Here is a 56,444-nt window from a genome sequence, read left to right on the forward strand (position 1 = left end):
AGGCGCCGCCTGACCGCCATTCCCGGAACGGTGCCCGATCCCGCGAGCATGCCTGATGGCTGTGCCTTCGCGCCGCGTTGTGCGCTGGCAGAAGCGCCGTGCGGCATTGTGGCTCCAAGCCTCGCGCCGATCGCGGAGGATCGCGCCGTGGCCTGCATCCGCGCCGAGGCTTCGCGTCGCGCACTGCTCGGGATCGCCGCCGAATGAGCCGTCCGCTCGTCGAAGTGTCCTCGATTTCGCGCAGTTATAGCATGCGCTCCGGGATGTTCGGCCGAAGTGCCGCCATTCATGCAGTCCATGGCGTGTCGCTGACGATTCCCAGGGGCGAGACGCTGGGCCTCGTCGGCGAGTCCGGCTCGGGAAAGTCGACCACCGGCCGCATCGTGCTCGGCCTCGAGCCGCCGGATCACGGCGAGGTGCGGTTCGACGACAAGCCGATGGCAACGCCCGGAACGACCGCATGGCGTGCGCAACGCGCGCACATGCAGATGATCTTCCAGGATCCGCTGGGGGCGCTGGACCGGCGGTTGCCGGTCGCCGCCCAAATCCGTGAGCCTCTGGACATTCACGGTCTCGGGACGCCCCTCGAGCGCGAGGAGCGGGTCCGCGAATTGCTGCGCGCGGTCGAACTGACACCCGCACATGGTGCGCGCTATCCGGGTGCGCTCTCCGGCGGACAGCGCCAGCGCATCGTGCTGGCGCGGGCGCTGGCGACAAAGCCGGATTTCCTGGTCTGTGACGAGCCGGTCAGCGCGCTCGACGTCTCGATCCAGGCGCAGGTGGTGAATCTGCTCGCCGATCTCCAGGCGCAGCTTGCGCTGACCTTGCTCTTCATCAGCCACGATTTGCGGGTCGTCCGGCAGATCAGCAATGTGGTGGCCGTGATGTATCTCGGCCGCATCGTCGAGATCGGGTGCGCCGATGATCTGTTCGCGCGGCCGGAGCACCCGTACACGCAAGCACTGGTCTCGGCATCGCCCGCGCCGGGCCGCCGCAGCGCAGGCCGCATTGTGCTGGCAGGCGATCCGCCGAACCCGGCGGCCCGTCCTCAAGGCTGCGCCTTCCATCCGCGCTGCCCGCGCACGATCACGCGTTGTGCAAGCGAGGTACCAGCGCTGTCCAACGTCGGCGGCAACAGGCAGGTCGCCTGTCATCTCGTGACCGGGCCGCAAGTCGAGACGCGGGACGCGGCCTGATGGGACGCTATTTCGCCATTCGGATCGGACGCGCGGCGTTGACGATCGTGCTTGTCGTCACCTTCGCCTTCGTGGTGCTGCGTCTCTCGGGCGATCCCGCGCTGATGATTTTGGGACCGGAAGCGCCGCCGGAAGTCCTCGCCGCCTTCCGCAAGGCGTGGGGGCTCGATGATCCCATCTGGTTTCAGTATCTCGACTATTTTGGCGCGATCGCCAAAGGCGAGCTCGGCCGTTCCATGCGTGACGGCCGGCCTGCGATCGAGCTTGTGCTGGAGCGGATTCCGGCAACCCTGGCGCTGACGCTGCCGGCCTTCGCATTCAAGGTCGCGCTCGGCATTCCCGCCGGCATCTACGCGGCGCTGCACCGTGGCTCGGGAATCGACCGCGCGGTGATGATGACGGCGGTCGCCGGCTTCACCGTGCCGAGCTTCGTGCTGGCGCTGCTGCTCGTGCTCGTCTTCGCCGTGCAGCTCGGATGGCTGCCCTCGGGCGGGCAGGACAGCTGGCGTCACGCCATCCTGCCGATCGTGACACTCAGCCTTGGCGGCGCCGCGGTGCTGGCGCGCTTCACCCGCAGCGCCATGTTGGAGGTCCTGGGCCAGCCCTATATCCGCACCGCCTCGGCGAAGGGCGTGCCGTGGCGAAAAGTCGTGACATCGCACGCACTGCCGAACGCGGCGATCCCGACCGTCACCATTCTGGGCTTCATGGTGGGCACGCTGATCGCGGGCGCGGTCGTGGTCGAGAGCGTGTTTTCGTGGCCGGGGGTGGGGCGCTTGCTCGTCGTCGCCGTCGCCAACCGCGACCTCGCCGTCGTGCAGTGCATCCTGTTGCTGGTGGCGATGACGATGGTCACCTCGAACCTGATCGTCGACTTCCTCTACGGCTTCCTCGACCCGCGGCTGCGCGCCAAGGGGGCGCACGCATGACTGACACCACGCTGAAGGACACGTCTGTCCGCCGCCGCATCAGTCTCCCGGCGATCCCGGTCTCGGTCGCCATCGCGATCGGCTGGATCGTCGCGATGCTGGTGATCGCGGCCTACGCCGAGAAGATCGCCCCCTACGGCTATACCCAGCTCGACCTGCGCAATCGTCTCGCTACACCCGGCAATGTCGCGCACTGGCTCGGTACCGACGAGCTCGGCCGCGACGTGCTATCGCGGCTGCTCGTCTCGATCCGCATCTCGCTCCTGATCGCGTTTGGCGCCACGGCGATCTCGGCCATCGTCGGCACCACGCTCGGTTTCCTCGCCGCGCATTTCCGCGGGCCCGTCGAGCAGCTGGTGCTGATGTTGTCCGACTTCCAGGCCAGCATGCCCTTCCTGATCATGGCGCTCGCGGTGCTGGCCTTCTTCGGCAATTCGCTGCCGCTCCTGATCGGCTTGATGGGATTTTTCGGCTGGGAGCGCTACGCCCGGATCGCGCGCGGCCTTGCCATTTCCGCCAATGCCCAAGGCTATGCGGCGGCGGTCCGGCAGCTCGGCGCGACGCCGGCGCGGATTTACCTCCGGCATATCCTGCCCAACATCGCCTCGACCCTGATCGTGTCGACCACGCTGGTCTTTCCCGAGGTGATCCTGATGGAGTCGGGCCTGTCGTTTCTCGGCCTCGGCGTGCAGCCGCCGATGACCAGCCTCGGCAACATGGTGGGCTACGGCCGCGAGTACCTGACCCGGGCACCCTGGATCATGCTGGCGCCGGCCACCACCATCGTGGTGACCACGCTGGCGGTCTCCGTGATCGGCGACTGGCTGCGCGACCGGCTCGATCCCGAGCTGCAATAGAGCCAAGGGCGCTCTTGTAGCCTGGATGGAGCGAAGCGTAATCGCGGGGGCCGGTCTCGCCCCCGGCGCGCACTTGCCCCGGATTGCGCTGCGCTCCATCCGAGCTACGAAGAGCCCGCGCCGGGAGCAGGGGAGCCCTGTCCGGCTCAAGTTCCCGTTGCGCGCGTTCCCCCCGTGCGCTATCCGGCCGGAAAGGCCTGAGCGGCTTCGAAAATTTGCCCCGCCCGGCCGGCCAAACCCGAGGACGGAAACCGCCATGCCAGCCTATCGCTCCCGCACCACCACCCACGGCCGCAACATGGCGGGCGCCCGCGGCCTCTGGCGCGCAACCGGCATGAAGGATGGCGATTTCGGCAAGCCGATCATCGCGGTGGTCAATTCCTTCACCCAGTTCGTGCCCGGCCACGTCCATCTCAAGGACCTCGGCCAGCTCGTCGCCCGCGAGATCGAGCAGGCCGGCGGCGTGGCGAAAGAGTTCAACACCATCGCGGTCGACGACGGCATCGCCATGGGCCACGACGGCATGCTCTACAGCCTGCCATCGCGCGAGCTGATCGCCGACAGCGTCGAGTACATGGTCAATGCCCATTGCGCCGACGGCATGGTCTGCATCTCCAATTGCGACAAGATCACGCCCGGCATGCTGATGGCGGCGCTGCGGCTCAACATCCCCGCGGTGTTCGTCTCGGGCGGACCGATGGAGGCCGGCAAGGTCACGCTGCAGGGCAAGACCAAGGCGGTCGACCTGATCGATGCCATGGTCGCAGCCGCCGACTCCAAGGTCAGCGACGAGGACGTCAAGGTGATCGAGCGCTCGGCATGCCCGACCTGCGGTTCGTGCTCGGGCATGTTCACGGCCAATTCGATGAACTGCCTCACGGAAGCCCTTGGCCTTGCGCTCCCCGGCAACGGCACGGTGGTCGCAACCCACGCCGATCGCAAACGCCTGTTCGTCGAGGCCGGCCACACCATCGTCGACATCGTGCGCCGCCACTACGAGCAGGACGACGCCTCGGTGCTGCCGCGCAATGTCGCGAACTTCAAGGCGTTCGAGAACGCGATGACGCTGGACATCGCGATGGGCGGCTCGACCAACACCGTGCTGCATCTGCTCGCCGCCGCCCATGAAGGCGAGGTCAAGTTCACCATGCAGGACATCGACCGTCTCTCGCGGCGCGTGCCCGTGCTGTGCAAGGTCGCACCGTCGGTCGCCGACGTGCATGTCGAGGACGTCCATCGCGCCGGCGGCATCATGGGCATCCTGGGCGAGCTCGATCGCGCCGGCCTGATCGACACCTCGGTCTCGACCGTGCACGCGCCGACCATGAGGGACGCGCTGGAGCGCTGGGACATCAAGCGCTCGAAGAGCGAGTCTGTCCGCACCTTCTTCCGGGCCTCGCCCGGCGGCATCCCGACGCAGGTCGCGTTCAGCCAGGAGCGTCGTTACGACGAGCTCGATTCCGACCGCGAGAAGGGCGTCGTCCGCAACCTCGAGCACGCCTTCAGCAAGGACGGCGGTCTTGCCGTGCTCTACGGCAATCTCGCGCAGGACGGCTGCATCGTGAAGACCGCCGGCGTCGACGCCTCGATCCTGAAATTCTCCGGCCCCGCCCGCGTGTTCGAGAGCCAGGACGCGGCCGTCGAAGGCATTCTGGGCGGCAAGGTCGTCGCCGGCGAGGTCGTGGTCATCATCTATGAAGGCCCGCGCGGCGGCCCCGGCATGCAGGAGATGCTGTATCCGACCAGCTATCTGAAATCGATGGGGCTGGGCAAAGCCTGCGCGCTCGTCACCGACGGACGCTTCTCGGGCGGCTCGTCGGGCCTGTCGATCGGCCATCTGTCGCCGGAAGCGGCCGAAGGCGGCAACATCGGTCTCGTCAGGACCGGCGATCGCATCGCCATCGACATCCCGAACCGCAGCATCACCCTCGATGTCTCCGACGAGGAGCTGGCCAAGCGCCGCGCCGCGGAAGAAGCGAAGGGCGACACCGCCTGGCAGGCGATCGGCCGCAAGCGCAACGTCTCGACCGCGCTTCAGGCCTACGCCGCGCTCACCACCAGCGCCGCGCGCGGCGCGGTGCGCGAAGTGAAGCGGCGCTCGAGGTAACAGCGTCTCGTGCGGGCGTGATGCAACTTTCGCGCATCGCGCATGGTCAACAAGTTCTGAACGGCCGGCGCAAGCCGGCCGTTTGCATTAAGGATGCCCCGACGAACTTCGGCAAAGCAAGGTTTTGCGGCGTATACTGCAGCGACCTTCGCAAATCCATTTCGGGCAATTGGGGCACCACAATAATGTCTCGCACTCTCGCTGTCGTTTTCTCGACCGTCGTCGCTGCGATTTCCATGACGAGCGCGGCCTCCGCCGGCTGCTACAATTGCTACACGCCGCCGCCGTGCACGACCTGCTACCAGCAGCAATATGTGCAGCCGCAATACCGCACCGTCGACGAGACCGTGATGGTGCCGCCAGGCGCCGTCGTGGCGCACCGCGCGCCGGCGCAGTACCGCACCGTGATGGTGCCGCAGACCGTGATGGTGGCGCCGCCCAGCGTCCAGTACGAACGCATCCCGCCCCAATACGCCACGCGCCAACGCGTCGAGATGGTCCAGCCGGGCTATTCCTATTACGCCCCGGTGCAGATGGGCTGCGCGTCCTGCGGGTACTGAGCCGGCGAAGCTACGAAAAATTCAAGCGGCGCTCCTTACGGGGCGCCGTTTCGCTTTTGAGGGCGGCAAATGAGGCCTGGAAACGGAAGCGACACCAAACCGGGCCTCGCGGCCGGGAACATGTTTCGCGAATGCGAGCCATTTCCCGATTCGCATGGCCTCGCGGCTGCGGTCTGGGTGGCTGCGCGTCCCGCGTGCTCACACCGCGCAGCTTTTTGAACCGAAGAGAAAGCATTCTTGCTTTCTGATCTCCAGCGCGCAGGCGTTTCGCCTGTCGTGCGTTTGAACACCGTGGAAAAATGCGCCTGCGTGCAGAAGCCAACGGCAAGCGCGACCTCGACCAGCGGCGTTTCGGTGTTTGATAATAGTGACTTGGCACGTTCGATGCGCTGATGCTGGAGATATTCATGCGGACGGTAGCCAGTCGCAATTCGGAATTGCGCCGCGAAGTGCATGCGAGAGAGACCGGCGATGTTTGCGAGGTCGGAAAGACCGATGTCGCGGTCGAAATGCGCTTTGACGTACTCTTCGACACGACGCAGACGCCACTTGGGCAAGCCATTGACCTTGATCTGTGGGCCTTCGAGCCGAGCCACATGCATGGCGAGGGTCCGGCCTATGCAACGTGCAAACTCCCTGTTGGTCGTGTCCCCATACCCGGTCAGCACCTTTGCAAGTTGATCGACGAGAGGATCACGCAACAATACCAGTTCATTCATGCTTTCGGCCGCGAGTAACTGTCGCGTCGATTGCTGTGAAATCATGTAGTCGGCAGAAACGCGGAAGTGCAGGAAGTCACACGGCGAGTGAAATTGCGCGATGATTCGCTTCGACGGCGCCGAGACGTACAGCGTGCCTGCCGGCATGTTGCCATCGAAGATCGCCTGCCCATCGCCGGCGAATGTCAGGCGGGACGCCTTGAGCGCGATTCCCAAAAAATATTGATCGGGTGGTGTCGTCGCTTCGGCACGCAGTGTGGCATCCTGCAGGTTGGTCCAGCGCGAGATTACGATGTCTCTGGCGACGACGCCGGGGTGGACTCGACGCCAGGACTGTTCCTGGTAGAGGCCCTCCGTTTCGAGTAGACTTTCATCTCGCAAGGGACAGTCTCGACGATTGAACGATCGCTCCACTTGTGTGCCGATGGACATCATCCGTTCTTTCCGGGTTTCGCGGCCATTGCGATCGTGAAACCTCAACATGTGCGATAAAGGGAAAGATACGTCTGAAGGCGGATCGATATGGGTTATCGATTGCAAAATATTGCTATATCTCGAAAGAGGCAGTCACTGTCGAACGGAGAGTGTGGCGTCACGTTGCTCCATTGAGGTGCATTGGTCGTCTTAGCAATTCTTAGCAATTCACAACGCGCGGGAGGGTGCCCCATCGCTATCTTGACCTCGTGGCATTTAGGATAAGGGCCGCGAGGATCAAGGAGAATTCAGATGGAACAGCGTAGACGAATCGCCATCGTCACGGGGGGCAGCCGCGGTCTTGGGCGTAACACGATGGTCAGCCTTGCCCGCAGAGGTGTCGATACCATCTTCACATACAAGTCGGCACGCAATGAAGCTGACATGGTGACTGCGCAAGTTAGAGAGATGGAATCCCGCGCCATACCTTTGCAGCTGGATGTCGGCGACGTGAGCGCATTTGGCGGCTTTGTCGCGCAGGTGCGGGAAGCCCTGGCTTGCCTCGGAGCAACGCATTTCGATTATCTGGTCAACAATGCCGGCATTTCACATCACAATTCGTTTGAAATGACGACTGAGGACGAACTCGATGCCCTCTACAGGGTGAATTTCAAGGGCGTGTTTTTCCTGACGCAGAAATTGCTTCCGCTCATCAGAGACGGCGGCAGGATCGTGAACATCTCCAGCGGCCTCGCCCGGATCATCATTCCCGGCAGCGCGCCGTACGGCGCGTTGAAGGGCGCCATTGAGGTCCTTACGCGTTATCAAGCCAAAGAACTGGGCCCGCGTGGGATCGCCGTGAATGCTGTGGCCCCCGGCGCAATGCAGACCGACTTCAGCGGTGGTATTGTGCGCGACAATCCAGCACTTAACAAACGTGTCGCCGATATGACTGCGCTCGGACGTCCTGGTGTCCCGGACGACGTCGGGCCGATGATTGCTTCGCTGCTGTCCGAGGACAACCGCTGGATCAACGCCCAGCGAATCGAGGTCTCGGGCGGCATGGCGATCTAGCTGCCCGCAACGGCTGTGCGGACTCCTTGAAATCAAACCGGGGTCTCGCTATTTGCGTGGCCCCGTTATCTGCCGATGAGAGATCGTCAAGACGGACGGCGGGCTGGGAGGTCGACCCGATCAGACGTGGAAGTCGCACGGCGCCTCCAGAATGCTTGCGGCGGCGACGAGATCGGTCGAGCCCGTTTTCTCCGAATGCGCGCGATAGATTGGGCCGATGAGGGCGAGGGCTTCGTGGATGCGGCGAGTTTGTATCAACAAGCGTGCCAGCGGCACGGCAGCCTTTAATTCCCAACCAGGGGAGGCCTGCATTCCCGCAAGTTCAATGGACTTGCGCAAGGATGACTCGGCGGATTCGAAGTCCGGTTGGGGGCTTCTCAAGATAATTTGGCCTTGTGTGCGCAGAAGGCTCGGAAGGTAGAATTGCTGATTCATTTCCCGGGCCGATGACAGGGCGCCGTCGATCGTCGCGCGCGCCTCGTCATGATTTCCGCACTGGGATAGCCCATCCGCCAGAGCTATCGACGCTGTTGGAGTGAGCATGTGCAGGCGCTCGCGGCTAAGCCGTTCGAGCGCTTGTCGCAATGTCTCAACTCCGGTCGAGAAGTCTCCGGTCATCAAGAGCCATTCTCCCCTCAGCGCCAATGCGGCAGACGTGTGAGTTTTGATCGATAAACGTTCGGCGTGTACAAGCAAGCGCTCGATATACAGGGCCGACTCAACGGTGTTGCCGCTCCAAAGCAAGACAGGTACGGAGTGGGTGATCGCCATGGTGTAGTTGCTTGGCAGAGATATCTCCGCCGCATCGTCCATGGCCTTGATGGCCAGCTTGCAGGCGCTATCGGGGGATCCGCGGAGCCAGACGCAGCGTGCCAGCGAGATCTGGGCCCTCAGGCGATCGTCGTATCCGAACAGATTGATTTTCGCGCGGCCGGTCGTGGCTTCAAGCCTGGAACCGCGCTCGTAGTGGGCGATCGTTGCCAGTTGGTCGCCTGCCATATGACTGGAAGCTGCCATCAGCCATTCAGCATTGATGCGATCTTCAGGAGAATCGCTGCGTTCTGCGATGGCTCCGCTGCGCTTCACGGCGGCCAGCGCCGCTCCGAAATCGCCAGTTCGGTTGAAGAAGAGGGCCAGGTCGCCCAGAAGGCGAAGCTGTTGGGGCGCTTGCCCGAGAGCCTCGGAGAGAACCAACCCACGCTCCAGGGCATTCCGAACCTCCGGCGTATTTCCGAGGGTGTACATCGTGGACACCGCCAGCGCTTCCTGCAGGCGCGCTTCGCTCTCGGGAATTTCGCCGAGGTCGTCTTTAAAGCTTAATGCCAGTTGTGACCAGTGCCGGCATTCGTTCAACAACCAGAGACCGAGAAAGAGCGGGGCGGTGTCGGCCGCAAGCTGAACGCCAAGCGGGCGGGACTTCTCGTTGGAAAATGTCCATTCGAGTGCCTTTCGCAAATTTCCGACATGCGGCGCGTGACGTCCAATATCAGCATAGGTGCCGTGCTCGAGCGCGGTGGCCTTGAACAGCTTCGAAAAATAGAGCGCGTGGCGCGCGGCAATCGATTCAGTCTGTTCGGTCTCGGCCAGCTTGGCGGCCGCGTATGCCCGAGTCGTGTCGGGAAGCCGATAGAAGACGGTGTCACCTTCCCGATGAACCCAGACGAGAGACCGGTCGATCAAGCTCATGATCGTTCTGGAGACGTTGGCGCTATCATGGTCGCCATTGTTCGTGATCGAACACGCGGCGTCCATTGTGAACAGACCGACGAGCATGGAGAGGGCGGATAGGACGCGCTGTTCCTCTCGATTGAGAAGCCTGAAGCTCCAGTCGAGCATCGATTCGAGCGTTCGATGTCGGGGAGCCGCGTCGCGGCGACCAACCAGGCCGAGGTCAACGTTACCGACAATCAGGTTGGCGACCCCAGAAATACCGTAGGTGCCAACCCTGCTGGCCGCCATTTCGATTGCCAGTGCAATTCCGTCGGTTCTTCGGCATATTCCGGAGACGATCGGCGCCTCGATATCGCTCAGCTCGCCATTGAATCCGCTAAACTTGGCGCGATCCAGGAAGAGTTGCACGGCTGGCGTGGCCAGCGCCTGCGCTGCGGTGGGGCACTCCTCCATCGGGCAGGCGAGAGGGCTTAGCAAATGGATCGTCTCGCCGTCGACACGCAGCGCTTCTCGCGACGTCGTCAGCAGATGGACAGCTGGAGCTTGTTGAAACAAGCGCGCGGCCAGACCGGATGTTGAATCGAGGAGATGCTCGCAACTATCAAAGATGATCAGCACGCGTCTGCCGGTGAGGAAGTTCAAAATCTCCTCAACGGGATCGGCGCCTCCGATCCGGCAGCCAATTGCCGAGATGATAGCCTCGGGTATCCGTTCGGGGTCAGAGACGGCGCCGAGATCGACAAAAGCAATATTGTCGTCACCAAACTCCGCTCGCAAACGGTCCGCAACGGCTGTCGCGGTTGTAGTTTTCCCGATGCCTCCGGAGCCGACGATACTTACGAACCGACGTTCAAGGAGAAGTTCGACCAGGCTGTTGACAACATCGTCGCGGCCGACCAGCAACCGGGGTGGTGGCGGCACGCGGCCCGTGAGCCGGGGCGCCGGGGATGCGGTCGGCAGAGACGGCGCCTCGGTGGCCTCTCGCGTGACGGATGCGACGAAGCTGTAACCTACACCGCTGACATTGACGATGTAGCGTGCACCGTCGCGACCGTCTCCCAAAACGCGGCGAAGCGATGCAATGTGTACTCTGACACCCGCATCGTCGACGGCCACGCCTCGCCATGCGAGATCGACCAACTCGCGCCGACTGACGACCTCGCCGGCGCGATCGATCAGGACGATCAACAGGTCGAGCGCGCGAGAGCCGATCCGCACCGGCTTTCCGTCCTTGGTCAGCAAGCGGCGCGCGCGGTCCAGGCGGAAGTTTCCGAACGACGTCGTCGTTTCTCCTGAATGAAGATCGTTGTCGCGCTGGGGCGATAAGGGCGAGGGGGCTTCGGCTCGAACCTTCGCATGAACTGCCACCTGCGACTCCCTTTCCCCGGTCGATAAATATCGTGCGCAGGGCGCAGGCAAAATCTTCCAGAATCGCAGGTAAAATCTTCCAGAATTGTGACGCAGGTTGCGGAAAACTGATCCGCCCGGGCTATCCATTGGTCGAAGGGCGCCGGCCTTAGCCGTTATCGATGGTCTCTGGTTGGTCACCTGATCGACGCCAACGCCCGGGGCCGACACCCACATTCTCCGTGAAGGAATTGGTGAAATGGCTTTGGCTGGAAAATCCGCACGCAAGGGCAATCTCGGCTATCGAAAGCGTCGACCCTGACAGCATTGCTTGTGCCCGCTGCATGCGACGACCGAGCTGCCACTGATGAGGTGACATTCCGGTGGTGCGCTTGAAGGCCCGACCGAAATGGGCGACCGAAATGCGGCATTCCCGGGCGAGTTCGGCCATGGAGACGTCGAGCTGGCTGTTTATTAGGTCTTTCGCACGACGTTCCTGCCATGCTGCCAGCCCGTATGTTCGAGTTTTGTTTGCGCCATTCAACGTCGCATATTGTCCGAGCACGTTGATGCACGCAGCATCAAGGATCGAATCGAGCAGAAGTCCGGTCGTCGCGTGGGGCCGGTCCAAGGCCGCAAGAGCCGTCTCGGAGAGATGACGCATGACAGGATCGTCATGGCCGGTCGTCGGCCGATGGATGAAATCCGCGAATGCCGGTAAGTCATTCTGTTCGGCGTAGGCCTTCATGGTCGAAATCGGCATGTAAAAGTGCACAGTGCCGCCGGGATTCCGACAAAGGACCCGAGGATCTTCTCTAAGATCGATGATGTAGGTTGTTCCACCTTGCACGGGATCGGATGAGACGAACCGACTGCCTTGCCAGAATTCCTGCCGAATACTTTTGAGTGGAACGATCACCTGATAGGCGTCGAGAAAACCGAGCGAGCCGCTTGGCTTTCCTGTGGCTCCTCCTCTCAGCACCGAGACAGCGATGGTCCCTCGCTGCAAGGTACGACGGACATGGGTGGGAGGTTCGGGCAAACGGAAACTGGCTGCCAGATGCGCACCATAGGCGCCTTTGCTGGCCGATTTCCCACCGGTGGCGTGTGGCTCGCTCATCTGGAAACCTCGACGGCAATTATGCGACCGAATGCTCGATCGATCGATCTCAAACGCACGATTTCGTTGACTTCTGGACGTCATGCGCGCCTGACGAAGTCGGCGAGTGGCTCGGCAAGTTCCCGGAACAGAAGCCCCTGTAGGTCTTACTTGGTGCCAGTCCGAAGGGTCGAGCGTTGACGGCGCTATGGGTCTCACCGTAAAGAGCACTCACTGACCACGTTGGGTAGTAAAGCGGTAGTAACGGCCTTTTTTCGTTCAGCTCGCGCCGCTGCTAACCCTCTGAAATTGTTGCTCCGGAAGGGTGGCCGAGTGGTTTAAGGCACCGGTCTTGAAAACCGGCGTGCCCGCAAGGGTACCGTGGGTTCGAATCCCACCCCTTCCGCCAGTCGATCCGACCGGGGGTCTATCGGTCAGGCTTTCCGGGGCAGGTGATCCGTGAATCCAACATCCAATCCGGCCGTGCTCGACAAGCTGAAGCTCCGCATTCAGGCGTTGCGTGCCAAGACGATCGCCAATGGCTGCACCGAGGACGAGGCGCTGTCGGCGGCCGCCAAGGTCGCCGAGCTGCTGGATCGCCATGATCTGTCGCTCTCCGACGTCGAACTGCGGGCGTCACCGTGCGAACGGAAGGTTTACGAGACCCATCGCAAGAAGCGTATTCCCCTGGACGACTGCATCGGCGCGATCGCTCATTTCTGCGATTGTCGGGTCTGGCGCGAGAAGAACGCGGCCGGCGAGAACCACTATGTGTTCTTCGGTCTCGGCGCGGATATCGAGGTCGCGCATTATCTGGCTGAATTGATCGACGGCGCCGTGCGCGCCGAGCTCGGCCGTTTCAAGACTTCGATCGACTACAGCAGGTTCCGGCACCAGCAGCGGCACCTGGCCAATGCTTCCTTCGCGCTCGGCATGGTGGCCTCAATCGCGCAGAGGCTGGTGGCGATCAAGGCCAGTCGCGATCAGGTCAACGAAAGCGCCGGCCGCGGGCTGGTGGTTCTCAAGACCTCGGTGGTCGATGCGGAGTTCGACAAACTCGACCTGAAGATGCGGACCCAGCGCAGCGCCAGCCGGATGGTATCGATGACGGCCTATGAAGCCGGCGGCGCCGCCGGTGCGTCGCTCGCCATCAATCCCGGGCTTGGCGGGTCGCAGGCAGGGACAGCTCGTAAGGGAAGCTGAACGCAGCCTCACCGTCATTGCAGTTCAGTCGATCGATTTCTCGAGCTTCTGGGCTGCGCGGAAGTCGTCCATATGCTGCAGGTTCGGCCCGTAGGCAGCCTCTTTGGTCAGCAGGTGGTAGATCCGGGCCACGACGGTTTGGAGATGCTTCATTCGTCCGCGCGGCATCGCCCGGGCCTTGCAAAGGGCCCGGACCGCGTGCGCCCGGAAATAATCAAAAGCGTCTGACATCGCGGACTCAACGTCCCGCGCAATGATTGGTTCTTGGATTGGTTCTTGGATTGGTTCTTGTTCGCGCGTCCTAAAACGCTGCCAGGAACGCAATCGCGTTCAGGAACCTGGCCCAGGTTGGCCTGTTGTTCGCACTCTCGTCCAGCTACGGAGGGCGCCCTTGGAAAGTACGATCATCGGAGAATTCGACACGCGCCGCGGCGCCGAGCTTGCGATTGAGCATGTCGTGCAGGAATGCGGCGTGCCGCGAAGCGACGTCTTCGTCCAGGCCGCCGGTGGCGCGAACACGTCGGGGACACGCACCGCCGGTCCTGACGCCAAGGCCGCGCCTGCGCCGGAGGGGCACCAGAAGCTGGAAGGTCCAATCGAGGTCTCCGTGGACTTTCACGGCGATGCGCCCGAGAAGATTGCGGACGCCTTGAAAGGCGCAGGTGCAAAGACTGTCCGAACCAAGTAGCGGCGAGGGGAGACTGTGGCGCTGGAATCCGCACACGCCGAACGGTCAGCCTGGTTCTGGTTGGGGAACCCCTTCCGCGTTCAGCGCGTTTCAACGCGAACGCAAATTGCGAGGCCTCCCTGCTTCAGAGCTCATCGACCCTGATCCCCGGCGACACCGTCTGGCGGCGGTGCGAGGCGCGGCGTGTGGCGGTTCTCAACGATGCTGCCGCTTATTTCGCGGCCCTGCGGGAGGCCCTGCTGCAGGCGCAGGACCTCGTTTATATCGTCGGTTGGGATATCCATAGTGAAACCAGGCTGGTCGGCGAGTCCGGGCGAGCGGATGATGGCTTGCCGGAACAGCTCGGCCCGTTCCTGCGCGCGCTGGTCCAGCGACGTCCCACCTTGCGCATCAACATTCTCATCTGGGACTTTGTCTCGTTCTACGCTTCCGAGAGGGAATGGAATTCCGCGGCGAAATTCACCGCCGACACAGATGGCCGCGTCCGGTTTTATCTTGATTCCACACTTCCATTTGGGTCGGCCCAACACCAGAAGATCGTCTGTGTCGACGGCTCACTGGCGTTCGTCGGCGGGCTCGATCTGACGATCAGGCGCTGGGACACGAGTGATCATCGCGCCGATCACGCGTCGCGCTGTGATCCCCAGGGCAAGCCATACCTGCCGTTTCATGATGTTCAATGCCTGGTCGACGGGGATGCGGCGGCGTGGCTGTTCGACCTCGCGGAGGAACGCTGGCGCGCGGCAGGCCAACAGATTGACGATCGGCGCCCGCTGAAAAGCTTGCGCTGGCCGGCGAATGTTCCGGTCGAGGCTGAGCATATGCCGGTGGGCATCGCCAGGACCGAAGTGGTTTGTCCGGCAGGTTCGACGCTCCGGGAGGTCGAACGTTCGTTGATCGCAGCGATCCGGTCCGCGACGAGCTTCGTGTACATCGAGAACCAGTTCACCAGCGCCACCAAGATCGCGCGCGAATTGGCGGAGCAGATGCGGCGCGTGCCTTCGCTTCGGGTTGTGGTCGTCACGCCAAAACTGCATTCCTCGTGGCTGGAATCCCAGGCCATGCAGAACGGCCGCGGCGCCTTCATCGACTGCTTCAGTTCGGCCGGCGTCGCCGATCGCATCCGCTTCGTCTATCCGGTATCGGGGAACGGGGACACGGAAGCGGCCGTGATGGTGCACAGCAAGCTCATGATCGTCGACGATCTCATCTTGAGGATCGGTTCGGCCAATCTAAACAATCGATCGATGGGCGCCGACAGCGAATGTGACCTGATCTTTGAAGCCACATCGGACGAGCATCGAAATTTCATCGCTTCGGTCCGCCGTCGCCTGATCGCCCATTTCTGCGGCCTCGATGAACAGACCGTCGCGCAGAACGACGATCGTCTTTTTGCGCTCCTGGACGACGTCTCAAGAGAAGGTGGGACGAAGGCGCTGCGCGACGTGGAATCTTCGGTCCTGACCAGCGCTCTGGCCACGATGGTTCAGCCGGTGGCGGACCCTGAGCGGCCTCTTCATCTGGAGCGGGCGGCATCGCGCATGTGGAGCACGAAGACGATCATCGGGATGGTCTCGATAGCCGTGGCGCTTTGCGGACTCGCAATGGCCTGGTCGTACACGTCCTTGAGCGATTTTGCCGACGCGGGCCGGATGTCGTCGCTTCTGTCCGCCTATTCGCAGTCCGTCTGGGGGCCGCCATTCGCGATTGCAGCTTTCGTCGTCGGCGGGCTGGTCGTGTTTCCGGTTCTCGTGCTCATTGCGGCAACTGCTGCCGCACTCGGACCATGGCTAGGCTTCGTCACCGCCATGACGGGGGTCGTGCTCAGCGCCTTTGTCCTGTTTGCGATCGGACGGGCACTCGGCCGCGAGCGCCTGCAGCGTTTGCTCGGACGACGTACCGCGCGCATCCAGGAGCGTGTTGTCGGCAAGGGCATTCTGGCCGTCGTCGTCATCCGGATGATTCCGATCGCGCCGTTCTCGGTGGTGAATGTCGTGGCTGGCGCGAGCACGCTGCCGCTGCGTGACTTCCTGGTCGGAACGCTGCTCGGCATGACGCCGGGCATTCTCGCCATGGCAGTTTTGGGTGCTCAGATCGCAGATCTCGCCAGGAATGCGTCCTGGGTCAACATATTGCTGCTCGCACTGGCGTTCCTGGGCTGGCTCGCGATCTGCGCCGGCGCGCAATTCGTCGCGACGTGGCTCGCCGGGAGGCGATGATGGCGCCGATGCGCTTCATGACGTGGAATGTGCATGGCACCTTCAATCTCAATCCGAAGTTCGATCTGGAAGGTATCTGTTCCATCATTCGCAAATGGGCTCCCGATGTCGTCGCGCTTCAGGAGGTGGATTCGCGATCGCGATCTGACGATCCGTTTGCGAAGCTGGCGAGTGTCGTCGGCGATCACCGTGTTCACGCCAAGTCGATCGTCACGGCGGATGGCGAATACGGCCAGACGCTCCTGAGCCGCTTCCCATTCTCCGGCCCGCCCGAGATCGTCGACGTGTCGTATCGTGAGCGCGAGCCGCGCCGGGCGATCGCGGCGGGACTGCTGACGCCGGTCGGCGATGTCCGCGTGGTGGCCACGCATCTCGGCTTGAGCATCCACGAGCGCCATGCGCAGGCTCACGCGCTGGTGAGCCTGATGAAGCCCGGAAGGACCGTCGTCCTCGGGGATTTCAACGATTGGTTCTGGATCAAATCGGTGCGGCGCGTGCTCGCGCAGGCCTGCCCAAACCGTACGCGGCTGCGAACTTTCCCGTCGCATTTACCCCTGCTGCGGCTTGACCGGATCTATGCGACCTCCGACAGCCCGATCGGGAAGGTTTGGACCGACGAAGGGGCGCGGGCTTACTCAGACCATTTGCCCGTTATTGCAGACATCGAGATCGCCGGCGGGTCAAACGCGTCTTAAGCGCGATAGAAAAGTTCTTTCTGCAGAAGGACTTGGCTACTGTGCATGGGGTTGTTTTCGCACATTTGTGCAGTCGGCCCACGCTGCCGCCCGGCGGGACCAAGGGGAACCCTTTCCTGACCCCCGCGTTATCTGGCCATGACGGAAGACATTTCCTACCGGCGCAAGCCCTTGACCCCCGAACAGCGGCAGGCGCGCGATGCGACACGCCGTATCGAAGCCGAAAAAGCCATGCGCGATCATGAAGCGGCGCAGAAGGCGTTTTATGCCAACAAGGAGCGGCTGAGAGCCGAACGGTTGGCACGTGAACAGACGGAAGCCAAGGGCTGACCGCGCGCTGTCGCCCCGTCAAAGATGTCCTTGCCTGCGAGCGCCGGCCTCAGTGCCGGTGAGGGACGCGCGTCACGCTCAACGCCTGCTTCAGCGCCTGAACGGCGGTTGCGAAAGATCTGCGAGGCGATTGCGCCTCGATCGCTTCGGCTGCGACGCGACAATCGTCGGCGACCTTGAGCAACCCGCTTCGCGCCAGGTCCATGGTGGAGAGGGCTGCCTGCTCAAGGCAGACCCGTTCAAGCCGTCGAAACTCCCGCAGTTCTTTGTTCATGCGTCAGCTCTCGATGTCTCCGGGCCATGGGGCGCTGAGTCTGCTTAATCAATGGTAAACATCTCTGCCTAGCCGGGTTGGCTGGCGTAGAGCTGGTGGGTGACCTGCACACACCCGGTCTGGGCACGCCCAGCGGGCTTGACGGCGTTTGGCTTCCGCCGGAAGCTTCCAACGATCCAGATTTGAACCACGGAGACGTTCGCTTCCAGCCAGTCCGACCCCGATCAGCGAAAACCGAAATGGAGCTGACCATGACCACGTTCGACAAGCGCGAGCAGGGCTTCGAGGCCCAATTCGTCCACGACGAGGAACTCATGTTCAAGGCCACGGCCCGGTCCAACAAGCTGCTCGGGCTCTGGGCCGCCACCCAGCTCGGCCTCAGCGGCGATGCCGCGGCCAGCTACGCGACGGCGTTGGTGACGGACCATCTGGAGAACCAGTCGATGGACGACGTCGTGGGCAAAGTCTCGGCCGATCTTGCCGCCAGGGGCGTATCGCGCGAACAGGTCGGCCAGAAGTTCCAGGAATGCCTGCAACAGGCGGTTCAGCAGCTCGCGGCAAAATCCTGAACGGCGCGCCGTCGGCGCTCACAGCTCCATGTAGACGATCTCGATCGGCTCGCCGCCGAGGCCGTGAGAGAATTGCCCTCTGCCAGTGCTTCTGAAGCCGTATCGTTGGTAGAAGACTTCGGCATTGATCGTGGCTTCGAGACGGATTGGTCCGCTATGTCCGTCACGCGCCTGGGCGACGCCGATGTCGAGCAATCGCTGGCCAAGCCCGGAGCCGGCGGCCTCGGGCAGTACGAACAATCGGGCGACCTCGCCCGGCTCGGCGTCGACGAAGCCGACGATGACGCCGTTGCGAAGGCAGACGGTCATGCGTCCCCTGGCGATGAGCTCTTGGTAGAAGCGGGGCGTGCGCTCACCCATCCAGTTCTCGATCTGCGCCGGCGAATAGCATCCGTGCGCCAGACCTGCGATTGAAGCCTTGGTGATGTCGAACACCGCTTTCGCATCGTCCGCGCGTGCCGCCCTGAAAGACAGCTCTCCATCGGCGGAGCGCGGGCGGTCATTACTCGGCATGTTTGCGCATTCCGGAGTCGCTGAGCTTGTCGACGTAGGCTATGCCTAGGGCCGAGACGATGAAGGTGAGGTGGATCAGCACCTGCCACATCACGCCAGTCTCGGTGAATCCGGCGCGGTTCGACCCGAGATTGCCGGCCTCGATAAAGGTGCGCAGGAGCGCGATCGAGGAGATGCCGATGATGGCCATGGCGAGCTTGATCTTCAGCACGCTCGCGTTGACGTGGCCGAGCCATTCCGGCTCGTCCGGATGACCCTGAAGGTCGAGCCGCGAGACGAAGGTCTCGTAGCCGCCGACAATGACCATCACGAGCAGGTTGGAGATCATCACAACGTCGATCAGCGCCAGCACGCTCATCATGATCTGCTGCTCGGTGAGATCAATCGCGTGCCAGGACAGATGCCAGAGCTCCTTCAGGAACAGCACGATGTAGACGCATTGCGCCACGATCAGACCGAAATAGAGCGGCAGCTGCAGCCAGCGCGAGCCGAAGATGATCATCGCGATCAAGCCCAGGCGCGGCAATGGCAGGCGCGGTTCGGTGCGGAGTTCGGGTCCAGGCTCAACCGACATTCAGCAGCATCCTCGCACCAAGATCATCCCGCTTCCTGTAACCCGACAAGATGGCCCGCGGAAGACGTGAGGCGCCTGTCGCTTTCCGAGGACCGTGCTGTTTCGTGCTATCGTGCCCGAGCGGCCTTCGTGCGACGGCCAGGATCGGGAGGCGGGTGGTGGCTTGCGGACTATCTTGCGGAGTATCTAGCAGCAGCTTCGGCAAATGGCCCGGCGCGATCGCGCTCGCTGCTGCAATCCTGGTCGGCTGCGGCGGCGCTGAGGTATCGGCCACACCGCTGACGCCATTTCGCTACGAGGCGCAGGCGCAGCGTCATTGCCCGCACGACCGGGTCGTCTGGCTCGATTTCAGCAAAGGTGTCTACTACGGCAAAAGCCAGAAGCGGTACGGCCAGGGTTTTACCGGCAGCTTCGTCTGCTTGAGCGAAGCCCGCGACAGCCTCTATCGGCGTTCGCTGCTTGGACTGCGGTAAGCGTATTTTTCGTGCTGGGTGCTCAGGCGAAGGCCAATGCCACGAGGCTGGAGCACAGCAAGACCAAACCGCCGGCGGTCAATGCCAGGAAGCCATCGGATACGAGGTCATGGTTGCGCATGGGACACCTGCCGCTCTCGTCTGCGATGCTCGATCGGATCGATTAAAAATGTCCGAACGCGCCGTCTTGAAAGGGTGATGCTTGCCGTCCGCGCGAGTGCCTCAGGCCCTCGTGCGGTAACCTTCAAACGCGTGGGCCAGGAAGATCCCCGCGCTTACCAAACCCATCAGTGCCGAAACCGTCTCGATCATCGTCTCATTCCATTCCGCCCTGCACGCGAGAAAACGCGGGCGGCCTTGCACAGTCAAAAGAATTCCAGGGAGCGGCGCGACAATGGGGGTGGAGTGAGGATTTGGCGCAACAGAATGTCCAGCCGTGGCACAGAGCAGGGCGCCCGCGCCCCGTAGTTCAACGGGGCGAACGCATACGCCCCGTTTACCATCCCGGCGGGATCGTTGTGGGCTCCCCATTTCCGCCGTGTTCGGGTTGCGTTATCGTTACCACTTCCGACGCGGTGGTGGGCCGCCTTGGAGCAAAGGACCGGACAGCGCTGCCCGTAGTCAAAGCGGGTTAGGTACGCCTCCGGCAAAGTGGTATTTGGGGCGAATGGGGATCCGACGGTCAGATTCGGTTTTGCGGGCCGCGCGCGGTGTTGCGGCGGTCGCGACCTGCCTTGCGCTTGCCAATTGCGCATCCTCCAACAAATTCGCCAGCCGGGTCGATCCGAAATACGGCGTGTCCTCGAGCCCCCGGGTCGTGGCTTTGGGTGATCCGGTCCCGAAGGGCGGCGGCGCCTACCGCGTCGGCAAGCCCTATGTGGTGGGTGGCCGGACCTATGTTCCCGAAGAGGACGTCAACTACCGCGCCGAGGGAATGGCGTCCTGGTACGGCGACGATTTCCACGGCCGCCTGACCGCCAATGGCGAAGTGTTCGACATGGGCTCGCTGACGGCGGCGCATCCGACCCTGCCGATGCCCTCCTATGCGCGGGTGACCAACGTTTCGAACGGCAAGTCGCTGATCGTCCGCGTCAATGACCGCGGGCCCTATCACGGCAACCGGCTCATCGACGTCTCGAACAAGGCCGCCGAACTGCTTGAATTCAAAGGCAATGGGATCGCCAAGGTTCGTGTCGAATATGTCGGGCGGGCGCCGCTGGAAGGCTCCGACGACCGCCAGCTGATGGCCACCTTGCGCACCGGGACCCCGGCGCCGTCGCCCTCGATGGTCCGTGTCGCCTCGGCGAGGCCGTTCGTGCCGGAGCTGCCGTCGTCGAACCGCGGTGCCATGCGCGGCGAAGTTCCGACGCCGGAGGGACGGCCCTACAATCTCGGCAACACCTCCGCCGACATGGCTTCACTCAGTGCGACCTCGGAAATGTCGGCCTCGAGCCGCAACCGGGGCCGGGCGCTCCAGAACGCCCGCGCCGTGTCCTATGACGGGGACGGCCGCTATGCCACCGAGAGCACACCGTCCGGCGCCTACGCCTCGGACGGCGCTGCCGAGGCCCGCGGCATCCTGAGCGGCCGCGGCCTCTACTGAGCGGCGCTTTCCTTCAGGAAACTCACCAGCGCCGCATTCACCTCATCGGGCCGCTCCTGCTGGACCCAATGGCCGGCGCCCTCGATGATCAGCTTTCGTTTCAGATTGGGCAGCACGCGCTCGAGCTCGTTGATGCGCTTGGCTCCGATCAGGCCGGTGATGACGGCGTCTTTCGAACCGGCAATGAAGAGCGAGGGCTGATGGATCTGCGCATCCTGCCAGGGCGCCGTCAGCTCCCAATTGCGGTCGAGGTTGCGATACCAGTTCAACCCGCCACGAAAACCGGACTTGCGGAAGGTTTCGGTGAAATAGGCAAGGTCAGTCTCGCTGAGCCAGGCCGGCAGAGGCTCCTCCGGGTTGCAGTGGCCGAGGAATCCCTTGCCGTCCAGCACGAACATGGCTGCGGTGGGATCGGCAAGGCCGCGCCCGCCGAGCACGATGCGCATGGTGCGCGCGACGTCACGCTCGAACTCGGCTTCGGCAACGCCGGGCGCCTGGAAATACTGCCAATAGAAATTGGTGATGCCGCCCTGGCGCAGGAGGTCAAGCGGCTTGCCGCGGCCGCGGAACGGCGGCGGCACGCTCAGGCCGGCGACCGCCGTGAAGATGTCGGGCCGGAACAGCGCCGCGTGCCAGGCCACCGGAGCACCCCAGTCGTGACCGACCACCATCGCTTTGCTCTCGCCGAGCGCCTGCACGAGGCCGACGATGTCGCCGACCGTGTCGAAGATCGAATAGGCCGTCGCCTCGGGCGGCGCTGAGCTTTGGCCGTAGCCGCGCATGTCAGGGGCGACGACGCGAAACCCGGCCTGCGCCAGCGCCGGGATCTGGTGGCGCCAGGAATAGGAGAGTTCCGGCCAGCCGTGGCACAGCACCACCAGCGGACCCTGACCGGCTTCACGGATGAACAGATCGATGCCGTTGGCCTTGATCACGCGGGTGGAGGACATCGCTTTTCCGCCTTGTTTCAGGGGTTTGGTCAGAAAATCTGAGGTGCCACGATAGGGGCGGGACGAGAATCGTGCAATCTCGGGACAAGACCACCCCGTGTTGTTCGCACCCGCTCCAACTGTTAGAACGCCGCTCTCAGGGCTTGGCCATGGAATTTCATCTTTCCTCGTTTGGGCGCACCCGGTTCACCGCCGGAGCGCTGGCGCGCGGGCTGATCGCGACGGCTCTGGTGGCGGCCATTGGCTGGGGCGGGGCGCTCTACGCCGCCAACCAGAGCGTCCAGGGCGCCAAGAAAACAGATGATGCCGGCTTCGACGGCGACGCCCCGACCGCGATCCTGATCGAGGCCTCCAGCGGCAGCGTGCTGTTCGAGAAGAACGCCGACGAACTGCGCGCCCCCTCCAGCATGATGAAGCTGATGACCGCGGAGGTCGTCTTCAACGCCATCAAGAAGGGCGACATCAAGCTGACCGACGAATACCGGATCAGCGAGAACGCCTGGCGCAGGGGCGGCGCACCCTCCGGCGGGTCGACCATGTTCGCCGCGATCAACAGCAAGGTCACGGTCGACGATCTCCTGCACGGGGCGATCATCCAGAGCGGCAACGATGCCTGCATTGCGCTGGCCGAAGCCATGGCGGGCAACGAACGGATTTTCGCCGCCGACTTCATGACCAAGCGCGCCCGTGAGCTTGGCCTGACGAAGTCGACCTTCGGCAATTCCAACGGCTTGCCCGACCCCGCAAACAAGATGACGGTGCGCGAGCTCGGCATCCTTGCCCGGCACATCATTCTCGACTTTCCCGAATTCTACAAACTGTTCGGCGAGAAGGAATACACCTGGAACAAGATCCGCCAGCCCAACCGCAATCCGCTGCTCAATTCCATGGAAGGCGCCGACGGTCTGAAGACCGGTTACACCAAGGAAGGTGGCTACGGCATGGTCGGCTCGGCGGTGCAGAACGGCACGCGGCTGATCGTCGTCGTCAACGGGCTGGAAGACCCCGAAGATCGCGCCACCGAAGCCAAGAAGATGCTGGAATGGGGTTTTCGCAATTTCGAGACCCGCACCCTGATCGCGGCCGATCAGCCCGTCGGCTACGCCAAGGTGTTCGGCGGCGAGAGCCGCTCGGTGAAACTGGTCGCCAAGACGCCCGTGAAAGTGATGGTGCACAAGAACGGCACCGACAAGCTGATCGCGCGCGTCGTCTATAGCGGTCCGGTGCGCGCGCCGGTCGAGGCTGGGCAGAAGGTCGGGCTGGTCAGGGTCTGGCGCAGCGGCAACATCGCGGTGGAGACGCCGGTCTATGCCGCTGACGCGATCGGCACCGGCTCGACCGTACGGCGTGCAATCGACGGCGCCAGCGAGCTCGTGATCGGCATGTTCCGTGCGGGCGCCGAGAAGCTCTGATCATGAGTGAAAGCGCGGTCAAGTGGCCGTCCGGACGCGGGCGTTTCGTCACCTTTGAAGGCGGCGAGGGCACGGGCAAGTCGACCCAGATCAAGAAGCTCGCCGACCGTCTCAAGGCGGCCAGGATGCGCATCCTCGTCACCCGCGAGCCGGGGGGCTCGCCCGGCGCGGAGATCATGCGCCACCTCGTGCTGTCAGGCATGGGCAAGCTGCTCGGACCCGAGGCCGAGACGCTGCTGTTCGCGGCGGCCCGCGACGACCATGTCCGCACCGTGATCCAGCCTGCGCTCAACCAGGGCACCTGGGTGCTCTGCGACCGCTTCGCCGATTCGACGCGGGCCTATCAGGGCAGCCTCGGCCAGGTGCCGGCGGCGCTGATCAACGCGATGCAGCGGGTCACGATCGGCGATCTCAAACCGGACCTCACCATCATTCTGGACCTGCCGGTCGAGATCGGCTTGCAGCGCGCGGCCGCTCGCCGCGGCAGCGGCACGCCAGACAGGTTCGAGGCCGAGAAGCTCGGTTTCCATCAGGGCCTGCGCGAAGCCTATCGCAAGATCGCGGCGGACGATCCTGCGCGCTGCGTGCTGATCGACGCCAATTCTGACCCCGACACGGTTGCCGGGCGCGTCTGGACCGCGCTGCGCGATCGCCTGCTTCCGACGCCGGCATCGGTGGTGTCCATATGAGCCCGCGTCAGACCGAGCGCGAAACTGCCATGTCTCATCCGCGCGAGACGAGCGTTCTGTTCGGCCATCGCGAGGCCGAGACCGCGCTGCTGGCCGCCTATCGCAGCGGGCGCATCCCGCATGCCTGGCTGATTGGCGGGCCGCAAGGCATCGGCAAGGCGACGCTGGCATATCGGATGGCGCGCTTCGTGCTCGCTCACGGCCAGCCGTCCGCTCCCTTCGTGCAGCGCGCCGAAGACCTCGCCATCAATCGTGATGACGCCGTGGCGCGGCAGGTGGCGGCGAGCTCGCATGGTGGCCTGCTGACGCTGGAGCGCACCGCCAATGATCGCGGCGTGATGCGCACCGTGATCACCGTGGACGAGACGCGCGAGACGATCGGCTTCTTCGGCTCGACCGCAGCGGCCGAAGGCTGGCGTGTCTGCATCGTCGACACCGTCGACGAGCTCAATCCGAATGCCGCCAACGCGCTGCTGAAAATTCTCGAGGAGCCGCCGCAGCAATCGCTGTTCCTGCTGGTGAGCCACGCGCCGGCGCGTGTGCTCGCCACAATCCAGTCGCGCTGCCGCAAGCTGCGCCTGCGCGCGCTCGCAACCGACGACGTGATTGCTGCAGCCGCAACAGCTGCCGATCTCGACCCGAATGATCCGGCGTTGCGCGAGGCGGCGGAGGCGTCCGAGGGCAGCGTCGCGCGGGCGCTGACGCTGCTCGGCGGTGACGCCCTGAAGCTCCAGCAGCGCACGGCCGCGCTGCTGGCGCGGCTGCCGCAGGTCGATCCGCGCGAATTGCACACGCTCGGCGAATCGCTCGGCACCAGCGACCGCGTTGCGCTTGCCGCCTTCATCGACGGCATCGATCGCTGGATCGCGGAACGCCTGCACGCCGACGAGGCCAATGCCAACCAGAATCTGCCGCGCCTTGCGCGCCTAGCTGAGGTATGGGAAAAGATCGTCCGCGCCGCGCGCGACACCGAAACCTACAATCTGGAGCGAAAGCCCTTGGTTTTCTCGGTGTTCGGCTGGCTGGCGGACGCGACGCGCTAGAGCATGATCCGGAAAACTGTGCAGCGGTTTTCCGATGGGGCCATGCTCAAGACGATAAACTAACGCAGGTTCGTTTCCAAATTTCGAGAAGCCGGTAAAGGAATTCGTCGTGGCAGCGCGAGCTAAGAAAACCGCCAAGGGCAAGAGCAGCAAGAAGAAGGCTGCCACGAAGGCCGTCAAGAAAGCCGCGAAGAAGGCCGTGAAGGCGCGCACACCCAAAGCTGCCAAAAAGGTCAAGAAAGCCACGAAGACCAAAAAGACAGCCGCCAAGAAAAGCGGGAGGAAGAGCGCCGCGAAGACGGCGAAGAAGCAGGTCGTTGCAAAGAAGCCGGTGAAGACAGCGACCAAAAAGCTAGCCAAGGCCTCGGCAAAAAAAGAGGCTTCGGCGAAGAAGATAGCCAAGACGGCAAAGGTGGCTACGCCTGCCGTGACCGCCACACCAGCTCCTGTCGCCGCGCCGCCGAAGCCCAATGTCTCGAAGCCCAAGGCTCCGCGCGCGCCGAAGTCCATCGCAGCGCCGCAGGCCAACACGCCCATGGCCGTCCCCGCGCGCGACAACGTCTTCTACATCACGACCGCCATCGCCTATCCCAATGGCAGCCCACATATCGGCCACGCCTACGAGGCGATCGCGACCGATACGTTGGCGCGGTTCGCGCGGCTCGACGGCAAGGACGTGTTCTTCCTGACCGGCACCGACGAGCACGGCCAGAAGATGGTTCAGACCGCGGCCAGCGAAAAAATGTCCGTCTCGGAGCTAGCAGCCCGCAATGCCGGCCGCTTCAAGCAGATGGACGAGCGCCTCGACGTGTCGTTCGACCGTTTCATCCGCACCACCGAGGAACAGCATCATCGCTCCAGCCAGGAGATATGGCGGCGCATGGAAGCGAACGGGGATATCTATGCCGACATCTATGCCGGCTGGTATTCCGTGCGCGACGAAGCCTATTACGCGGAGGACGAGACGCGCCTGAACGACGACGGCGTGCGGCTCGGGCCGCAGGGCACCCCGGTCGAATGGGTCGAGGAGAAGAGCTACTTCTTCCGCCTGTCGGCCTATCAGGACAGGCTGCTCAAGCTGTACGAGACGCAGCCCAATTTCATCGGCCCCGACTCCCGCAAGAACGAGGTGGTGAGCTTCGTCAAGGGCGGCCTGCGCGATCTGTCGATCTCGCGCACGACGTTCGACTGGGGCGTCAAGGTGCCCGGCGACGAAGAGCACGTGATGTATGTCTGGGTCGACGCGCTCACCAACTACATCACTGGCGTCGGTTTCCCCGACGAGAGCGACAAGAACTGGCGTTATTGGCCTGCCGACGTGCACATCATCGGCAAGGACATCATCCGCTTCCATGCGGTGTACTGGCCGGCTTTCCTGCTGTCGGCCGGGATCCCGCTTCCGAAGCGGGTCTATGCCCATGGTTTCCTGTTCAGCAGGGGCGAGAAGATGTCGAAGTCGGTCGGCAACGTGGTTGATCCCTTCAACCTCGCCGACCAGTACGGCGTCGACCAGATGCGCTATTTCTTTCTGCGCGAGGTCCCGTTCGGCCAGGACGGCAACTACAATCACGAGGCCATCGTCGCGCGCATCAATGCCGATCTCGCCAACGATCTCGGCAACCTCGCGCAGCGCTCGCTGTCGATGATCGCCAAGCAGCTCGGCGGCGTGCTCCCGGAGCCCGGCGAGTTCAGCGACAACGACAAGGCGATCCTGTCACAAGCTGACGGCATGCTCGCGGCGTCTCGCGAAGCGATGGCGACGCAGCAAATCCATCACTGGCTCAATGCCGTATGGGCTGTGGTCGCCGAAGCCAACCGCTATTTCGCGGGCGAAGCGCCGTGGGCGCTCGCCAAGACCGATCCTGTCAGGCAGAGGACGGTGCTCTATGTCACCGCCGAAGTCGTGCGCCAGATCGCGATCCTGGCCCAGCCGGCGATGCCGACGGCCTCGGGATTGCTGCTGAACAGCCTCGGGATCCCCGAAGGGGAGCGCAACTTCGCTGCGCTCGGCGGCGCAACGCGCATCGCGCCAGGTACGACGCTGCCCGCGCCGACGCCGGCCTTCCCGCGCTACATCGAGCCGGCAGCCTGAGGGCGTTCGCACCATGTTGGTCGACAGCCACTGCCATTTGGATTTTCCGGACTTTGCGGAGGATCTCGACGGGATCGTGTCGCGGGCGCGAGCGGCTGGTATCGGCCGCATGGTCACCATTTCGACGCGGGTGAGAAAGCTGAACCAGCTTCTGGCCATCGCCGAGCGCTACGACGACGTCTATTGCTCGGTCGGCACCCATCCGCACAACGCGGACGAGGAAGACGGCATCGCGCCGGACGAGCTGATCGCACTGACGCAGCACCCCAAGGTCGTCGCGCTCGGCGAAGCCGGGCTCGACTATTTCTACGACAACGGCTCGCCGGAGGCGCAGGCGAGGGGCTTTCGTGCCCACATCGCCGCCGCCCGCGCCACCGGCTTGCCGCTGGTGATCCACACCCGCGAGGCGGATGAGGATTGCGGCCGTATCCTGGAAGAGGAGACGGCAAAGGGATCGTTTCGCGCGGTGTTGCATTGTTACACCGGCGGGCGCGAGCTGGCGCTGAAGGCGGTCTCGCTCGGGCTCTATATCGGCTTCACGGGCATCCTGACCTTCAAGAAGTCCGAGGCCTTGCGCGCGCTTGCGGCCGAACTCCCGTCCGACCGTATTCTGGTTGAAACGGATTCGCCCTATCTTGCGCCGGGCAAGTTCCGGGGCAAGCGCAACGAACCGGCCTACGTGGTCGAGGTCGCAAAAGTGCTCGCCGAAACACGCGGCGTGTCGTTTGACGAGATCTCGCGCCAGACAAGCGAAAACTTCTTTCGCCTGTTCTCCAGGGTGAAAGCTTAGAACTGGGAGCCGCATGACGCTGACGCTGACGATCCTGGGCTGCGGCTCCTCCGCCGGCGTGCCGCGCCCGGCACTCGGCTGGGGTGCCTGCGATCCCAACAATCCCAAGAACCGCCGTCGCCGCTGTTCGCTGCTGGTCGAGCAGACATCAGACGAGGGCACCACGCGTATCGTGATCGACACCTCGCCGGACCTGCGCGAGCAATTGCTCTCGACCAATGTCGACCACATCGATGCAGTGTTCCTGACCCACGAGCACGCCGATCAGACCCATGGCATGGACGATCTGCGTTCGGTGGTGATGCACATGCGCCGGCGGATTCCGACGTATCTCAACCAGACGACTGCGAACGACATCATGTCGCGGTTCTCCTATTGCTTCGTCTCGCCGGCGGGCAGCGATTACCCGCCGATCCTGACGGCGCAGTCGATCGAGGCTGGTGAAAGCCAGACCATCCAGGGGAAGGGCGGCCCGGTGACGATGACCGCCTTCCTGGTGCAGCATGGCAACATTCCTGCGCTGGGCTATCGCATCGGCGATGCCGCCTACACACCCGACCTCAACGACATCCCGCGCGAGAGCTGGGGCGCCCTGGAAAATCTGGATCTCTGGATCGTCGATGGCCTGCGCTACACCAGCCATGTCAGCCATTTCAGCATCAACGACGCGTTGTCCTGGATCGAGCGCTTCAAGCCGAAGCGCGCCGTCATCACCAACATGACGGCCGACGTCGATTATGAGGTGATCCGGCAGTCGCTGCCGGCGGGAGTGGTGCCCGCGTATGACGGGCTGCGGCTCGAGACCCGCTGAACCTGCGGTGGAAATTCCGGCGAGAGCCGGCATACTCCTTGCTTGCGCTGGCCCCATCATGTTGATCTAACGTCTGAAAGACAGGGCGCTGGGCAGGGGCGATATTCATGCAGGACCGGCGCGCGACGTGCGATCGCCGGGACCGTCTGAATCGCCTCGTGTGAGGATGGGGATCGCGTTGGCAGGGGACGATGTCACGAGCCGGGGACCGGTGCGACGCGCGCTGGATCTCCTTTATCTCGGTGCGGGCTACGCCGCCGGCGCCTTCATGGTTGCGATCTTTGCAATCATGATGATCATGTCGATCGGGCGCCAGTTTGCGGTCAACATTCCCGCCGGCGATGATTTCGCCTCCTGGTGCATGGCCGCGATGGCATTCCTCGGCCTCGCTCACACCTTCAAGCGCGGCGAGATGATCCGGGTCGGCCTGCTGCTGGAGCGTTTGCATGGGCGCTCCAAACAGGTTGCGGAGGTCGTGGCCCTCGGCATTGCCGCTGCTTTCATCCTCTATTTCACCCGGCATGCCGTGCAGATGACCTACGATTCCTGGCGCTTCAACGACGTGGCGCAGGGCGTCGTCGCGCTTCCGCTCTGGATTCCGCAGCTCGGGTTTTCCGGCGGACTCGTGATCCTGTCGATCGCGCTCATTGATGAAATGGTCAGTGTCGTCAGCGGCAACCGGCCGAGCTACGAGAAGGGCTCGCCGGACGAGACCCCGGACGAATTCATCGAACGCATCTCACAGGGCGGCGGAGGTTGACGATGGCCAATCTCGGCATGATCGAACTGTCGTTCATTCTGCTCGGCGTCATGATCGTGCTGCTGGGAAGCGGCATCTGGATCGCGGTCTCGCTCGGCCTCGTCGGCTTCGTAGCGATGGCGCTGACCACGAGCCTGCCGCTCGGCTCGGTGCTTGCGACCACGACATGGAGCGCAAGCTCGTCATGGACGCTCGCCGCGCTGCCGCTGTTCATCTGGATGGGCGAGATCCTCTTCCGCACTAAATTATCCGAGGAGATGTTTCGAGGCCTGTCGCCCTGGGTGCAGTGGCTGCCGGGGCGTCTGACCCATGTCAACGTGATCGGCTGCGGCATCTTCGCGGCGGTGTCGGGCTCATCGGCGGCGACCTGTGCAACCATCGGCAAGATCGCGCTGCCCGAACTGGACAAGCGCGGTTACGACAAGGGCCTCAGTCTCGGCTCGCTCGCTGGCTCCGGCACGCTCGGCCTGCTGATCCCTCCGTCGATCCCGATGGTGGTCTATGCGGTCACGGCGAATGTCTCCGTGCTTCAGGTGTTCCTCGGCGGCTTTCTGCCCGGCGTGCTCGTGATGGTGCTCTATTCCGGCTACATCATCATCTGGTCGCTGCTGAACCCGAAGAAGATTCCGCCGCGCGATCCCCCGATGCCGTTTCGCCAGAAGCTGCGCGAGTCGGCCAGGCTTGCGCCCTGCCTGTTGCTGATCCTGGCGGTCTTCCTCTCGCTCGTGCTCGGCTTTGCGACGGCGACCGAATGCGCCGCCTGGGGCGTTTCGGGCGCGCTGCTGCTGGCGTGGTGGAGCCGCACGCTCACGCGCAAGAACTTCCTCGAGAGCATCATGAGCGCGACGCGCCTGACCTGCATGATCATGCTGATCCTGGCGGGCGCTGCCTACACGACCGCAGCGATGGCCTATACGGGCATTCCGGCGGCTCTCGCCACCTGGGTCCAGGGCCAGCAGCTCACGCCGGGCATGCTCGCGCTGTATCTGAGCATCATGTACATCATCCTGGGATGCCTGATCGACGGCATCTCGATGATCGTCCTGACCGCCGTGATCGTGCTGCCGATGGTCAAGCAGGCCGGTCTCGACCTGGTCTGGTTCGGCGTCTATCTCATCATCCACGTCGAGATGGCGCAGATCACGCCGCCGGTCGGTTTCAATCTGTTCGTGCTCCAGAACATGAGTGGGCGTGATACCTTGACCGTCGCGCGGGCGGCGTTCCCGTTCTTCGTGCTGCTGCTCGCGGCCGTGTTCATCATCACGGAATATCCGCAGATCGTGATGTTCTTGCCCAAGCTCGCTTTCCCAGACTGAGCGTACCGTTTGAATTGACTGTGAGGAGAAGCCCGATGATGTCTCGTTTATTCCGCGCATCCCTGATCGCCGGCGCCGTGCTGGCCGCGACACCCGCTTTGGCTCAGACCAAATGGAATCTGCCGGCGGCGTATCCGGCCGACAATCCGCACTCCGAGAACCTCGTTGCCTTCGCCAAGGACGTCGAAGCCGCCACGTCCGGCAAGCTCCAGATCACGGTCCATCCGGGCGCCTCACTGTTCAAGGCGCCCGACATCAAGCGCGCGGTGATGACCGGGCAGGCGCAGATGGGCGAAGTCTTGCTGTCGATCCACGAGAACGAGGATCCGGTATTCGGGGTCGACGTCGTGCCGTTTCTGGCGACCAGCTTCCCGGACGCCATGAAGCTGTACCAGGCGTCGAAGCCGCTGATTACGAAGAAGCTGGAGGCGCAGGGGCTCAAGCTCCTGTTTGTCGTGCCGTGGGCGCCGCAGGGCGTCTATGTCAGCAAGCCGCTTGCGACCATCGAAGACATGAAGGGCCTGAAATGGCGGGCTTATAACGTTGGAACTGCGCGCATCGGCGAACTGGTCGGTGCGCAGTCCGTCACCATTCAGGCCGCCGAGCTGCCGCAGGCACTTGCGACCGGCGTCGTGAACTCCTTCATGTCGTCAGGCGGCACAGGCTACGATGCGAAGGCATGGGAGTCGCTGAAGTACTTCTATGACGTGCAAGCCTGGATCCCGAAGGACTACACCTTCGTCAACAAGGCTGCGTTCGAGGCGCTCGACAAGCCGACCCAGGAGGCCATCCTCAAGGCCGCCGCGACCGCGGAAACCCGCGGCTGGAAGGCTTGGCAGGACAAGAGCACCTGGTACATCGATCAGCTCAAGGCTAAGGGCATGACGGTCGAGCCGCCGAGCCCGGCCCTGAAGGCCGGCTTCCAGAAGATCGGCGAACAGCTCACCGCCGACTGGCTCAAGAAGGCGGGAGCCGACGGCCAGGCTTTGGTTGACGCCTACAAGAAGATGTGAGGGCAGGAATATCTTCCGTTCGCTTTCGCGACGCGAGCGGAAGGTCTCTCCCGTATCAGCGGCAATTGTCTACCAGGCAAGATCACCAGGCGTAACGCAGCACGGCCTTGCTGGTGGGAGCGCTCCGGGGAGCGGAGCCGAAAACCTCGCACCGGCGACACGGCCGCTGCGTTCCTGGACATGGTCATCCGGGATTAAGCTTTGCGGACCAGTCGCCAGCGTCCTGGCGTGGCACCCGTTGCTGCTGAGAACGCTCTGGTAAAATGGCTCTGATCCGCGAAGCCGCATTTGATGGCGATTTCCGTGAGCGATAGGGGCGAGCTTGCCAGCAGGCTCTTGCTTTGCTCGATACGCTGATTCATCAACCATCGATGCGGCGGTGTTCCCGTGCTGACTCTGAATGCTCGGGCGAAGTGGGCGGCTGACACGCCACACTCAGCGGCAATTCGGGCCAACGCGATCTCGCCATCGAGATTTGCGCGAAGGAGTGCCTTCGCGGTCCGAAGTTGCCATGGCGCCAATCCGCTGCGGTGAGAGCGATTGCGAGGTTGGCCGACGGCATAGGTCTTGAGAAAATGCGTGTTGAGCGCCATCGCGACGTGGCCCACGAAAAGCTCGTTGGCCTCATGCGGTCTTTCGAGCGCCGGCAGAAGGCAAGCACCCAGATGAGCCATGACTGGATCCAGGAAGTTCGCGCCCGCGACAACGTCATATTCGACGCGACCAAGATCAAGCTGGCTCGCCAATTCATTTAGCGTGCCGTGCGGTAGATACAGGTAGAGAAAGTCAAAGGGATCGCGGAAATGAACGACCGTTTCACATCGCAGATCGTAGATGCTCGTCTCGTCTTTCAAGGCGCCCTTGAGCGCATATCGGCCATCCAGCCACGACTCCGCTCTCTGATGCTGCAGCCGAAGGCAAAGTGCGAAGGCCTCGTCCGGAGGCGATGGCAGCGTCGGATCGCCGACCGGTCCGGAATATGCCATCCGCACCGCGGCGAACGTTCCTTTTTGTAGCGACTTGACGAGGCCCGAGCTCGGCTCGCTGATCATTGGAAATAGCTTCGCAAGCCGGTCGCCGTAGAGGCCATCATCGGTCATGATGTGTCTCCACTGCGCGGCCGAACACGACCGACCCACTCTGCGTTCGGTTTTGAGGCCCTTGCCTGATTTCCTTCCAGGCCGGTTTCGATCAATCGTGGCTCAGGACGTTCAAGCACCTCGGGTCGGATGACCTTAGATCTAGGCAACACTTCAACTTTCACGTTGGTTGCCTCCGGGAGCATTGATGTATTTCAAAACGATCAAACCGCACGTCGTGTCGGGGTCGGCGCAGACCAATCTGTCTTTCCTGGAAGATATCGTCCGCGCGGCCCGTTCTCGGTTCGCCGCGCTTGTGGACAAACTCGCCGGATTGCAGGCCAGGACATTATCGAGGGCCTCGATCGAGCGGAGTTCACATGACGACAATCCGGGCAGCCGCGCGCTCGGTCTGGCGACCGTGACCGATGATCTGCTCGCGATCGTCACAGTGATGGATCGGATGGCAGGCGAGCTCCTGCTGGAATCCGAGCAATTATGGGCCTCGGTCGGATATGTTTCCGGGAACGTCCACAAGATCGCCTTTGGACGGTGGCGATTGCTCGGTAGCCGGAAGCGGAACGATCTGTTCGCCGCCGCGATCGACGACAGGCTGAGGCGCACGCCGCGCTTGGTGATCTCGCTGCTGGAGGTTGCTACCATCCTGGAGGAAGCGGTTGCAGACCTGCATCCAGTCCAGACTGGCGAAGGGGCTCGCAGCAGGTAGCGATATCGCCACCGATCATCGCGACGTCGTATCTGGGTAGCATGCGCGTTCGACCGAACGCGCATGCCAAGAGTATTGCGGGGCCGCCGCCCACATGGCGATGGATCCGCAACTTCGAACGTCATTCGCCCGCCCCGACAATGACGGAAACCGGCCTTTGCTCCTTCGAGAGGGCTCGGTAGATCAGTCCGCCGGCAGTGGCCCCGATGAGCCAACCCCAGTCGCCGACGTTGAAGATCAGTCCATAGGCGCCTGCCAGCGAGAGTCCGATCGACAGAGTGCCGGACACCGCAAGTGCAATCAGCGCCTTGTAGTTCCAGCCGCCGTCGTAATGGAATTCACCGGCTGGTGACATTGTATAGAGGTCCTCCAGCACGACGATTTCCTTTTTCACGAGATAGTAGTCGGCGATCATGATGCCGAACATGGGCCCGAGCGCAGAGCCGAAGATGCTGACGAACAGCGTGATGGCCGACGGGCTGGCCACGAACAGCCAGGGGCAGACGAGTACCGACAGGATCGACGTGATGAGGCCTCCCAGCCTGAAATTGATGCGCTGGGGATTCAGGTTGGAGATGTCGTAAGCCGGCGAAACGAAATTCGCGACGATGTTGATGCCCATCGTCGCGACGATGAACGTGATCGATCCGATAACGACGACGAACGGATTGCCGATCTTCTCCACGATCAGCACTGGATCCATGATCGCCTCGCCAAACACCTTCAGCGTACCGGCCGTCACGATCACTGTGATGATCGAGAAGACCAGGAAATTGACGGGAAGCCCGAGCAGATTGCCGGTTTTCATGGCTCGCTCATCCTTGCCGAACCGGGCGAAGTCGCCGAAATTGAGCAGGAGCGCCGAGAAGTAGGCCACGATCAGCATCGCGGCATTCGCCATCACGCCAATCGTCGCCGCGGTTGTGGCGGCCGGCGGGCTGAGTTGAAGAGACAGGCTTGAGAAACCGGCCTGCCATAACATCCAGATCGCCAACGCGAACATGACGACGTAGACCACGGGTCCGCAGAAATCGATGAAGCGGCGGATGCGCTCCATCCCGCTGAGGAAGATGAGAAGTTGGAACAGCCACATGAAAAGGAAGCTGAACCATGCGAGCGTCGACAGGCCGGCGATGCTGTTGTGCGTGAGATCGGCGGCCGACGGCATCAGAGTGACGATCAGGACTTGCACCGCCTTCGAGGCGAAGTAGGTCTGCACGCCGTACCAGACAATGCCGACGACGCCCCGCACCATGGCGGCGAGATTGGCGCCCATCACCCCGAACGAGATGCGGGCCACGACCGGGAACGGAATGCCGTAGCGTAGCGAGGGCCGTCCGATCAGGTTCATCAGGAAGTAGACCGCCGTGATACCCACCAGCATCGAGATCAGCACCTGCCAGCCTGTCAGGCCGAGAAAGAACAGGCTCGCCGCGAATGTGTAGCCGCCCACGGAATGGACGTCCGACATCCACATCGCAAACAGGCTGAAGACACCCCAGGTTCGGCCCTCAGGCGCGGTTGGAGCAAGGTCGTGATTGTAAAGCTTTGGATGGGCGCCGGTGATGATCAGCGTGGGAACGTCGCCGCTGTTGGATGACATGTCCTCTACCTCGGATTTGCTGGCGCAGGGCAACGGCGTTGGAAGCCGCAGTCCCTGCTATGGGTGCTCGCACTTTGCGGAAGATCGGGTCGAAGCAAGCGACATGCCATTTTATAACGATCGATAAAATCATTTTACGATCGATAAAATATTTTTACAAACACGAATTTCGGATCTGGCGCCGGCTACCGGCGCAAAACGCCTCGCTGCAACCGAAAATCCAGTGCGGTTCTGGCTAGGATGTCCCGCACGTGAGCGTAATGGCGGCGGGGGGAAACAGGGCCGCTGGCGAAAAACGAACGGCCGAACAAAGGGCTAGGCGCCAGCCTCGGCAGGGCCCGAAAGACCAAGTCCGCCGAGAACGAGCTGGACGATCGTCGCCTTGGCCGCGGTGTAGTCGGCCTCTTCGAGCTGTCGCTTACCTTTCATGATGATCATCTGGCTGGAATAATCGGCATAGGCCTGGGTCATCGCCCAGATGCAGAAGAAAAGATCGACGGCGCTGATCGGCCGAATCGCCCCGCTGGCGGTCCATTGGTCGAGCGTCTTGACCTTGTCGAGCAGCAACGGGGTCGAGACTTTTTCAATGAAGCTGCCGATGAATTGAGCGCCGCTGATGATTTCGTTGGCATAGATGCGCGACAGATGCGGGTGATCTCGCGAGAAATCGATCTTCCTGCTGATGTAGCGCACGAGGATGGTCTCGACATCGGACGTCATGTCGAGACTGTCCATGTCTCGTGCCCACATGTTCATCGCACGTTCCAGCACCGCGCGATACAGATCCTCCTTGTCTTCGAAATAATAGTAAATGTGGGGTTTCGCGATCGATGCTTTTTTAGCGATCAGTGCCGTCGTCGCTCCGCGAAAGCCGAAATGCCCAAAGACGAACTCTGCCGCATCGAGGATTTTTCCCTCGATGTCCGGGCCCGGCGCTGCCTTGCGGCCACCTTTTGGCGCGCGGCGGATGCGAAAGAGCTTCAACTTGTCGGCGGGGATGGCTGCCATAAAGCCTCGATAGGGAGCTTCGCCTTCACCGGCGAAGGCTGAGCGGGATCGGTCGCCGGATTGATGTCGGCGATTCCGGCTGGACGTTGCCTTGCCTGTCCAGCTTTATCAAGCAATTAGGACGGCAGGGGCCGCTCAATGCGTTGCCAGACTCATGGAATCGGCTCAGGCCGAGATCGCCTTCGCCGATCCCGCTTCGTTGCGCAGCAGGAATTTCTGGATCTTTCCCGTTGACGTTTTCGGGATCGGTCCGAACACCACGGCCTTCGGCGTCTTGAAGCCGCTCATATGCGAGCGGCAGAAGGCGATGATGTCGGCTTCGCTCGCGCTCGCGCCGTCCTTCAGCTCGACGAAGGCGCAAGGCACTTCACCCCATTTCGGATCGGGCTTTGCGACCACGGCGGCGAACAGCACGGCGGGGTGCTTGTAGAGGATGTCCTCGACCTCGACGGAGGAAATGTTCTCGCCGCCGGAGATGATGATGTCCTTGGAGCGATCCTTGATGATGACGTAACCATGCGCATCGAGCACGCCGAGATCGCCGGTGTGAAACCAGCCGCCCTCGAAGGCTTCCTTGGTCGCCTTGTCGTTCTTGAGATAGCCTTTCATCACGATGTTGCCGCGGAACATGACCTCGCCGATGGTCTCGCCGTCGCGCGGCACTTGCCTCATGGTCTGGGGATCGATGACGGTGACGGCTTCCTCGAGCGGGTAGGGCACGCCCTGCCGCCGCTTCAGGCTGGCGCGCTCGGCGGCGGGCAGATCATCCCAGCCAGGCTGCTCGGCGCAGACGGAGGCGGGGCCGTAGACCTCGGTCAGGCCATAGACGTGCGTCAGCTTGATGCCGATGCTCTCGGCGCCCTCGAGCACCGCGACCGGCGGCGCGGCACCGGCGATCAGACCGACGACATGGCGGGCGGCGCCGCCCTTCGGGGCATCGGGCGCGTTGATCAGGGTGTTGTAGACGATCGGCGCGCCGCACATGTGGGTGACGCCGTGCTGCTTGATCAGCTCGAAGATCTTCGTCGGCTCGACCTTGCGCAGGCAGACATTGATGCCGGCAGCCGCCGCAATGGTCCAGGGGAAGCACCAGCCGTTGCAGTGGAACATCGGTAGCGTCCAGAGATAGACCGGATGCTGGCCGAGTTGGCCTGCGAGAATATTGCTGACGGCATTCAGATAGGCGCCGCGATGATGGGTGACGACGCCCTTGGGATTGCCCGTGGTGCCCGAGGTATAGCTCAGTGCGATCGCGTCCCATTCGTCGCCCGGCAGGATCGCCGCGAAGTCAGGATCGCCTTGCGCGAGCGCGGCCTCATACTCGATCTCGCCGATGCGCCCGCCGCCCTTGAAGGCAGCATCGTCGACGTCGATCACGAACGGTTTTGGGCCACTCATCTGTGACAGCGCATCGGTGATCACGGCGGAAAACTCGGGGTCGACCAGAATGATCTTTGCGCCGCCATGGTCGAGCTGAAATGCGATCGAAGGCGCATCCAGCCGGATGTTCAGCGCGTTGAGCACGGCACCCGTCATGGGGACGGCGAAATGCACCTCGTTCATCGCCGGAATGTTCGGCAGCATCGCCGCGACGGTGTCGCCGACGCCGATGCCCTTGCCGGCAAGATACGAAGCAAAGCGCTTGCAGCGCTCATGCGTCTCGCGCCAGGTGAAGCTGCGCCCCTCGTAGACCGTGCTGACATGATCGGGATAGACCGCGGCGCTGCGTGCGAGGAAGCTCAACGGGCTCAGCGGCACGTAGTTGGCGGGCGTCTTGTCGAGGCCGATATTGTACTGGTTCTGCCGCTCACTCATCGACACCTCCCTCACGCGCCGGCCTACAGGAATCCGATGGAGATCCACGGAAACACGGCGACGACGATCAATCCTACCAGTAGCGCCAGCAGATAGCCCCAGATCGGCCTGATGCCTTCGGCCGGATCGACGCGTCCAATGGCGCAGGCGGCATAATAGCCAACCCCAAAGGGCGGGGCGAATAGCCCGATACCCATGGCGAGAATGATCACCATGGCATAGTGCACCTCGTGCACGCCGACCGCACGCGCAATCGGAAACAACAGCGGCCCGAACAGCACGATCGCGGGGATGCCCTCCAGCACACTGCCGAGGATGGTGAAGGCCAGGATCGAGACGGCGATGAAGGTCGCCGCGCCGCCCGGCAATCCGGTCATGGCGGACGCCAGCGAGCGCGAGAAGCCTGATTGCGTCAGGCCCCAGGCCATGCCGGTGGCCGTGCCGATGATCAGCAGGATCGCGCCCGACAGCGCAGCGGTCTCGACCAGCATCGGAAACAGCCGCCGCCAGTCGAAGCGGCGGTAGACGAGCAGGCCGACCAGGGCGCCATAGACGATGCCGATGGTGGAGACTTCGGTGGCGGTCGCGATGCCTTCGACCACGGCGTAGCGGATCACGAAGGGCAGCGCGAGCGCGGGCAGGGCGATGACGAAGGTCTTGCCGATCTCGCCGCCTGTGGCGCGGCGGACATGGCTCATGTCCTCGTGGCGGTAGCGCCACCACACCAGCATGCACAGCGTGATCGCGAGCACCACGCCGGGCAAGAGGCCGCCGGTGAACAAAGCGGCGATCGAGACGCCGGTGACCGAACCGATCGTGATCAGCACGAGGCTCGGCGGAATGGTCTCGGTCTGCGCGCCGGTCGCCGCCAGAAGCGCGACGAGATCGCCGGGCTTGGCGCCGCGCTGTTTCATCTCCGGGAACAGCACGGGCGCGACCGCGGCCATGTCGGCCGCCTTGGCGCCGGAGATGCCGGAGACCAGGTACATCGCGCCGACCAGGACGTAATGCAGTCCGCCGCGGACATGGCCGAGCAGGCTGGCTAGGAACGCCACCATGGCCCGTGCCATGCCGGTCATTTCAATCAGGAGCCCCAGGAATACGAACAGCGGCACCGAGAGCAAAATGAGGTGGCTCATGCCCTCGTCCATCCGCCCGACCAGCACCATGACCGGCGTGCGCGTGGTCAGTGCCAGATAGCCGAAGATGGCGAGGCCGAAGCCGAACGCGATGGGAACGCCGGCAAAGACGCAGAAGCCGGCGACGCCGACGAAGAAGATGACGAGGTTGAGGTTGCCGAGCGGTCGCAGATAAGGCTGCGCCAGCCAGAACAAGCCGACGACGATGGCAACGGACACCACGGCCGTCAGCACCATGCGGTAGTCGGCTGCGCGCAGCAGCCGCAACAGCGCGAACACCGCCATCAGGCAGATGCCGGCCGGCAGCGCCGCGGCGCGCCACATATTGGAGATCTGCAGCGCCGGCGTGGTGATGAAGCTTTCCTCGTAGGCGTAGTCCCAGGACGGCCAGACGATCAGCGCCAGGAAGGCCAGCGCCGCGCAGGTCGCGACCAGATCGAGCCAGGCCCGCGTGGCCGGCTTGGCGCTGCCGACGACCGCGGTCATGCGCATGTGCTCGGAGCGGCGGAACGCGACCGCCGCGCCCAGCATGGCGAGCCACAGGAACAGGATCGAGGCGAGCTCGTCCGACCAGATCAGCGGCCGGTGCAGGCCGTAGCGCGCGACCACGCCGGCAAACAGGATCGCGATCTCGGCGACCACCAAAATGGCCGCAGGGATTTCGACGAGGAGGCCGAGTGCGCGCTCCGTCGAGGCCAGCAACGAAGGTCGGCGAGGGGACCGAACAGTCGCCTCGCCCGCCACTCCGCTCCCTTCGACCTCAACATGAGCCATGACGGCTCCAACGCGTTACGACAGCTTGCCGACGGCCTTTTCCAGCAGGTCCCAGGCCTGGTCGCCATATTTGCCTTTCCACTCGGCATAGAAGCCGGCGGACCGCAGCTTGTCGCGGAACGGCGCAACGGCGGGCAGGTTGAAGGTCAGGCCCTTGCCCGCGAGCTCCTGCTGCAGATTGGCATTGAGCTTGGCGGTGTCCTCACGCTCCTTGACTGCGGCCGCATTGATGTTCTTGGCGACGACCGTGCGAATATCCTCCGGCAGCGCGCTCCAGGCCTTGCGATTGGCCAGGAACCAGAAGCCGTCCCACATGTGGTTGGTGAGCGAGCAGTATTTCTGGACTTCGTAGAGCTTGGCGGTCGAGATGATCGCCAGCGGGTTCTCCTGGCCCTCGACGATCCTGGTCTGCAGCGCGGAATAGACCTCGGCGAAATTGATCGAGGCGGGCGCCGCATCGAACGCCTTGAACATCGAGGTCCACAACGGCGACACCGGCACGCGGATCTTGAAGCCCTTGAGATCGTCCGGACCGGTGATCGGCTTGCTCGACGACGTGGTCTGGCGGAAGCCGTTGTCCCAGATCTTGTCCATGACCTCGAGCCCGGCCTTCTTGATCTCGCCGCGGACAAAGGCGCCGAGATCGCCGTCCATGGCCTTCCAGACCGTGCCGTAGTCCGGGAACGCGAAGCCGATGCCGTTGATGGACGCCGCCGGCACCAGGGTCGACAAGATCAGCCCCGACAGCGTGAAGAACTCGACGCCGCCGGACCGGATCTGGCTCAGCATGTCGGTGTCGGACCCGAGCTGGTTGTTCGGGAAGATCTGGAGGTCGAACTTGCCACTGGTCTCGGCCTTGATCGCCGCCGCCATCTCCATGGCGCGCACGTTCAGCGGATGGGTGTCCGGCAGGTTGTTGGCGTATTTGTAGGTGAACTCGGCGCTCTGGGCGCGGGCCACATGGGGCGCACTGAGGCCGCCCAGGACCGCGGTCGCGGCGGAGGCCTTGAGAAGCGTGCGGCGGGAAAAGCTCATGGGTCTGCTTCCTCGGAAAGTTTGTTGTTGTTCTGAGATGCAAACCTATACGGACGGACGGTCAGAAGGTCATCTGCGATCTCGCGAAGCCTCGCTTATTGCAGCCGGACATCCTCACGGCAATATCGGCTTTCGGAGGCATGGGCCGGATTCAAAAACGCGAAAACAACCCCATGCACAGTAGCCGTCAAAAGCTGGGGCGACGTGCCACGGCCGGTCCGGAAAAGAACGAGGAACGAAGGTTTAGTGAGAGGAATTCCAGCTAAGTAATTGACCTGATTGTATATAAATATATTCCATAATATACCTTATGCGAATCGTAGATATGGCTGTGCAGATCAGGCCAGATCATTCCGCAGCTACCCAGAACCCCGCTCTCGGCTCACACTTGGTGCCAAACAAGCCCCGGGCAAACCGCGGCAGCGGTTGATGCCCACGCCACCATGGGAGGTTCGTCATGCAGGAGAACGTCGCCCGCGCAGACCGCTCGCGCGCCATTCCATTCGATGCCGCCAAGCTCGACCGCCTGATGGAGGCCGCCGGCCTCGACGTTCTGGTCGCGACCTCCAAGCACAATGTGCAGTACCTGCTGGGTGCCGACCGCGCGATCTTCTTCGACTACATGGATGCGCTGGGCGTCAGCCGCTATCTGCCGGTCCTGGTCTATCCCAAGGGTGCGCCGGAGAAAGCGGTCTATATCGGGCACCGGCTGGAGACCCATCAGCGCGCTGTTGCGCCGCCCTGGGTGGCGCAGGTCCGGACCGAGTCCAACGGCTCGGTCGATGCGATCACGCGGGCCGTCAGCCTGATCCGCGGCGCCGGCGTGCCCCTGAAGCGAGTCGGGGTCGAGATGGCGTTCCTGCCGATGGATGCAGGCCGGGCGCTCAGTGACGCCCTGCCCGGTGCCGAGCTCAAGGACGCGCTGCTGGTGCTGGAGCGGCTGCGTGCGGTCAAGTCGGCGGAGGAGCTGGCAAAACTCAAGACGGCGTCCGAACTGGTGACCGCCTCGATGCTGGCGGTGATCGCCGGGCACGGGCCGGGCACGACCAAGCAGCAATTGTCGGACGCCCTGCGGATCGCCGAAGCCAATCGAGGGCTGACCTTCGAATACTGCCTGCTCGCCTGCGGCAACAGCCACAACCGGGCGCCGTCGGCGCAGCGCTGGGAGCAAGGTGACATGCTGTCGCTCGATTCCGGCGGTAATTATCACGGCTATATCGGCGACCTCGCGCGCATGGCCGTGCTCGGTGATCCCGATACCGAGCTGAAGGACTGTCTGGCCGAGATCGAAGCGGTCCAGCGCGCGGCCTTCGCCGCGGTGCGGCCCGGCGCCATGGGCGGCGACATCTACGTCGCGGCCGAGCGGCAGCTGGCGAAAATCACCCAGCGCGACTGCACGGAGTTTCTGGCCCACGGCATGGGCCTCGTTAGCCACGAGGCCCCTCGCCTGACCGCCAAGGGTCCGGTTCCCTACGACGACACCGACGCCCGGCTGCCGCTCGAAACAGGCATGGTGGTGTCGATCGAGACCACGATGAAGCATCCGAAGCGTGGGTTCATCAAGCTCGAGGACACGGTCGCAGTGACGGCGACGGGATATGAGATTTTTGGCGAGGGTGGCCGCGGCTGGAATTTGGGTGGAAGCACACGTTGATCTGAGACCCTCATGGTGAGGAGCGCGGAACGCGCGTCTCGAACCATGAATGGCCCAGCTCTCGCCAGTGGCCATCCTTCGAGACGCCCGCGTTGCGGGCTCCTCAGGATGAGGTGCGGAGTGTCCTGAAGCTGCGCAGCTACCGCGCCATCAGCAGCTCCAACTGGCTCTGCGCCTTCTTCACGGCCGTCGCGTACCAGCCCTGGCTCGGTGCTTCCTTGGCGAAGCACGCCGTGTACGCGGTCATCGCATTGTCTTCGCGGGTGATGTCGCCGCGCGGGTCCTTCTTGTCGATGGGCCTCGCCATCATCTGCTTCCAGACTTTCTCGCAGGCCGGCATCTCGGCCGTCTTCACGGCGTCGCTGACGGCGAGAAAGAAGACCTTGTCGCCCTGGATCGCGACGACGTCGATTTCATGCGGCGGTCCCTTCAGATCGCCATTGCCGCGCACGCCCAGTACAGCAACCGCCGCGCTTGCGCCCGCGGGCTTCGTGATCGGCAGCTCGGCATATTTGGCGAAGGCGGAGTCCTGGATCGCCTGATAGTAGAAGCGGTCCGACTTGAACGCGGCGCCAATCTCCTGCGGCATGCCGTCCTCGCGGTGCTCGCGAAGCCAGTGCTTGAGCAGCGCGGTGGTGGTCACGACGGCCTGCATCTTGTCGCCTTCGGACGCGAAGCCGAGGCCGTCGAGATGGCCGAAGCCGGAGTCCCCCTTGAAGAGCGTGTCCGCGTTCGTCCTGCCGTCGGCCGGCAGTCCCTTGATCGCGACTGGGCCCACCAGGCCGCGCAGGACGCCCGTCAACTCCTTGAGCGCCGCGTCATGCTGCTTGGTGGTCTCGTCGTTTTCCGCAGCCTTCGAGAATTTCGCCATGTAGCGATCGCGCAGGTCGAGATAGTGCTGCTCGGGCGTCGCCGCATGAGCGGGCGTCGCCAGGACGAGCAGGCAGAGCAAGGCAAGCGATCTCATTCGAAGTCCGAAAGGCTGGGGGTGATCTCCTGTCTTTGTGCCGATGCCGGACGGGAAGGTTCATCCGGCAAGCCGGGTGCCCTACTCCGCCGGTGTGAGCTGCCGGTTCAGCCGCATCGCAGCCGTTTCCCGCACGCGCACACGCGCGCGGCGCTTGCGCCACCAGATCACGATTCCGGTGACCGAGAGTGCCGCCACCACCAGCCCCATGATCGAGATCAGGATGCGGCCGAACAGCCCGACGATGCGGCCCGAATGCAGCGGGAATTGCGCCTGCACGAAGATGTCGGCGGCGGTGCCGACCCAGGGCAGCCGTTCGCCGATCGGACGGCCGTCCTCGCTGTCGTAATAGAGCTGCGCCGGGCCGACCCCGCCGGCGCCGTGATCGTCGCCGGGATGGAAAAAGGCGGCGGCATAGACGCCATGAGCCGGCCCGTAATTGATAGAGCCGACCGGGACGGTCCACCCTCGCCCATTGCCGTCGGCCGCAGCGCGCGCCGCGATCTCGGCGAAAGTCACCTTGGGCTCGATGGGATCGTCGAGATCGCGATACGGCCGCTGCTCATAGGGCGTCGGCGTGTAGTTCGACACCATCTTCATCAGCGGCGAGAACACCTCGAAATAGAGGTTCAGCGAGAACGCCGTGAAGGCGATGATGAACAGCACGCCCCAGGTCCACAGGCTGAAAGCGCGGTGGATGTCGAAATTGATCCGGTAGGCGCTGCCTGACGGCTTGATGGTCCATGCCGGCGCCCAGCGCGCCCAGAAGCCGCGTTCGAGCTGGCGCGTGACCTGAGGCGCCCGCGCCGCCCTGGCGCGCCGCCGCGAGGGCAGCGTCAGGTAGAAGCCGACGAAGCAGTCGATGGTCCAGATGATCGCGATGATCCCGAGCAGGCGCATACCCCAGCGGTCGCTGCCCCAGAATTCCGGGATGTGCATGGTGTAGTGCAGCTTGTAGAGGAACGAGACGAAGTTTTCGCGCGTCACCGGCCACACTGCGCCCCAGTAGCGGCGGCCGAGCTCGACGCCGGTGTTGGGATCGAGGAAGATCTGATTGTAGTCGAGCGCGTAGCGCTTGCCGGTCGCGGGATCGATCCGCGGCATGACAAAGAACCACAGCGAGCGGCCCTCCTCCGGCGTCATGAACAGGTAGACCACGCGCGCACGGGGATCGCGCTGCTCGATCATCTTGGCGAGATCAATCGAGGGAATCGCCGGGCCCTTGCTGCTGACGTCGAACAGATGGCTGTTCAGGACCTCGTCGATCTCATGGTCCCAGGAGATGATCGCCCCGGTGATGCCGGAGAAGAACAGGAACCCGGCCGTGAGCAGTCCCGCCCAGCGATGCAGCCTGCCGAATATCGCTCTCATCGTTCGCCCTCGTTCCAACTCACCAGCGGTAGGTCAGCTTGCCGATGGCCTTGCGACCCTCCGCGTAGAAGCAGCCCGACAGGCTGTAGCAGGCGGCGACATAGCGGGTGTCGGCGAGGTTGGTGACGTTCAGCGATAGCCGCCAATTGTCCCTTGTGTAGGCGAGCAGCGCGTCCAGCACGGTCGAGGATCCGACCTTGAACGTGTTGGCGTCATCGCCCCAGGTCGCGCCGACATAGCGGACGCCGCCGCCGAACTGCAGGCCCGCGAGCGGCCCGGTCTGAAGCGTGTAGTCGTTCCACAGCGAGGCGCGGTTGAGCGGCACGGTGACCGGCGCCTTGCCGACATTGACCGGATCCTGCGTGACCATTGCATCGACATAGGCATAGGCCGCGCGCAAGTTCCAGCCGTCGGCGAGCGACATCGTGCCTTCGAGCTCAAGGCCGCGCGATTTTACTTGCCCGGTCTGTTCGGCAATGTTGAGCGGAGGCGCAAAGGTAACGACGTTGTCGCGCGTCAGGTCGAAGGCGGCGAAGGTGAACAGCGCGTTCCAGCCGATCGGCTGATACTTGACGCCCACCTCGTACTGCACGCCGGTCTCGGGATTGAGCAGCTGTCCGCTCGGGCCGGTGGCGAGCACCGGCAGGAACGATTCCGAATAGCTGAAATAAGGCGCGATGCCGTTGTCGAAATTGTACATCAATGCGGCGCGGCCGGTGAAGGCCGATGCATCCTTCGCGACTGACGTGTTGAAGACGCCGCTGTCCACCTGGGTCGTGACGAAATCCTGGCGGCCACTGAGCTGGAACGAGAGCCGGCCGAGCTTGATCTGGTCCTGGGCGTAGAGGCCGACTTGCGACTGCTTGACGCCGGTATCGTCGCTCATGGCGCCCATGGTCCAGTCGTAGCTGTAGACCGGATTGAAGACGTTGATCTCGGGCGCGGATGTCGTGACGCCAAAGGCGGTGTCGCGGAAGCTGGTGTTGCGGTAGTCGATTCCGACCAGCGTGGTGTGGCTGAGGAAGCCGGTGGTGAACTTGCCCTGGAGCTGATTGTCCACCGCGAAGGAGTTGATGTAGGAGTTGCTGTAGCTGCCGAAACGCGCGAGCTGTCCCGCGGCCTCGTCGGTATAGGCTCCGCCGAAAAACACCTTCTCCTCGTTGTGCTGATAGGCATAGCGCAAATTCTGCCGGAACGTGATGTTGTCGGTGAAATTGTGCGAGAGCTGGTAGCCGGCGGTCGCGATTTCGGTGTTGAACGCGTTGAAGCTCGGCACGCCCGCGAAGAACGAGACCGGGATGGTGCGGCCGTTGTTCGGCCAAACCGTGCCCGAGGCCGGCAAAAACTGAAGGCCCCACCCTGCCCGGTCGCGCTGGTAGTTGGCGAGGATCGTGATAGTGGTGTCCTCGTTCGGCTTGAACGTGACGGCCGGCGCGATGAAGACGCGGTTGTCCTTGGTGAAGTCGACCTGGGTCTCGCCGTCGCGCACCACGCCGGTCAGGCGCCACAGCACGGTGCCGTCCTTGTTGGCGGGACCGCCCACGTCGAACTGGCCCTGGTAGCGGTTGAAGCTGCCGCCGGAGATCGAGACTTCGCCGAACTGCTGCGCCGTCGGCAGCTTGGTCACGTAGTTGAGGATGCCGCCGGTGCCGCTGCCGCCATACATCGCCGAGGACGGGCCCTTGAGGACTTCGAGACGCTCTGCGCCGTAGGGATCGAGACCGTTGAAGTGCACGTAATTGCTGGAGGGAATCCGCAAGCCGTCGACGTAGAGGCCGGACATGGTGGTGTCGAAGCCGCGAATCTGGAGGGCGCCGAAGCGAGTGTCGGAGCCGCCATTGACGTCGCCGCTGACGCCGGCGGTGTAGCGCAGCGCCTCACCGATCGAGACCGCGCCCTGATTCCTGACCTGGTCGGTCGTGACGACGGAGACGGACTGCGGGGTTTCGATCAGCGGCGTATCCGTCTTGGTCGCGGTGCCGCTGCGCGTCGCAACGAAACCGCGCACCGGACCGTTGGCGCGTTCACCCGTGACGCCGTTCGAGGATGCCGATTGGGTTGGCGCGGCTTGCTGCGCGGGAGAGCGACGATCGGCGCGCGCGGTGCGTGTCGCGCCTGACCTTCGCGATGAAGCGACCGCCGCAGGCCGGGCGCGCTGAGCCGGAGCTTCGACGGTGACGGCGGGGATCTGCGTCTGCGCCTCCACGGCACCGAAGGGAATGACGAGAGCAAATGTGCTGGCCGCTCCGAGGAAGAGAATCTGTATCTGTCGACGACGCGTGTCAGAACGCGAAACAAGTTGGAAGTCGGTCACGTCGAGGCCCCACGCACTGCCGGCTTCGCCGGTACCGTTTTTGATGCCTCGCCCTAACGCAGGCGATTTCGGAGTGCGATAGGAACTGCGTTAGAATTTCTCCAGACGCGTGCGCAACGCGTGCGACGAATGCGCTCAGTCGTGTCTCGAAGTCTGGAATGCTTCCAGACCGACAAGAACCTGCTTGTTCGAAATGTCTAAAACGGCGTCAGTGATGTCGCAGACGGCGATTGACCCGGCGCGCGAGATAATCGCCGGCGCTCTGCACGAGCTGCACCAGCGCGATCAGCACCACGACGACGGCCAGCATCATCTCCGGCATGAAGCGCTGATAGCCGTAGCGGATGCCGAGATCGCCCAGGCCCCCGCCTCCGACGGCGCCGACCATGGCGGAATAGCCGAGCAGGCTGACCACCGCGAGCGTCAGCGCCAGCAGAAGACCTGGCAGCGCTTCGGGGATCAGCACCTTGAACACGATCTGCATCGGCGAGGCCCCGAACGAGGATGCGGTCTCGATCAGGCCGCCATCGACCTCGCGGATCGCGGCCTCGACCAGGCGCGCGATGAACGGCGCCGATGCGATCGTCAACGGCACGATCGCGGCCGTCGATCCGATCGAGGTGCCGGCCACCAGCCGCGTGAACGGGATGATGGCGACGACCAGAATGATGAAAGGCGTGGACCGCGTCGCGTTGACGACGATGCCGAGTACGCGATTGACGACGGGCGCCGCGAACAGCTCGCCTTTCCGGCTGGTCGCGAGAAAGACGCCGAGCGGCAGGCCGAAGGCGGTGCCGATCAGCGCCGCGAGCCCGACCATGTACAGGCTCTCGCCGGTCGCCTGGACGATCAGGTTGATGAGTTCAGGCGACATAGCCGAGACGCTCCGCGGGAAATTGAAATTGTGAGAGCCAGGCCAGCGTGCGCGTCGTCGCGTCCTCGCCGCTGGACATGCCGAGAGGGATACCAAGCGTCAGCGAGCCCACATGCTGGCCGCCGATCTCGTCGATGCGGGCCGACAGCAGCGACACGTCGAGGCCGAGTTCGCGCGCGAGCCGCGCCACCAGCGTGTCGCCGGCCCCTGCCCCGCGCACCTGGACGCGGATCACCGCCTGCCCGCCCGCAGGCGGCGCCGAAACGATCCGGCTCGCCAGCGACACCGGCAGGCTGTCTCCGATCACTTCGGCCAGGAAGGATTGCGTGATCGGATGCTTGGGGTGAGTGAAGATGCCGGCGACATGGCCGCTCTCGACGACGCGGCCGGCATCGAGCACCACGACGTCCTTGGCGAGCTGGCGCACCACGGACATCTCGTGGGTGATCAGCACGACGGTCACGCCGAGCTCGCGGTTGATGTTCGCGAGCAGATCGAGGATCGCCCGCGTGGTCTGCGGATCGAGCGCCGAGGTCGCCTCGTCCGACAGCAGCACGCTCGGCCGGGTCGCGAGCGCACGGGCAATGCCCACGCGCTGCTTCTGGCCGCCGGAGAGTTCTGACGGGTAGCGGTCGTGCTTGTCGGCGATGCCCACCAGCGCCAGCAGCTCGGCCACGCGGGCACGGATATCGGCCTTGGCCCAGCCGGCGATCTCGAGCGGCAGTGCGATGTTGGCGGCTGCGGTACGTGAGGACAGCAGGTTGAAGTGCTGGAAGATCATGCCGATCGAGCGCTGCGCGAGCCGCAAGTCCCGGCCCGAGAGCGCCGAGATGACTCTGTTATCGACGACGACGCGGCCGGTGGTCGGCCTCTCCAGGCCGTTGATGAGCCGGACGAGGCTCGATTTGCCGGCGCCGGAGCGGCCGATGATTCCGGTGATCGAACCGCGCGGGATTGCGAAGTCGATGTTTTGCAGGGCATTAACGCCGGGCTTGCCGCGATAGGCTGGATAGGTTTTCGAGATGCCTTCGAAGCGGACCATCGCGTCAGGCGCAGTCGCGGCAGGTGAGATCGCGCGACCTGAGATCGCATCAAGCTGTTCGATCGGCTGTCCGATCGCGAGCGACGGGTGGACGTTCATGGAGGCGGCCTTCATGCACAATAGTTCCGCTCGCCCTTGGGGCATCCGGGAACCGGTCGCATAAGCGACGGAGAGTGAAACCGCGATGAGGACTCAGCTGGAGCGCGCTGCACCGCAGCAGGGACCATCGCCCTTTCAGGTCTCTCTGGCAATGTCAGATATTTGTGGGGAGTTGGACGAAGTTTTCCAAATGTCTCCCCGCTGAAGAAAATTCATCTGCCGCCGTATTGGCCTCGCGCCCGGCTCAGTGGACCCGCAGCCAAGGCCATACGATCAGCAGGAGCCCCCCGAAATAGAGCACCCCGAAGATCAGCCCAAAGCCCCAGAACTGACCCTTGCCGATATAACCGCTGCCGAAATACATCGGCGCCGGCCCCGTGGCGTAAGGCGAGATCACGCCCATCAGGCCGAGCGAATACATGCAGAGCATGGCGAGCGTCGTGACCGGCAGGTCGGGGATGCCGGATCCGACCGCGAGCACCACGGGCAGCACGGCGGCGGCATGCGAGGTGATGCTCGAGAAGAAGTAGTGGATCCAGAAGAACAGCGCGACCAGCAGGAGCATCGCGGTCGACGGCGACAGCCCGGCGAGCGGCTTTGCATATTCGGTGGCGAACCATTTGATGAAGCCGATCTCGTTGAGACCCGAGGCCAGCGTCAGCAGCGAGGTGAAGTAGAAGAACACCTCCCAGGCGCTCTTCTCCGCGACGATGTCGGCAAACTCGATCACGCCCGTCACCAGCATCAGCGAGATCACGATGAACACGACGGTGGTGGCGTTGACGAAATTCGAGCCCAGAAGCGGCACGCGGATGTCCGGGCTCGAGCCCGCGATCCACAGGAACATCGCGAGCAAGATCAGCGTCAGCATGATCCATTCGTTGCGCGACATCGGGCCCATCTCCGCGAGCTCCTTCGATGCCCATTCGGAAATTTCCGGGCTGCTCTTCACCTCCGGGCGGCAGACCGCGTAGCTGAGCAGCGGGACCAGCACCATCAGGAGGAGGCCGAGCGGCGCAAAGCCCAAGAACCACTGCGCCCAGCTGACGTCGATTCCGACGGTCTTCTTGGCGATGGCCAGCGCCGCCGCATTGGGTGCGAGCGCGGTGAAAAACAACGAGCTGGTGACGGCAGTCGACGCGAACGCGGTCCACATCACGTAGGTGCCGATCTTGCCGGCGGTCGGTCCAGGCTCGGAGCCGTAGATGCGCGGGATGTTGCTGATGATGGGATAGACGATGCCGCCGCTGCGCGCGGTGTTGGACGGCGTCGCCGGCGCCAGCAAGAAGTCCGATATCGCCACCGCATAGCCGAGGCCAAGCGTGTTGCTGCCGAGCTTTTGCACCAGCACGAGCGCAATACGCCGGCCCAGCTGGCTCTTGCGATAGCCGATCGAGAACACGAAGGCGCCGACGATCAGCCACACCGTGCTCTCGGCAAAGCCCGCCAGCATCCAGCGCAGCGACTTGGTCGGGTCGGGATCGATATAACCGCCGACGCCGGCAACCGTCAGCCCGATCAGGCCGACCGCGCCCACCGGCATCGATTCCAGGATGAGCCCGGTGATGACGGCCGCGAAGACGGCAAAATAGTGCCACTGATTGACGTTGAGCCCTGCCGGCACCGGAAACAGATAGATCACCAGCCACACCGCGAGCGGCGCGATCAGCTTCCAGCGAAACCCTTTCGCCTCAGGCGCCTGCGAGCTAGTGGTCATGGGCCCTCCCCCTCGATCGTCATTGTCGTTTGCCGGCCCGTTGATCGGGCCTATTTTGTCCCAGCGCCGCGTATACGGATAGTCCGCGGCGCAATCAATGGCCCCAGCCTGTTTCTACCGCCCTCTGAACTTCGGTTTGCGTCGCGTCAGGAATGCCTCGACGCCCTCCTTGTGGTCCTCGCTGAGGCTTGCCAGGGCGAACTGGTCGACGTCCATGTGGCTGGCGAGATTATCCAGCGCGTGCGCCAGCCGGTTGACCGTGAGTTTCGTCATGGCGACGGAGAGCGGCGGCTGCGCTGCCACCTTGCGCGCAAGCTCCATCGCGGCATCGAACGCATGGCCGGGATCGACCACCTGCTCGACCAGGCCCCACGCATAGGCCTCATCCGCGCTGATGCGCTGATCGGCCAGGATCACCGCCTGCTTGGTGCGAGCCGGGCCGATCAGATGCAGCATGCGCGGAATGCTTTGCCAGCTCATGTTCATGCCGAGCCCGATCTCGGGCACGCGCAGATGGGCATCGCGTCCCATGACGCGAAAGTCGAGCGCGACGGCCAGCGCCACGCCACCGCCGACGCAAAAGCCCTCGATGGCGGCGATCGTGATCTGCTCCATCTCCTGCCAGGCGTGGGTCAGGCGCGGTCCGAGCTTGAGATGCCGCCGCAGCGTGCCGAGGTCCATCTCCTTGCGCGAGCGGCCTTCGGCATCCTTGAGGTCGAAGCCGGCGCTGAACGCGTCCGCGCTGCCTGTCAGCACCACGACGGAGGTCGCGGCGTCATCCTCAAAACTGCGCGCGGCCGCGGTGAGCTGGCGCAGCGCCTCCGGCGACAGCGCATTGATGCCATCGCCGCGGTCGAACCGCACCACCGCAATCCGCCCCTCCGGCCCGAGGCCCTTCTCGATCTTGACATAGTCAGGCAACGCAAACTCCCCTGGTCTTGGTCTTCCTGGCGCTCACAGATGCCCGGTACGCCGATGTTCGGGTTCGCTTCCATGGACCGGAAACCGGATCGTGGTGCCGATGGTGATCCAGTTGGCATTTTCGCCGGTGATGTTGCGGCCGTAGATCACATCGACGGAGAATATCTCGTTCGGTCGGTAGCGGACACCGGTCTGGAAACGCGGCTGCACGGCGCTTGCGATCTCGGAGGCGCCGGCTTGCCCGTAAGCCTCGATCGTCCATTGCAAGGTGTCGGTGAATTTCCAGTCGAAGCCGATGCCGTAGGTCAGGTAGTGGCGATCCACCGTGCGATCCCAGAGCCAGCCGCCATTGACGTTGATGCGCATGGTCTCCGACAGGCGGAAGGTCGCGGGGACGACGGCAAAGGCGGATAGCGCATCGCCGGTCGCCGCGTCGAACGATCCGCCGCCATAGGCCGACAATCCCCACCGGCCGATCCCGGTCGGGATGAAATTCGTCTTGGCTTTTGGAGCGACCGTCGTGCTCCAGTCGCCATCGCTGCGGGCCCGGATGGTCTGCAGGCTCAGCTCGATCGGCCGGAAGGGGTCGACAACACAGGAGGGATTGGCGACCGCCGAAAAATCCGTGTTGGAAGCCGTCGACATCCAGCTCTCCACCTTGCAGGAGCCGACCTCGGAAATGTCGGCGGCATCGACCGCATAGGCGCCATTCGCGGCGCGCGCATCCTGCGCCGCGAATGCGCCAAGAGCCGCGATTGCGGCGGTTATTCCGGTTCTTGCAGCCCAGCCCATGGTGTGATGTTAGCAGAGTCTTCGCCTCGACAACGCCCGGATTCTGGGACTATCTTTGCCTCATGAGCGACCATCATCATCACCACGATCACGACCATTCCGAGCTGTCGGAGACCGAGCTGCGCGTGCGCGCGCTCGAGACGATCCTGACCGAAAAAGGCTATGTCGAGCCGGCCGCGCTCGACGCCATCATCCAGGCCTATGAGACCCGGATCGGTCCCCATAACGGCGCGCGCGTCGTCGCCAAGGCCTGGAGCGATCCGGCGTTCAAGACGGCACTGCTGGAGGACGGCTCGAAGGCGATCGGCACGCTCGGCCATGTCAGCCGCGTCGGCGACCACCTCGTCGTGGTCGAGAACACGCCGCAGCGTCACAACATGGTCGTGTGCACGCTGTGCTCCTGCTACCCCTGGGAAATGCTGGGGCTGCCGCCGGTCTGGTACAAGGCCGCGCCCTATCGCTCACGCGCGGTGAAGGACCCGCGCGGCGTGCTCGCCGATTTCGGCGTGCAGGTCGCCAAGGACGTTGAAATCCGGGTGTGGGATTCGACCGCCGAAACGCGCTTTCTTGTGTTGCCGATGCGCCCCGCGGGCACAGACGGCTGGAGCGAGGAGCAGCTCGCCGAGCTGGTCACGCGCGATTCCATGATCGGCACCGGCTTTCCCAAGGCGCCCGGGGCGCCGTCATGAACGGCGTGCACGACATGGGCGGCATGGACGGCTTCGGCAAGGTCGAGCCCGAGCCGAACGAGCCGGTGTTCCACGAGGAATGGGAGTCGCGTGTTCTCGCCATGGTGCGTGCGATGGGCGCGGCCGGCGCCTTCAACATCGACACCTCGCGCTTCTATCGCGAGACGATCCCGCCGCATGTCTATCTCTCGAGCTCCTATTACAAGAAATGGTTTCTCGGGCTCGAGGAGATGCTGATCGAGAAAGGCTATCTCACCCGGGAGGAAGTCGCCGCCGGCCACGCTATGCAGCCGGCCAAGGCGCTCAAGCACGGCAAATTCGATCTCGGCCAGGTCGAGCGCATCATGGTGCGCGGCAAGTTCGCCCGTCCTGCTCCGGCGCCGGCGAAATTCAAGATCGGCGACAAGGTTCGTACGAAGAACATTCATCCCGCAACCCACACCCGCCTGCCGCGCTATGTGCGTGGCCACGTCGGAATTGTCGAGCTGAACCATGGCTGCCACGTGTTTCCGGACTCGGCGGCGATGGAGCTCGGCGAGAATCCGCAATGGCTCTACACGGTCGTGTTCGAGGGCCGCGATCTCTGGGGTGCGGATGGCGATCCAACCTCGAAAGTCTCGATCGACGCGTTCGAGCCGTATCTGGACCCGGCGTGATGAGCAGCACGGCTGCTGCTGCCGCGACGGCAGCGATCCCGAGCATTCCGCGCGATGATGACGGCCCGGTGTTCCGCGCACCCTGGGAGGCGCACGCGTTTGCGATGGCGCTGACGCTGCACGAGCGCGGCGTATTCACCTGGCCCGAATGGGCGGCAGCCCTGGCCTCCGAGATCAAGCGCGCGCAGGCGGCCGGCGATCCCGATACGGGCGAGACCTACTATCTCCATTGGCTCGCCACGCTGGAGGGTCTCGTCGCGCGCAAGGGCGTTGCGTCTGCGGAGACGTTGCATCGCTACCGCGACGCGTGGGATCACGCGGCAGATCGCACCCCGCACGGCAAGCCGATCGAGCTGAAGGCTGAGGATTTTGCGCAATAGTCGCTTTGGGTACACCCTCACCCCAACCAACACTGTCATTCCCCGCGAAGGCGGGGAATCCAGTACGCCGCGGCCTCGCGATTATCACTATCGTCTCGGAGTACTGGATCACCCGCTTTCGCGGGTGATGACACCGAGTCTATGGCGTCACCGCCCCGCCACATACTCCCGCCACCCCTTCGCCCGCAGGCTGCAGGCCGGGCACTCGCCGCAACCGTAGCCCCAATCATGCTGCGCGCCGCGTTCGCCGAGATAGCAGGTGTGCGACTGCTCGCGGATGAGGTCCACCAGCCCGTCGCCGCCGAGGTCATGGGCGAGCCTCCACGTCGCGGCCTTGTCGATCCACATCAGCGGGGTATGCAGCTCGAATTTGCGGGCCATGCCGAGCGACAGCGCGGCCTGCATGGCGCGGATGGTGTCGTCGCGGCAATCGGGATAGCCGGAATAGTCGGTCTCGCACATGCCGCCGACGATGTGACTGATGCCGCGCCGGTAAGCCAGCGCCGCGGCGAATGTCAGGAACACCAGGTTGCGGCCGGGCACGAACGTGTTCGGCAGGCCGTCGGCGCCCATCGCAATCGCGACGTCGCGCGTCAGCGCCGTCTCGGACACGGCCGCCAGCGTCGGGATCGACAGCGTGTGGCTCTCGCCGAGCCTGGAAGCCCAATCCGCGCGCAGGCCCTTGATGCCGTCGAACAGCCGGTCGCGGCAGGCCAGCTCGATGGCGTGGCGCTGGCCGTAATCGAACCCCAGCGTCTCCACGCGCGCAAAACGATTCAGCGCCCAGGCGAGGCAGGTGGTGGAATCCTGGCCGCCGGAGAACAGCACCAGCGCGGTTTCGGATGAAAATGCGTCGCTCATGGCCCGCGCTTTAGCATTGCGCACGCGGCTCGCCAATCCGGCCCGCCAACCGGTGGAAATCACCCTGTTCCGCCGCGCTACGCTGGGAACGGGGGCTCGCTTTTGGCATAAGGCTTGAGAGCCAGGAGACTGCCCCGCAATGACCCCTTCCCGCGACATTTCCCGCCTGATCGAGATCATGGCGGCGCTGCGCACGCCGGTGACCGGCTGCCCCTGGGACCTCGAGCAGAATTTTGCGACCATCGCGCCCTATACGATTGAGGAAGCCTATGAGGTAGTCGAGGCCATCAGCCGCGGCGATCTCGACGATCTCTGCGAGGAGCTCGGCGACCTGCTGCTCCAGGTCGTCTTCCACGCCCAGATGGCGTCGGAGCAGAACGCCTTTGCTTTTGGCGATGTCGTCGAGGCCATCACGCGAAAAATGATCCGGCGCCATCCTCACGTTTTCGCCGACAAGGACGGCAACCTCGCCTCCTCCCACGTCAAGGAAGTCTGGGATCGCATCAAGGCCGAGGAGAAAGCCGAGCGCGCCGCGCGCCGGCCGCCGGAACAAATGCCGCCGCACAAATCATTGCTCTCGGGCGTCAAGGCCGGCCAGCCCGCCCTGACGCGCGCCATGGAGCTGCAGCGCAAGGCCTCCACCGTCGGCTTCGACTGGAACGATCCGCGCGCGGTGCTGGCAAAAATCCGCGAGGAAGCCGATGAGATCGAGGCAGCACTCGACCGCAACGACAGCGAGGGCCTGGCGGAAGAGACCGGCGACCTGATGTTCGCGCTGGTCAATCTCGCCCGCCATGTCGATGCAGATCCGGAAGCCGCGCTCCGCGCGACCAACGCGAAGTTCGAGCGGCGTTTTGCCTATATCGAGCGGGCGCTGGAGGCGCAGGGGCGGACGCTGGAGCAGGCATCGCTCGCGGAGATGGACGCGCTGTGGAAT

At 63.6% G+C, this 56,444-nt stretch carries 53 protein-coding genes and 1 tRNA gene (2 of these 54 running past the window's edge); 31 read left to right on the forward strand and 23 right to left on the reverse strand.

The features are described from left to right. From AC0L3K_RS13720 to AC0L3K_RS13745, 6 genes are all read left to right on the forward strand, one after another. Window positions 1–207 carry the 3' portion of an ABC transporter ATP-binding protein gene (locus AC0L3K_RS13720; protein ID WP_007590957.1) on the forward strand. Its footprint begins 777 nt before the window's first position, so the window shows 207 of its 984 coding nt (coding positions 778–984); its start codon lies off the left edge, out of view; it ends in the stop codon at window positions 205–207. Next, a complete protein-coding gene (locus AC0L3K_RS13725) occupies window positions 204–1,196 on the forward strand; it encodes an ABC transporter ATP-binding protein (protein WP_219684333.1) in 993 nt (330 codons plus the stop codon). The genes AC0L3K_RS13720 and AC0L3K_RS13725 overlap by 4 nt, the downstream gene beginning before the upstream one ends. Continuing rightward, window positions 1,196–2,125, forward strand: coding sequence for an ABC transporter permease (locus AC0L3K_RS13730; protein WP_219684331.1), 930 nt, complete (start codon window positions 1,196–1,198; stop codon window positions 2,123–2,125). Before AC0L3K_RS13725 ends, AC0L3K_RS13730 begins: the two co-directional genes overlap by 1 nt. Then, on the forward strand, window positions 2,122–2,982 hold the full coding sequence (locus tag AC0L3K_RS13735; RefSeq protein ID WP_219684330.1) for an ABC transporter permease: 861 nt from the start codon (window positions 2,122–2,124) through the stop codon (window positions 2,980–2,982). The genes AC0L3K_RS13730 and AC0L3K_RS13735 overlap by 4 nt, the downstream gene beginning before the upstream one ends. A 256-nt stretch (window positions 2,983–3,238) precedes the next feature. Beyond that, window positions 3,239–5,089 carry a dihydroxy-acid dehydratase gene (ilvD, locus tag AC0L3K_RS13740; RefSeq protein ID WP_219684328.1) on the forward strand — a complete coding sequence of 617 codons (1,851 nt, stop codon included), beginning with the start codon at window positions 3,239–3,241 and terminating at the stop codon, window positions 5,087–5,089. Between the two features lie 236 nt (window positions 5,090–5,325). Further along, the gene (locus AC0L3K_RS13745; RefSeq protein ID WP_473366239.1) at window positions 5,326–5,649 is read left to right on the forward strand and encodes a hypothetical protein; all 324 of its coding nucleotides are present in this window, start codon (window positions 5,326–5,328) and stop codon (window positions 5,647–5,649) included. Between the two features lie 35 nt (window positions 5,650–5,684). On the opposite strand, the gene AC0L3K_RS13750 is transcribed toward AC0L3K_RS13745, so the two are convergent. After that, window positions 5,685–6,800, reverse strand: a complete 1,116-nt coding sequence (locus AC0L3K_RS13750; RefSeq protein WP_473366240.1) for a helix-turn-helix domain-containing protein — start codon at window positions 6,798–6,800, stop codon at window positions 5,685–5,687. A 294-nt stretch (window positions 6,801–7,094) separates the two neighbouring features. On the opposite strand from AC0L3K_RS13750, the gene AC0L3K_RS13755 reads away from it, so the two are divergent. After that, a complete protein-coding gene (locus tag AC0L3K_RS13755) occupies window positions 7,095–7,856 on the forward strand; it encodes an SDR family NAD(P)-dependent oxidoreductase (protein ID WP_219684327.1) in 762 nt (253 codons plus the stop codon). 120 nt (window positions 7,857–7,976) lie between these two features. Here the strand turns inward: AC0L3K_RS13755 and AC0L3K_RS13760 are convergent, their stop codons facing one another. Next, window positions 7,977–10,895, reverse strand: a complete 2,919-nt coding sequence (locus AC0L3K_RS13760; RefSeq protein WP_354128240.1) for an ATP-binding protein — start codon at window positions 10,893–10,895, stop codon at window positions 7,977–7,979. A gap of 148 nt (window positions 10,896–11,043) precedes the next feature. After that, complete coding sequence (locus AC0L3K_RS13765) at window positions 11,044–11,994, reverse strand: helix-turn-helix domain-containing protein (protein WP_219684324.1); 951 nt, start codon at window positions 11,992–11,994, stop codon at window positions 11,044–11,046. Between the two features lie 298 nt (window positions 11,995–12,292). Here AC0L3K_RS13765 and AC0L3K_RS13770 point away from each other — a divergent pair. Both AC0L3K_RS13770 and AC0L3K_RS13775 read left to right on the forward strand, forming a co-directional pair. Next, window positions 12,293–12,382, forward strand: a tRNA-Ser gene (locus tag AC0L3K_RS13770). A gap of 50 nt (window positions 12,383–12,432) precedes the next feature. Further along, on the forward strand, window positions 12,433–13,176 hold the full coding sequence (locus AC0L3K_RS13775) for a DUF7168 domain-containing protein (RefSeq protein WP_219684323.1): 744 nt from the start codon (window positions 12,433–12,435) through the stop codon (window positions 13,174–13,176). Window positions 13,177–13,200: 24 nt separating this feature from the next. Here AC0L3K_RS13775 and AC0L3K_RS13780 read toward each other — a convergent pair whose 3' ends face one another. After that, window positions 13,201–13,407: a hypothetical protein gene (locus AC0L3K_RS13780; protein WP_007591053.1), complete on the reverse strand. Its 207-nt coding sequence runs from the start codon at window positions 13,405–13,407 to the stop codon at window positions 13,201–13,203. A gap of 160 nt (window positions 13,408–13,567) precedes the next feature. Here AC0L3K_RS13780 and AC0L3K_RS13785 point away from each other — a divergent pair, with 160 nt between their 5' ends. From AC0L3K_RS13785 to AC0L3K_RS13800, 4 genes are all read left to right on the forward strand, one after another. Then, window positions 13,568–13,864 (forward strand): hypothetical protein, encoded by a 297-nt coding sequence (locus AC0L3K_RS13785; RefSeq protein WP_219684322.1) that lies wholly within the window; start codon window positions 13,568–13,570, stop codon window positions 13,862–13,864. Between the two features lie 185 nt (window positions 13,865–14,049). After that, on the forward strand, window positions 14,050–16,083 hold the full coding sequence (locus tag AC0L3K_RS13790) for a VTT domain-containing protein (RefSeq protein WP_219684321.1): 2,034 nt from the start codon (window positions 14,050–14,052) through the stop codon (window positions 16,081–16,083). Continuing rightward, a complete protein-coding gene (locus AC0L3K_RS13795; RefSeq protein ID WP_473366228.1) occupies window positions 16,080–16,778 on the forward strand; it encodes an endonuclease/exonuclease/phosphatase family protein in 699 nt (232 codons plus the stop codon). The genes AC0L3K_RS13790 and AC0L3K_RS13795 overlap by 4 nt, the downstream gene beginning before the upstream one ends. A 138-nt stretch (window positions 16,779–16,916) precedes the next feature. Beyond that, a complete protein-coding gene (locus tag AC0L3K_RS13800; protein ID WP_007591059.1) occupies window positions 16,917–17,108 on the forward strand; it encodes a hypothetical protein in 192 nt (63 codons plus the stop codon). Window positions 17,109–17,157: 49 nt separating this feature from the next. Here the strand turns inward: AC0L3K_RS13800 and AC0L3K_RS13805 are convergent, their stop codons facing one another. Further along, window positions 17,158–17,382, reverse strand: a complete 225-nt coding sequence (locus AC0L3K_RS13805) for a hypothetical protein (RefSeq protein ID WP_007591061.1) — start codon at window positions 17,380–17,382, stop codon at window positions 17,158–17,160. Between the two features lie 251 nt (window positions 17,383–17,633). Between AC0L3K_RS13805 and AC0L3K_RS13810 the strand changes: the two genes are divergently transcribed. Beyond that, entirely contained in the window at window positions 17,634–17,951 is a 318-nt protein-coding gene (locus AC0L3K_RS13810) for a DUF1476 domain-containing protein (protein WP_007591062.1), read from the forward strand. 18 nt (window positions 17,952–17,969) lie between these two features. On the opposite strand, the gene AC0L3K_RS13815 is transcribed toward AC0L3K_RS13810, so the two are convergent. Then, on the reverse strand, window positions 17,970–18,464 hold the full coding sequence (locus AC0L3K_RS13815; protein WP_219684319.1) for a GNAT family N-acetyltransferase: 495 nt from the start codon (window positions 18,462–18,464) through the stop codon (window positions 17,970–17,972). Further along, complete coding sequence (locus AC0L3K_RS13820; RefSeq protein WP_007591065.1) at window positions 18,454–19,038, reverse strand: TIGR00645 family protein; 585 nt, start codon at window positions 19,036–19,038, stop codon at window positions 18,454–18,456. Before AC0L3K_RS13820 ends, AC0L3K_RS13815 begins: the two co-directional genes overlap by 11 nt. A gap of 158 nt (window positions 19,039–19,196) precedes the next feature. On the opposite strand from AC0L3K_RS13820, the gene AC0L3K_RS13825 reads away from it, so the two are divergent. Further along, window positions 19,197–19,511 (forward strand): hypothetical protein, encoded by a 315-nt coding sequence (locus tag AC0L3K_RS13825; protein ID WP_219684317.1) that lies wholly within the window; start codon window positions 19,197–19,199, stop codon window positions 19,509–19,511. A 667-nt stretch (window positions 19,512–20,178) separates the two neighbouring features. Next, entirely contained in the window at window positions 20,179–21,114 is a 936-nt protein-coding gene (locus tag AC0L3K_RS13830) for a septal ring lytic transglycosylase RlpA family protein (RefSeq protein WP_219684316.1), read from the forward strand. Here AC0L3K_RS13830 and AC0L3K_RS13835 read toward each other — a convergent pair. Beyond that, window positions 21,108–22,064, reverse strand: coding sequence for an alpha/beta fold hydrolase (locus AC0L3K_RS13835; protein ID WP_354128239.1), 957 nt, complete (start codon window positions 22,062–22,064; stop codon window positions 21,108–21,110). The genes AC0L3K_RS13830 and AC0L3K_RS13835 overlap by 7 nt on opposite strands. A gap of 149 nt (window positions 22,065–22,213) precedes the next feature. Between AC0L3K_RS13835 and AC0L3K_RS13840 the strand changes: the two genes are divergently transcribed. From AC0L3K_RS13840 to AC0L3K_RS13880, 9 genes are all read left to right on the forward strand, one after another. Beyond that, complete coding sequence (locus AC0L3K_RS13840; protein WP_354128238.1) at window positions 22,214–23,476, forward strand: D-alanyl-D-alanine carboxypeptidase family protein; 1,263 nt, start codon at window positions 22,214–22,216, stop codon at window positions 23,474–23,476. Between the two features lie 2 nt (window positions 23,477–23,478). Next, on the forward strand, window positions 23,479–24,165 hold the full coding sequence (gene tmk, locus AC0L3K_RS13845) for a dTMP kinase (protein WP_007591078.1): 687 nt from the start codon (window positions 23,479–23,481) through the stop codon (window positions 24,163–24,165). Next, a complete protein-coding gene (locus AC0L3K_RS13850; RefSeq protein WP_007591080.1) occupies window positions 24,162–25,208 on the forward strand; it encodes a DNA polymerase III subunit delta' in 1,047 nt (348 codons plus the stop codon). The genes tmk and AC0L3K_RS13850 overlap by 4 nt, the downstream gene beginning before the upstream one ends. A gap of 109 nt (window positions 25,209–25,317) precedes the next feature. Beyond that, window positions 25,318–27,300 carry a methionine--tRNA ligase gene (metG, locus tag AC0L3K_RS13855; protein WP_219684311.1) on the forward strand — a complete coding sequence of 661 codons (1,983 nt, stop codon included), beginning with the start codon at window positions 25,318–25,320 and terminating at the stop codon, window positions 27,298–27,300. A gap of 13 nt (window positions 27,301–27,313) precedes the next feature. Further along, on the forward strand, window positions 27,314–28,090 hold the full coding sequence (locus AC0L3K_RS13860) for a TatD family hydrolase (RefSeq protein ID WP_219684310.1): 777 nt from the start codon (window positions 27,314–27,316) through the stop codon (window positions 28,088–28,090). A 13-nt stretch (window positions 28,091–28,103) separates the two neighbouring features. After that, on the forward strand, window positions 28,104–28,901 hold the full coding sequence (locus AC0L3K_RS13865) for an MBL fold metallo-hydrolase (RefSeq protein ID WP_007591086.1): 798 nt from the start codon (window positions 28,104–28,106) through the stop codon (window positions 28,899–28,901). 166 nt (window positions 28,902–29,067) lie between these two features. After that, window positions 29,068–29,661: a TRAP transporter small permease gene (locus tag AC0L3K_RS13870; RefSeq protein ID WP_007591089.1), complete on the forward strand. Its 594-nt coding sequence runs from the start codon at window positions 29,068–29,070 to the stop codon at window positions 29,659–29,661. 2 nt (window positions 29,662–29,663) lie between these two features. Next, on the forward strand, window positions 29,664–30,977 hold the full coding sequence (locus AC0L3K_RS13875) for a TRAP transporter large permease (RefSeq protein WP_007591091.1): 1,314 nt from the start codon (window positions 29,664–29,666) through the stop codon (window positions 30,975–30,977). A 35-nt stretch (window positions 30,978–31,012) separates the two neighbouring features. Then, a complete protein-coding gene (locus tag AC0L3K_RS13880; RefSeq protein ID WP_007591093.1) occupies window positions 31,013–31,990 on the forward strand; it encodes a TRAP transporter substrate-binding protein in 978 nt (325 codons plus the stop codon). A 194-nt stretch (window positions 31,991–32,184) separates the two neighbouring features. Here the strand turns inward: AC0L3K_RS13880 and AC0L3K_RS13885 are convergent, their stop codons facing one another. Then, entirely contained in the window at window positions 32,185–33,090 is a 906-nt protein-coding gene (locus AC0L3K_RS13885) for an AraC family transcriptional regulator (protein WP_354128237.1), read from the reverse strand. 187 nt (window positions 33,091–33,277) lie between these two features. Here AC0L3K_RS13885 and AC0L3K_RS13890 point away from each other — a divergent pair, with 187 nt between their 5' ends. Further along, on the forward strand, window positions 33,278–33,796 hold the full coding sequence (locus AC0L3K_RS13890) for a hypothetical protein (RefSeq protein WP_354128236.1): 519 nt from the start codon (window positions 33,278–33,280) through the stop codon (window positions 33,794–33,796). Window positions 33,797–33,917: 121 nt separating this feature from the next. Here the strand turns inward: AC0L3K_RS13890 and AC0L3K_RS13895 are convergent, their stop codons facing one another. The 5 genes from AC0L3K_RS13895 to AC0L3K_RS13915 all read right to left on the reverse strand — a co-directional run bounded on the left by AC0L3K_RS13895 (window position 33,918) and on the right by AC0L3K_RS13915 (window position 41,170). Next, window positions 33,918–35,399: an NCS1 family nucleobase:cation symporter-1 gene (locus AC0L3K_RS13895; protein ID WP_354128235.1), complete on the reverse strand. Its 1,482-nt coding sequence runs from the start codon at window positions 35,397–35,399 to the stop codon at window positions 33,918–33,920. Between the two features lie 315 nt (window positions 35,400–35,714). Then, window positions 35,715–36,407, reverse strand: a complete 693-nt coding sequence (locus tag AC0L3K_RS13900) for a TetR/AcrR family transcriptional regulator (RefSeq protein WP_007591097.1) — start codon at window positions 36,405–36,407, stop codon at window positions 35,715–35,717. Between the two features lie 165 nt (window positions 36,408–36,572). After that, window positions 36,573–38,222 carry an acyl-CoA synthetase gene (locus AC0L3K_RS13905; RefSeq protein WP_354128234.1) on the reverse strand — a complete coding sequence of 550 codons (1,650 nt, stop codon included), beginning with the start codon at window positions 38,220–38,222 and terminating at the stop codon, window positions 36,573–36,575. A 23-nt stretch (window positions 38,223–38,245) separates the two neighbouring features. Continuing rightward, window positions 38,246–40,135, reverse strand: coding sequence for a TRAP transporter large permease (locus AC0L3K_RS13910; RefSeq protein ID WP_007591099.1), 1,890 nt, complete (start codon window positions 40,133–40,135; stop codon window positions 38,246–38,248). Window positions 40,136–40,150: 15 nt separating this feature from the next. Then, entirely contained in the window at window positions 40,151–41,170 is a 1,020-nt protein-coding gene (locus tag AC0L3K_RS13915; protein WP_473366229.1) for a TRAP transporter substrate-binding protein, read from the reverse strand. A 457-nt stretch (window positions 41,171–41,627) separates the two neighbouring features. Here AC0L3K_RS13915 and AC0L3K_RS13920 point away from each other — a divergent pair, with 457 nt between their 5' ends. Then, on the forward strand, window positions 41,628–42,824 hold the full coding sequence (locus tag AC0L3K_RS13920) for a M24 family metallopeptidase (RefSeq protein WP_473366230.1): 1,197 nt from the start codon (window positions 41,628–41,630) through the stop codon (window positions 42,822–42,824). Between the two features lie 139 nt (window positions 42,825–42,963). Here AC0L3K_RS13920 and AC0L3K_RS13925 read toward each other — a convergent pair whose 3' ends face one another. The 8 genes from AC0L3K_RS13925 to AC0L3K_RS13960 all read right to left on the reverse strand — a co-directional run bounded on the left by AC0L3K_RS13925 (window position 42,964) and on the right by AC0L3K_RS13960 (window position 52,921). Continuing rightward, window positions 42,964–43,791, reverse strand: a complete 828-nt coding sequence (locus tag AC0L3K_RS13925; RefSeq protein ID WP_219684295.1) for a hypothetical protein — start codon at window positions 43,789–43,791, stop codon at window positions 42,964–42,966. Window positions 43,792–43,872: 81 nt separating this feature from the next. After that, window positions 43,873–45,162 carry a siderophore utilization protein FsrB gene (gene fsrB, locus AC0L3K_RS13930; RefSeq protein ID WP_473253596.1) on the reverse strand — a complete coding sequence of 430 codons (1,290 nt, stop codon included), beginning with the start codon at window positions 45,160–45,162 and terminating at the stop codon, window positions 43,873–43,875. Between the two features lie 19 nt (window positions 45,163–45,181). After that, window positions 45,182–47,476, reverse strand: a complete 2,295-nt coding sequence (locus tag AC0L3K_RS13935; protein WP_473366231.1) for a TonB-dependent siderophore receptor — start codon at window positions 47,474–47,476, stop codon at window positions 45,182–45,184. 208 nt (window positions 47,477–47,684) lie between these two features. Further along, window positions 47,685–48,350 (reverse strand): methionine ABC transporter permease, encoded by a 666-nt coding sequence (locus tag AC0L3K_RS13940; protein WP_219684292.1) that lies wholly within the window; start codon window positions 48,348–48,350, stop codon window positions 47,685–47,687. Then, window positions 48,340–49,506, reverse strand: a complete 1,167-nt coding sequence (locus tag AC0L3K_RS13945; protein WP_473366232.1) for a methionine ABC transporter ATP-binding protein — start codon at window positions 49,504–49,506, stop codon at window positions 48,340–48,342. The genes AC0L3K_RS13940 and AC0L3K_RS13945 overlap by 11 nt, the downstream gene beginning before the upstream one ends. Before the next feature lie 229 nt (window positions 49,507–49,735). After that, entirely contained in the window at window positions 49,736–51,208 is a 1,473-nt protein-coding gene (locus AC0L3K_RS13950; RefSeq protein WP_473366233.1) for a DASS family sodium-coupled anion symporter, read from the reverse strand. A 114-nt stretch (window positions 51,209–51,322) separates the two neighbouring features. Beyond that, window positions 51,323–52,129 carry an enoyl-CoA hydratase/isomerase family protein gene (locus AC0L3K_RS13955; protein WP_007591115.1) on the reverse strand — a complete coding sequence of 269 codons (807 nt, stop codon included), beginning with the start codon at window positions 52,127–52,129 and terminating at the stop codon, window positions 51,323–51,325. Window positions 52,130–52,162: 33 nt separating this feature from the next. Further along, window positions 52,163–52,921: a hypothetical protein gene (locus tag AC0L3K_RS13960; RefSeq protein ID WP_219684289.1), complete on the reverse strand. Its 759-nt coding sequence runs from the start codon at window positions 52,919–52,921 to the stop codon at window positions 52,163–52,165. Between the two features lie 62 nt (window positions 52,922–52,983). Between AC0L3K_RS13960 and nthA the strand changes: the two genes are divergently transcribed. From nthA to AC0L3K_RS13975, 3 genes are read left to right on the forward strand one after another with little or no spacing between them, the layout of a single operon-like run. Then, window positions 52,984–53,610, forward strand: coding sequence for a nitrile hydratase subunit alpha (gene nthA, locus AC0L3K_RS13965; protein ID WP_007591118.1), 627 nt, complete (start codon window positions 52,984–52,986; stop codon window positions 53,608–53,610). Beyond that, entirely contained in the window at window positions 53,607–54,266 is a 660-nt protein-coding gene (nthB, locus tag AC0L3K_RS13970; RefSeq protein ID WP_007591120.1) for a nitrile hydratase subunit beta, read from the forward strand. The genes nthA and nthB overlap by 4 nt, the downstream gene beginning before the upstream one ends. Then, window positions 54,266–54,646, forward strand: a complete 381-nt coding sequence (locus tag AC0L3K_RS13975) for a nitrile hydratase accessory protein (RefSeq protein ID WP_007591121.1) — start codon at window positions 54,266–54,268, stop codon at window positions 54,644–54,646. The genes nthB and AC0L3K_RS13975 overlap by 1 nt, the downstream gene beginning before the upstream one ends. A 147-nt stretch (window positions 54,647–54,793) precedes the next feature. On the opposite strand, the gene queC is transcribed toward AC0L3K_RS13975, so the two are convergent. Next, window positions 54,794–55,507: a 7-cyano-7-deazaguanine synthase QueC gene (gene queC, locus AC0L3K_RS13980; RefSeq protein ID WP_219684288.1), complete on the reverse strand. Its 714-nt coding sequence runs from the start codon at window positions 55,505–55,507 to the stop codon at window positions 54,794–54,796. Between the two features lie 139 nt (window positions 55,508–55,646). Here queC and mazG point away from each other — a divergent pair, with 139 nt between their 5' ends. Further along, window positions 55,647–56,444, forward strand: partial view of a nucleoside triphosphate pyrophosphohydrolase gene (gene mazG, locus AC0L3K_RS13985; protein ID WP_007591123.1) — the 5' portion only. The gene runs 63 nt beyond the window's last position; 798 of the gene's 861 nt are visible here — the first part of the coding sequence; it begins with the start codon at window positions 55,647–55,649; its stop codon lies beyond the right edge, outside the window.

Source organism: Bradyrhizobium sp. MI1.10, assembly GCF_055811035.1.

What these genes read in the sequence shown, in the direction of transcription:
- AC0L3K_RS13915 (WP_473366229.1), bottom strand. Translation starts at nt 41,170, where the DNA reads ATGAGCTTTTCCCGCCGCACGCTTCTCAAGGCCTCCGCCGCGACCGCG.
- AC0L3K_RS13745 (WP_473366239.1), top strand. Translation starts at nt 5,326, where the DNA reads ATGACGAGCGCGGCCTCCGCCGGCTGCTACAATTGCTACACGCCGCCG.
- AC0L3K_RS13735 (WP_219684330.1), top strand. Translation starts at nt 2,122, where the DNA reads ATGACTGACACCACGCTGAAGGACACGTCTGTCCGCCGCCGCATCAGT.
- AC0L3K_RS13890 (WP_354128236.1), top strand. Translation starts at nt 33,278, where the DNA reads ATGTATTTCAAAACGATCAAACCGCACGTCGTGTCGGGGTCGGCGCAG.
- AC0L3K_RS13880 (WP_007591093.1), top strand. Translation starts at nt 31,013, where the DNA reads ATGATGTCTCGTTTATTCCGCGCATCCCTGATCGCCGGCGCCGTGCTG.
- fsrB (WP_473253596.1), bottom strand. Translation starts at nt 45,162, where the DNA reads ATGAGAGCGATATTCGGCAGGCTGCATCGCTGGGCGGGACTGCTCACG.
- AC0L3K_RS13765 (WP_219684324.1), bottom strand. Translation starts at nt 11,994, where the DNA reads ATGAGCGAGCCACACGCCACCGGTGGGAAATCGGCCAGCAAAGGCGCC.
- AC0L3K_RS13885 (WP_354128237.1), bottom strand. Translation starts at nt 33,090, where the DNA reads ATGACCGATGATGGCCTCTACGGCGACCGGCTTGCGAAGCTATTTCCA.
- queC (WP_219684288.1), bottom strand. Translation starts at nt 55,507, where the DNA reads ATGAGCGACGCATTTTCATCCGAAACCGCGCTGGTGCTGTTCTCCGGC.
- ilvD (WP_219684328.1), top strand. Translation starts at nt 3,239, where the DNA reads ATGCCAGCCTATCGCTCCCGCACCACCACCCACGGCCGCAACATGGCG.
- AC0L3K_RS13815 (WP_219684319.1), bottom strand. Translation starts at nt 18,464, where the DNA reads ATGCCGAGTAATGACCGCCCGCGCTCCGCCGATGGAGAGCTGTCTTTC.
- AC0L3K_RS13840 (WP_354128238.1), top strand. Translation starts at nt 22,214, where the DNA reads ATGGAATTTCATCTTTCCTCGTTTGGGCGCACCCGGTTCACCGCCGGA.
- AC0L3K_RS13950 (WP_473366233.1), bottom strand. Translation starts at nt 51,208, where the DNA reads ATGACCACTAGCTCGCAGGCGCCTGAGGCGAAAGGGTTTCGCTGGAAG.
- AC0L3K_RS13730 (WP_219684331.1), top strand. Translation starts at nt 1,196, where the DNA reads ATGGGACGCTATTTCGCCATTCGGATCGGACGCGCGGCGTTGACGATC.
- AC0L3K_RS13750 (WP_473366240.1), bottom strand. Translation starts at nt 6,800, where the DNA reads ATGTCCATCGGCACACAAGTGGAGCGATCGTTCAATCGTCGAGACTGT.
- AC0L3K_RS13975 (WP_007591121.1), top strand. Translation starts at nt 54,266, where the DNA reads ATGAGCAGCACGGCTGCTGCTGCCGCGACGGCAGCGATCCCGAGCATT.
- AC0L3K_RS13945 (WP_473366232.1), bottom strand. Translation starts at nt 49,506, where the DNA reads ATGAAGGCCGCCTCCATGAACGTCCACCCGTCGCTCGCGATCGGACAG.
- AC0L3K_RS13860 (WP_219684310.1), top strand. Translation starts at nt 27,314, where the DNA reads ATGTTGGTCGACAGCCACTGCCATTTGGATTTTCCGGACTTTGCGGAG.
- tmk (WP_007591078.1), top strand. Translation starts at nt 23,479, where the DNA reads ATGAGTGAAAGCGCGGTCAAGTGGCCGTCCGGACGCGGGCGTTTCGTC.
- nthB (WP_007591120.1), top strand. Translation starts at nt 53,607, where the DNA reads ATGAACGGCGTGCACGACATGGGCGGCATGGACGGCTTCGGCAAGGTC.
- AC0L3K_RS13940 (WP_219684292.1), bottom strand. Translation starts at nt 48,350, where the DNA reads ATGTCGCCTGAACTCATCAACCTGATCGTCCAGGCGACCGGCGAGAGC.
- AC0L3K_RS13865 (WP_007591086.1), top strand. Translation starts at nt 28,104, where the DNA reads ATGACGCTGACGCTGACGATCCTGGGCTGCGGCTCCTCCGCCGGCGTG.
- nthA (WP_007591118.1), top strand. Translation starts at nt 52,984, where the DNA reads ATGAGCGACCATCATCATCACCACGATCACGACCATTCCGAGCTGTCG.
- AC0L3K_RS13820 (WP_007591065.1), bottom strand. Translation starts at nt 19,038, where the DNA reads ATGTCGGTTGAGCCTGGACCCGAACTCCGCACCGAACCGCGCCTGCCA.
- AC0L3K_RS13755 (WP_219684327.1), top strand. Translation starts at nt 7,095, where the DNA reads ATGGAACAGCGTAGACGAATCGCCATCGTCACGGGGGGCAGCCGCGGT.
- AC0L3K_RS13870 (WP_007591089.1), top strand. Translation starts at nt 29,068, where the DNA reads ATGGGGATCGCGTTGGCAGGGGACGATGTCACGAGCCGGGGACCGGTG.
- AC0L3K_RS13850 (WP_007591080.1), top strand. Translation starts at nt 24,162, where the DNA reads ATGAGCCCGCGTCAGACCGAGCGCGAAACTGCCATGTCTCATCCGCGC.
- AC0L3K_RS13960 (WP_219684289.1), bottom strand. Translation starts at nt 52,921, where the DNA reads ATGGGCTGGGCTGCAAGAACCGGAATAACCGCCGCAATCGCGGCTCTT.
- AC0L3K_RS13920 (WP_473366230.1), top strand. Translation starts at nt 41,628, where the DNA reads ATGCAGGAGAACGTCGCCCGCGCAGACCGCTCGCGCGCCATTCCATTC.
- AC0L3K_RS13795 (WP_473366228.1), top strand. Translation starts at nt 16,080, where the DNA reads ATGATGGCGCCGATGCGCTTCATGACGTGGAATGTGCATGGCACCTTC.
- AC0L3K_RS13905 (WP_354128234.1), bottom strand. Translation starts at nt 38,222, where the DNA reads ATGAGTGAGCGGCAGAACCAGTACAATATCGGCCTCGACAAGACGCCC.
- AC0L3K_RS13910 (WP_007591099.1), bottom strand. Translation starts at nt 40,135, where the DNA reads ATGGCTCATGTTGAGGTCGAAGGGAGCGGAGTGGCGGGCGAGGCGACT.
- AC0L3K_RS13925 (WP_219684295.1), bottom strand. Translation starts at nt 43,791, where the DNA reads ATGAGATCGCTTGCCTTGCTCTGCCTGCTCGTCCTGGCGACGCCCGCT.
- AC0L3K_RS13830 (WP_219684316.1), top strand. Translation starts at nt 20,179, where the DNA reads ATGGGGATCCGACGGTCAGATTCGGTTTTGCGGGCCGCGCGCGGTGTT.
- AC0L3K_RS13875 (WP_007591091.1), top strand. Translation starts at nt 29,664, where the DNA reads ATGGCCAATCTCGGCATGATCGAACTGTCGTTCATTCTGCTCGGCGTC.
- AC0L3K_RS13810 (WP_007591062.1), top strand. Translation starts at nt 17,634, where the DNA reads ATGACCACGTTCGACAAGCGCGAGCAGGGCTTCGAGGCCCAATTCGTC.
- AC0L3K_RS13805 (WP_007591061.1), bottom strand. Translation starts at nt 17,382, where the DNA reads ATGAACAAAGAACTGCGGGAGTTTCGACGGCTTGAACGGGTCTGCCTT.
- AC0L3K_RS13800 (WP_007591059.1), top strand. Translation starts at nt 16,917, where the DNA reads ATGACGGAAGACATTTCCTACCGGCGCAAGCCCTTGACCCCCGAACAG.
- AC0L3K_RS13835 (WP_354128239.1), bottom strand. Translation starts at nt 22,064, where the DNA reads ATGTCCTCCACCCGCGTGATCAAGGCCAACGGCATCGATCTGTTCATC.
- AC0L3K_RS13725 (WP_219684333.1), top strand. Translation starts at nt 204, where the DNA reads ATGAGCCGTCCGCTCGTCGAAGTGTCCTCGATTTCGCGCAGTTATAGC.
- AC0L3K_RS13900 (WP_007591097.1), bottom strand. Translation starts at nt 36,407, where the DNA reads ATGGCAGCCATCCCCGCCGACAAGTTGAAGCTCTTTCGCATCCGCCGC.
- AC0L3K_RS13895 (WP_354128235.1), bottom strand. Translation starts at nt 35,399, where the DNA reads ATGTCATCCAACAGCGGCGACGTTCCCACGCTGATCATCACCGGCGCC.
- AC0L3K_RS13780 (WP_007591053.1), bottom strand. Translation starts at nt 13,407, where the DNA reads ATGTCAGACGCTTTTGATTATTTCCGGGCGCACGCGGTCCGGGCCCTT.